Annotated in this window: 51 protein-coding genes and 4 pseudogenes; 24 read left to right on the top strand and 31 right to left on the bottom strand. The window is 70.8% G+C overall.

Features of this window, described 5'->3' with window-relative positions:
* Positions 1–33: 33 nt before the first annotated feature.
* Positions 34–594 (bottom strand): nucleoside-triphosphatase, encoded by a 561-nt coding sequence (locus ACGFSA_RS15150; protein ID WP_393304231.1) that lies wholly within the window; start codon positions 592–594, stop codon positions 34–36.
* A gap of 110 nt (positions 595–704) precedes the next feature.
* Here ACGFSA_RS15150 and ACGFSA_RS15145 point away from each other — a divergent pair, with 110 nt between their 5' ends.
* Positions 705–1,157 (top strand): YbhB/YbcL family Raf kinase inhibitor-like protein, encoded by a 453-nt coding sequence (locus tag ACGFSA_RS15145; protein WP_393304229.1) that lies wholly within the window; start codon positions 705–707, stop codon positions 1,155–1,157.
* A gap of 5 nt (positions 1,158–1,162) precedes the next feature.
* On the opposite strand, the gene ACGFSA_RS15140 is transcribed toward ACGFSA_RS15145, so the two are convergent.
* The 3 genes from ACGFSA_RS15140 to ACGFSA_RS15130 form a co-directional block, all read right to left on the bottom strand.
* Positions 1,163–1,807: a protein-L-isoaspartate(D-aspartate) O-methyltransferase gene (locus ACGFSA_RS15140; RefSeq protein WP_393304227.1), complete on the bottom strand. Its 645-nt coding sequence runs from the start codon at positions 1,805–1,807 to the stop codon at positions 1,163–1,165.
* Positions 1,797–2,156 carry a hypothetical protein gene (locus tag ACGFSA_RS15135; RefSeq protein WP_393304299.1) on the bottom strand — a complete coding sequence of 120 codons (360 nt, stop codon included), beginning with the start codon at positions 2,154–2,156 and terminating at the stop codon, positions 1,797–1,799. The genes ACGFSA_RS15140 and ACGFSA_RS15135 overlap by 11 nt, the downstream gene beginning before the upstream one ends.
* 283 nt (positions 2,157–2,439) lie before the next feature.
* Positions 2,440–3,423, bottom strand: coding sequence for a LuxR family transcriptional regulator (locus ACGFSA_RS15130; RefSeq protein WP_393304225.1), 984 nt, complete (start codon positions 3,421–3,423; stop codon positions 2,440–2,442).
* Positions 3,424–3,664: 241 nt separating this feature from the next.
* Between ACGFSA_RS15130 and ACGFSA_RS15125 the strand changes: the two genes are divergently transcribed.
* A complete protein-coding gene (locus ACGFSA_RS15125; RefSeq protein WP_393304223.1) occupies positions 3,665–5,077 on the top strand; it encodes an aminopeptidase P family protein in 1,413 nt (470 codons plus the stop codon).
* A gap of 45 nt (positions 5,078–5,122) precedes the next feature.
* On the opposite strand, the gene ACGFSA_RS15120 is transcribed toward ACGFSA_RS15125, so the two are convergent.
* Positions 5,123–5,251, bottom strand: a complete 129-nt coding sequence (locus tag ACGFSA_RS15120; protein ID WP_393304301.1) for a hypothetical protein — start codon at positions 5,249–5,251, stop codon at positions 5,123–5,125.
* 185 nt (positions 5,252–5,436) lie between these two features.
* Positions 5,437–5,985, bottom strand: a complete 549-nt coding sequence (locus ACGFSA_RS15115; RefSeq protein WP_393304221.1) for a polyprenyl synthetase family protein — start codon at positions 5,983–5,985, stop codon at positions 5,437–5,439.
* 14 nt (positions 5,986–5,999) lie between these two features.
* Between ACGFSA_RS15115 and ACGFSA_RS15110 the strand changes: the two are divergent.
* Positions 6,000–8,741, top strand: a pseudogene (locus tag ACGFSA_RS15110) (pyruvate carboxylase); the annotation flags it as partial.
* A gap of 623 nt (positions 8,742–9,364) precedes the next feature.
* Here the strand turns inward: ACGFSA_RS15110 and ACGFSA_RS15105 are convergent.
* Positions 9,365–10,585, bottom strand: coding sequence for a saccharopine dehydrogenase family protein (locus ACGFSA_RS15105; protein ID WP_393304219.1), 1,221 nt, complete (start codon positions 10,583–10,585; stop codon positions 9,365–9,367).
* A gap of 137 nt (positions 10,586–10,722) precedes the next feature.
* Between ACGFSA_RS15105 and ACGFSA_RS15100 the strand changes: the two genes are divergently transcribed.
* Positions 10,723–11,436: a TetR/AcrR family transcriptional regulator gene (locus ACGFSA_RS15100; protein ID WP_393304217.1), complete on the top strand. Its 714-nt coding sequence runs from the start codon at positions 10,723–10,725 to the stop codon at positions 11,434–11,436.
* A 218-nt stretch (positions 11,437–11,654) separates the two neighbouring features.
* Here ACGFSA_RS15100 and ACGFSA_RS15095 read toward each other — a convergent pair whose 3' ends face one another.
* The 3 genes from ACGFSA_RS15095 to ACGFSA_RS15085 all read right to left on the bottom strand — a co-directional run bounded on the left by ACGFSA_RS15095 (position 11,655) and on the right by ACGFSA_RS15085 (position 14,596).
* Positions 11,655–12,959 (bottom strand): hypothetical protein, encoded by a 1,305-nt coding sequence (locus ACGFSA_RS15095; protein ID WP_393304215.1) that lies wholly within the window; start codon positions 12,957–12,959, stop codon positions 11,655–11,657.
* The gene (locus ACGFSA_RS15090) at positions 12,952–13,308 is read right to left on the bottom strand and encodes a hypothetical protein (protein ID WP_393304213.1); all 357 of its coding nucleotides are present in this window, start codon (positions 13,306–13,308) and stop codon (positions 12,952–12,954) included. Before ACGFSA_RS15090 ends, ACGFSA_RS15095 begins: the two co-directional genes overlap by 8 nt.
* Before the next feature lie 865 nt (positions 13,309–14,173).
* Positions 14,174–14,596 (bottom strand): Hsp20/alpha crystallin family protein, encoded by a 423-nt coding sequence (locus ACGFSA_RS15085; protein WP_393304211.1) that lies wholly within the window; start codon positions 14,594–14,596, stop codon positions 14,174–14,176.
* 280 nt (positions 14,597–14,876) lie between these two features.
* On the opposite strand from ACGFSA_RS15085, the gene ACGFSA_RS15080 reads away from it, so the two are divergent.
* The 3 genes from ACGFSA_RS15080 (at position 14,877) to ACGFSA_RS15070 (ending at position 18,390) form a co-directional block, all read left to right on the top strand.
* Positions 14,877–15,725, top strand: coding sequence for a universal stress protein (locus ACGFSA_RS15080; RefSeq protein ID WP_393304209.1), 849 nt, complete (start codon positions 14,877–14,879; stop codon positions 15,723–15,725).
* A 366-nt stretch (positions 15,726–16,091) separates the two neighbouring features.
* The gene (locus tag ACGFSA_RS15075) at positions 16,092–17,138 is read left to right on the top strand and encodes a M4 family metallopeptidase (RefSeq protein WP_393304207.1); all 1,047 of its coding nucleotides are present in this window, start codon (positions 16,092–16,094) and stop codon (positions 17,136–17,138) included.
* A 757-nt stretch (positions 17,139–17,895) separates the two neighbouring features.
* Positions 17,896–18,390, top strand: a complete 495-nt coding sequence (locus ACGFSA_RS15070) for a lamin tail domain-containing protein (RefSeq protein ID WP_393304297.1) — start codon at positions 17,896–17,898, stop codon at positions 18,388–18,390.
* Between the two features lie 308 nt (positions 18,391–18,698).
* Here the strand turns inward: ACGFSA_RS15070 and ACGFSA_RS15065 are convergent, their stop codons facing one another.
* Complete coding sequence (locus ACGFSA_RS15065) at positions 18,699–19,532, bottom strand: pentapeptide repeat-containing protein (protein WP_393304205.1); 834 nt, start codon at positions 19,530–19,532, stop codon at positions 18,699–18,701.
* 28 nt (positions 19,533–19,560) lie between these two features.
* Here ACGFSA_RS15065 and ACGFSA_RS15060 point away from each other — a divergent pair, with 28 nt between their 5' ends.
* The 6 genes from ACGFSA_RS15060 to ACGFSA_RS15035 all read left to right on the top strand — a co-directional run bounded on the left by ACGFSA_RS15060 (position 19,561) and on the right by ACGFSA_RS15035 (position 25,358).
* Complete coding sequence (locus ACGFSA_RS15060) at positions 19,561–20,241, top strand: agmatine deiminase family protein (protein WP_393304203.1); 681 nt, start codon at positions 19,561–19,563, stop codon at positions 20,239–20,241.
* Between the two features lie 344 nt (positions 20,242–20,585).
* The gene (locus tag ACGFSA_RS15055) at positions 20,586–21,842 is read left to right on the top strand and encodes a sensor histidine kinase (RefSeq protein ID WP_393304201.1); all 1,257 of its coding nucleotides are present in this window, start codon (positions 20,586–20,588) and stop codon (positions 21,840–21,842) included.
* A complete protein-coding gene (locus ACGFSA_RS15050) occupies positions 21,814–22,509 on the top strand; it encodes a response regulator (protein ID WP_393304199.1) in 696 nt (231 codons plus the stop codon). Before ACGFSA_RS15055 ends, ACGFSA_RS15050 begins: the two co-directional genes overlap by 29 nt.
* A 148-nt stretch (positions 22,510–22,657) precedes the next feature.
* The gene (locus ACGFSA_RS15045; protein WP_393304197.1) at positions 22,658–23,596 is read left to right on the top strand and encodes an ATP-binding cassette domain-containing protein; all 939 of its coding nucleotides are present in this window, start codon (positions 22,658–22,660) and stop codon (positions 23,594–23,596) included.
* The gene (locus tag ACGFSA_RS15040; protein WP_393304195.1) at positions 23,593–24,405 is read left to right on the top strand and encodes an ABC transporter permease; all 813 of its coding nucleotides are present in this window, start codon (positions 23,593–23,595) and stop codon (positions 24,403–24,405) included. Before ACGFSA_RS15045 ends, ACGFSA_RS15040 begins: the two co-directional genes overlap by 4 nt.
* 488 nt (positions 24,406–24,893) lie before the next feature.
* Positions 24,894–25,358 carry a zf-HC2 domain-containing protein gene (locus ACGFSA_RS15035; protein WP_393304193.1) on the top strand — a complete coding sequence of 155 codons (465 nt, stop codon included), beginning with the start codon at positions 24,894–24,896 and terminating at the stop codon, positions 25,356–25,358.
* 266 nt (positions 25,359–25,624) lie between these two features.
* Here ACGFSA_RS15035 and ACGFSA_RS15030 read toward each other — a convergent pair whose 3' ends face one another.
* Positions 25,625–26,158 carry a SixA phosphatase family protein gene (locus ACGFSA_RS15030; RefSeq protein WP_393304191.1) on the bottom strand — a complete coding sequence of 178 codons (534 nt, stop codon included), beginning with the start codon at positions 26,156–26,158 and terminating at the stop codon, positions 25,625–25,627.
* Between the two features lie 579 nt (positions 26,159–26,737).
* Between ACGFSA_RS15030 and ACGFSA_RS15025 the strand changes: the two genes are divergently transcribed.
* A complete protein-coding gene (locus tag ACGFSA_RS15025) occupies positions 26,738–27,844 on the top strand; it encodes an AI-2E family transporter (protein WP_393304189.1) in 1,107 nt (368 codons plus the stop codon).
* 306 nt (positions 27,845–28,150) lie between these two features.
* On the opposite strand, the gene ACGFSA_RS15020 is transcribed toward ACGFSA_RS15025, so the two are convergent.
* Positions 28,151–29,089: an oxidoreductase gene (locus ACGFSA_RS15020; protein WP_393304187.1), complete on the bottom strand. Its 939-nt coding sequence runs from the start codon at positions 29,087–29,089 to the stop codon at positions 28,151–28,153.
* 80 nt (positions 29,090–29,169) lie between these two features.
* On the opposite strand from ACGFSA_RS15020, the gene ACGFSA_RS15015 reads away from it, so the two are divergent.
* Entirely contained in the window at positions 29,170–29,814 is a 645-nt protein-coding gene (locus ACGFSA_RS15015; RefSeq protein ID WP_393304185.1) for a TetR family transcriptional regulator, read from the top strand.
* Positions 29,815–30,698: 884 nt separating this feature from the next.
* On the opposite strand, the gene ACGFSA_RS15010 is transcribed toward ACGFSA_RS15015, so the two are convergent.
* The 7 genes and pseudogenes from ACGFSA_RS15010 to ACGFSA_RS14980 all read right to left on the bottom strand — a co-directional run bounded on the left by ACGFSA_RS15010 (position 30,699) and on the right by ACGFSA_RS14980 (position 36,666).
* Positions 30,699–31,166, bottom strand: coding sequence for a DUF5709 domain-containing protein (locus tag ACGFSA_RS15010; protein WP_393304183.1), 468 nt, complete (start codon positions 31,164–31,166; stop codon positions 30,699–30,701).
* A 236-nt stretch (positions 31,167–31,402) separates the two neighbouring features.
* Positions 31,403–32,043: pseudogene (locus ACGFSA_RS15005) on the bottom strand (amino acid transporter); the annotation flags it as partial.
* A 29-nt stretch (positions 32,044–32,072) separates the two neighbouring features.
* The gene (locus ACGFSA_RS15000; protein WP_393304181.1) at positions 32,073–32,537 is read right to left on the bottom strand and encodes an ABC transporter substrate-binding protein; all 465 of its coding nucleotides are present in this window, start codon (positions 32,535–32,537) and stop codon (positions 32,073–32,075) included.
* A complete protein-coding gene (locus ACGFSA_RS14995) occupies positions 32,537–33,283 on the bottom strand; it encodes a 2OG-Fe(II) oxygenase (protein WP_393304179.1) in 747 nt (248 codons plus the stop codon). The genes ACGFSA_RS15000 and ACGFSA_RS14995 overlap by 1 nt, the downstream gene beginning before the upstream one ends.
* Positions 33,284–33,700: 417 nt before the next feature.
* Positions 33,701–34,576 (bottom strand): metallophosphoesterase family protein, encoded by an 876-nt coding sequence (locus ACGFSA_RS14990; protein WP_393304177.1) that lies wholly within the window; start codon positions 34,574–34,576, stop codon positions 33,701–33,703.
* A 537-nt stretch (positions 34,577–35,113) separates the two neighbouring features.
* Complete coding sequence (locus tag ACGFSA_RS14985; RefSeq protein WP_393304175.1) at positions 35,114–35,509, bottom strand: nitroreductase/quinone reductase family protein; 396 nt, start codon at positions 35,507–35,509, stop codon at positions 35,114–35,116.
* A gap of 254 nt (positions 35,510–35,763) precedes the next feature.
* Positions 35,764–36,666, bottom strand: a complete 903-nt coding sequence (locus tag ACGFSA_RS14980; RefSeq protein ID WP_393304173.1) for a UbiA family prenyltransferase — start codon at positions 36,664–36,666, stop codon at positions 35,764–35,766.
* Between the two features lie 42 nt (positions 36,667–36,708).
* Here ACGFSA_RS14980 and ACGFSA_RS14975 point away from each other — a divergent pair, with 42 nt between their 5' ends.
* Genes ACGFSA_RS14975 through ACGFSA_RS14965 form a run of 3 tightly spaced genes read left to right on the top strand, consistent with a single transcriptional unit; the run spans position 36,709 to position 39,330 of the window.
* A complete protein-coding gene (locus ACGFSA_RS14975) occupies positions 36,709–37,776 on the top strand; it encodes a type III polyketide synthase (RefSeq protein ID WP_393304170.1) in 1,068 nt (355 codons plus the stop codon).
* Positions 37,777–37,783: 7 nt separating this feature from the next.
* Complete coding sequence (locus ACGFSA_RS14970) at positions 37,784–38,320, top strand: isoprenylcysteine carboxyl methyltransferase family protein (RefSeq protein WP_393304168.1); 537 nt, start codon at positions 37,784–37,786, stop codon at positions 38,318–38,320.
* Complete coding sequence (locus tag ACGFSA_RS14965) at positions 38,317–39,330, top strand: NAD(P)/FAD-dependent oxidoreductase (protein WP_393304166.1); 1,014 nt, start codon at positions 38,317–38,319, stop codon at positions 39,328–39,330. Before ACGFSA_RS14970 ends, ACGFSA_RS14965 begins: the two co-directional genes overlap by 4 nt.
* Positions 39,331–39,397: 67 nt before the next feature.
* Here the strand turns inward: ACGFSA_RS14965 and lepB are convergent, their stop codons facing one another.
* From lepB to ACGFSA_RS14940, 5 genes are all read right to left on the bottom strand, one after another.
* Positions 39,398–40,255, bottom strand: a complete 858-nt coding sequence (gene lepB / locus ACGFSA_RS14960) for a signal peptidase I (RefSeq protein WP_393304164.1) — start codon at positions 40,253–40,255, stop codon at positions 39,398–39,400.
* Positions 40,256–40,375: 120 nt separating this feature from the next.
* The gene (locus ACGFSA_RS14955; RefSeq protein ID WP_393304162.1) at positions 40,376–40,966 is read right to left on the bottom strand and encodes a hypothetical protein; all 591 of its coding nucleotides are present in this window, start codon (positions 40,964–40,966) and stop codon (positions 40,376–40,378) included.
* 330 nt (positions 40,967–41,296) lie between these two features.
* Complete coding sequence (locus ACGFSA_RS14950) at positions 41,297–41,995, bottom strand: HAD family hydrolase (RefSeq protein ID WP_393304160.1); 699 nt, start codon at positions 41,993–41,995, stop codon at positions 41,297–41,299.
* A 25-nt stretch (positions 41,996–42,020) separates the two neighbouring features.
* Positions 42,021–42,506 (bottom strand): Lrp/AsnC family transcriptional regulator, encoded by a 486-nt coding sequence (locus tag ACGFSA_RS14945; RefSeq protein WP_393304158.1) that lies wholly within the window; start codon positions 42,504–42,506, stop codon positions 42,021–42,023.
* A gap of 86 nt (positions 42,507–42,592) precedes the next feature.
* Positions 42,593–44,011 carry an APC family permease gene (locus tag ACGFSA_RS14940; RefSeq protein WP_393304156.1) on the bottom strand — a complete coding sequence of 473 codons (1,419 nt, stop codon included), beginning with the start codon at positions 44,009–44,011 and terminating at the stop codon, positions 42,593–42,595.
* A gap of 593 nt (positions 44,012–44,604) precedes the next feature.
* Between ACGFSA_RS14940 and ACGFSA_RS14935 the strand changes: the two are divergent.
* Positions 44,605–44,838 (top strand): annotated as a pseudogene (locus tag ACGFSA_RS14935) (helix-turn-helix domain-containing protein); the annotation flags it as partial.
* A 5-nt stretch (positions 44,839–44,843) separates the two neighbouring features.
* Positions 44,844–45,074 (top strand): hypothetical protein, encoded by a 231-nt coding sequence (locus tag ACGFSA_RS14930; RefSeq protein WP_393304154.1) that lies wholly within the window; start codon positions 44,844–44,846, stop codon positions 45,072–45,074.
* 1 nt (position 45,075) lies between these two features.
* Here ACGFSA_RS14930 and ACGFSA_RS14925 read toward each other — a convergent pair.
* Positions 45,076–45,219: pseudogene (locus ACGFSA_RS14925) on the bottom strand (VOC family protein); the annotation flags it as partial.
* Between the two features lie 306 nt (positions 45,220–45,525).
* Between ACGFSA_RS14925 and ACGFSA_RS14920 the strand changes: the two are divergent.
* Complete coding sequence (locus ACGFSA_RS14920; protein WP_393304295.1) at positions 45,526–46,665, top strand: MFS transporter; 1,140 nt, start codon at positions 45,526–45,528, stop codon at positions 46,663–46,665.
* 13 nt (positions 46,666–46,678) lie between these two features.
* On the opposite strand, the gene ACGFSA_RS14915 is transcribed toward ACGFSA_RS14920, so the two are convergent.
* The gene (locus tag ACGFSA_RS14915) at positions 46,679–47,053 is read right to left on the bottom strand and encodes an ArsR/SmtB family transcription factor (protein ID WP_393304152.1); all 375 of its coding nucleotides are present in this window, start codon (positions 47,051–47,053) and stop codon (positions 46,679–46,681) included.
* Positions 47,054–47,159: 106 nt separating this feature from the next.
* Here ACGFSA_RS14915 and ACGFSA_RS14910 point away from each other — a divergent pair, with 106 nt between their 5' ends.
* The 3 genes from ACGFSA_RS14910 to ACGFSA_RS14900 all read left to right on the top strand — a co-directional run bounded on the left by ACGFSA_RS14910 (position 47,160) and on the right by ACGFSA_RS14900 (position 52,276).
* A complete protein-coding gene (locus ACGFSA_RS14910; RefSeq protein ID WP_393304150.1) occupies positions 47,160–49,148 on the top strand; it encodes a heavy metal translocating P-type ATPase in 1,989 nt (662 codons plus the stop codon).
* Positions 49,149–49,369: 221 nt separating this feature from the next.
* Positions 49,370–50,884 (top strand): FUSC family protein, encoded by a 1,515-nt coding sequence (locus ACGFSA_RS14905; protein WP_393304148.1) that lies wholly within the window; start codon positions 49,370–49,372, stop codon positions 50,882–50,884.
* Between the two features lie 336 nt (positions 50,885–51,220).
* The gene (locus ACGFSA_RS14900) at positions 51,221–52,276 is read left to right on the top strand and encodes a lactonase family protein (protein WP_393304146.1); all 1,056 of its coding nucleotides are present in this window, start codon (positions 51,221–51,223) and stop codon (positions 52,274–52,276) included.
* Positions 52,277–52,376: 100 nt separating this feature from the next.
* Here the strand turns inward: ACGFSA_RS14900 and ACGFSA_RS14895 are convergent, their stop codons facing one another.
* From ACGFSA_RS14895 to ACGFSA_RS14880, 4 genes are all read right to left on the bottom strand, one after another.
* Positions 52,377–53,300 (bottom strand): sirohydrochlorin chelatase, encoded by a 924-nt coding sequence (locus ACGFSA_RS14895; protein WP_393304144.1) that lies wholly within the window; start codon positions 53,298–53,300, stop codon positions 52,377–52,379.
* Positions 53,301–53,419: 119 nt separating this feature from the next.
* Positions 53,420–54,451: an N-acetylglucosamine kinase gene (locus ACGFSA_RS14890; RefSeq protein ID WP_393304142.1), complete on the bottom strand. Its 1,032-nt coding sequence runs from the start codon at positions 54,449–54,451 to the stop codon at positions 53,420–53,422.
* Positions 54,448–55,125 carry a uracil-DNA glycosylase gene (locus tag ACGFSA_RS14885; RefSeq protein WP_393304140.1) on the bottom strand — a complete coding sequence of 226 codons (678 nt, stop codon included), beginning with the start codon at positions 55,123–55,125 and terminating at the stop codon, positions 54,448–54,450. The genes ACGFSA_RS14890 and ACGFSA_RS14885 overlap by 4 nt, the downstream gene beginning before the upstream one ends.
* A 34-nt stretch (positions 55,126–55,159) precedes the next feature.
* Positions 55,160–56,248 (bottom strand): WD40/YVTN/BNR-like repeat-containing protein, encoded by a 1,089-nt coding sequence (locus tag ACGFSA_RS14880; RefSeq protein ID WP_393304138.1) that lies wholly within the window; start codon positions 56,246–56,248, stop codon positions 55,160–55,162.
* Positions 56,249–56,325 lie beyond the last annotated feature (77 nt).

Genomic DNA, 56,325 nt, shown 5'->3' with positions numbered 1-56,325 from the left:
CCAACGGCCGACCTCGAGTCGGAGGCCGGTCTCTCATCTGTGAGAGGGGGGCCTTCCGTGCGTCCGGGGCCGCTGCAGCCGGGCTGCGAGCTCCCCCGGCAGGACGTCCCGGTTTGCCGGAGTGAGCTGGACGACCTCGATGTCGGCGCGCCGCTTGAGGGCGTCGGTGAACGGATCGCGGTGCGTGTGGACCGTGGCGACGACGTCGACCTCTGCGGCGAACAGCGCGTCGACCGCGTGCCGGAACGCCGTGCATGCCAGTTCCATCCGCCCCAGCTCGTCGATGAGCACCAGCCGCCCGGTAGCCTCCTCGGTTGCTGCCGGCCGAAGCGACGGCAGAGCCAGTCGTTCCATGACGCCCAGGTCAACGCCGTATTTCCCCACCCGTGGCGGACCGGGCAGGTCGACATGGGCGAGTACCTCCCGCCGGCCTGCCAGAGTCTCCAGGGCGAATCCGACGCGGGCGCCGGATTGCCGGATCTCCTCGGTGGTGAAGCCGGTGGCCGCGTGGGTGGGCAGCAGCGCGGCCAGCCGACGGAGGGCGGTCGTCTTGCCCGCGCCAGGGCGGCTCTCGAGCAGGATCCTTGTCGGCACACTGCCATCTTCATCCCCGCTTCCGGCGGCGGCCCGGGTGGGCTCGGCCGAACGGGGGTTTTGGGGTGCGGACCGGTGCCGGTGCCGCCGTTGCGGGTAGGGCGACGCGCATGAGCGGAATTGAACTCAGCAGCACCGCGTTCGACGACAAAACGGTGATCCCCCGTCGGTACAGCGGGGAGGGTGAGAACATCTCACCGCCCCTGACCTGGTCGGGGGTGCCCCACGAGGCCACGGAGCTGGTGCTCCTGTGCGAGGACCCGGACGCGCCGGGGACGACCTTCCTGCACTGGCTGGTGACCGGCATTGATCCGGGGACCACCGGGGCGGCGGAGGGCCAGAAGCCCCTGGGGGGCCTGCCGTGGCCCAACGGCTTCGGCCGCGTGGGCTGGGGCGGGCCGATGCCTCCGCCGGGGCACGGGCCGCACCGCTACTTCTTCCGCCTGTACGCCCTGTCAGCGCCGCTGCCGCTGCACGACCACCCGGGTGCCGAAGACGTGCACCGAGCCCTGAAGGGCAGGGAGCTGGCCTCCGGCACCCTGGTCGGGACCTATCAGCGTTGAGCGCGTCACCGCTGGTCGTAGCCATGGGCGCCGTACAGCCGGACGAACCGGGCCGCGGTGACCGTCCTGCGTTGCACCAGGCCGCTGGCCCGCCGCTCGTACAGCTCGACGCGCTCCTGCCCGCCCGGCCCGATCGGCTGGACGAGCCGGCCACCGGTGCGGAGCTGATCCACGAGCGGCTCAGGCACTCGCGGGAAGGCCGCGCACACGATGACGGCGTCGTACGGGGCACGGGTCGGTATCCCCAGCGTCCCGTCGCCGAGTACGACCTCGGCATTGCCGACGCCCTGCCCGGCCAGCCGCAGGCGGGCCTCGTCGACCAGGTCGGGCCAGCGGTCGACGCTGACGACGTACGCGGCCAAGCGGGCCAGCAGCGCCGTCTGCCAGCCGTATCCGGTCCCGACCTCCAGGACCTGTTCGTCTCCGGTGAGGCCGAGAGCGGAGACCATCATGGCGATCAGCGAGGGCTGGGTGGTCACCTGCCCGTGGGGGAGCGGAACGGGCGTGTCCCGGTACGCGGATGCCACCTCGTCCGCGGGGACGAATTCCGCCCGGGGGATGCTCCGTACGGCCGCCAGGAGACGGTCGTCGGTCACGCCCGCGGCGTAGGCCGCGCGGACCAGGTCCTCGGGGGTCCCTTCATGGGCCATCGGACCGCGGGGCCGTGTCGGTGGCGCCGGCTGCCCCGGTCGTGGTGCGTTCCAGTCTGACCACGATCCCCTTCCACGTCGGCGTGTTGCTGATCTCGGCCGTACTGTCCAGCGGCACCAGGACATTGGTCTCCGGGTGAGCAGGGTCCGGTTCCGGCCAGGCGCCGCCCGGGCAGTCGAAGTCCCTGGTCCGGTCGAGGTTGAGCAGCGTCAGCGCCGTACGGCGGACCGTCGTCTGTTCCAGGGAGTACCGCAGCGCGTTGGCCACCGCCGGCGCGCCTACCGCCCAGGTCTTGGGCGGGGTGATCGAGACGTCCGTCTCCTCCGCGCCGCTCCTGCTCCTGTTCATGTGCCCCATCCGCCGCTCATCCGCCGCGCTGCCGCTCCAGCCCAGTGTCGGCACGTTCCGCGCGCGGCGCGATCCGGGGCGGTCGGGCGCAAGGGGCGACCCATGATCCGGGAGGCGCAGCGCGCCGCCTACCACCTCCTCCAGTACGTTCAGCAGTGCCCGGTCCGCGCCCTGACGGGACAGGCTCTCGCGCAGTCGCCGCCGGCGCAGCGCGATCGCCCGCTCGGGATGCTGACCGGGGACGACGCGTCGCCCCCCGTCGGGGCAGACGGGCATGCCCCAGTTACAGCCATCCGCAACGTTGCGCCTGCAGAGCCATCTGGAACCGGCTCGTGGCACCCAGCCGGGCCATGAGGATCTGCACCCGGCGGAACAGTGTGCGGCGGCTGATTCCGATCTCCCGGGCGATGACCTCGTCGCTCGCACCGCCGGCCAGGAGCCACAGCAGGCGGCGGTCGGCGGGCAGCAGGCCGCCCGGCCGGACGGTGCGGCCGTGGAAGGGCAGTGCGTTCTGCCATGCCTGCTCGAACAGTGCCACGAGCGCGGAGAGCAGCCCGCACGGCTGCACGACCAGCATGGTGTTGTGCACATCGGCCTCCTTGATCGACAACGACACGAGCGCGTACGCCTCGTCGATGATCACGAGCTTGACCGGCACCGACGGCAGTACCCTGGCCTGTTCACCGGCCTCGATGCACGGTTCGATGACCGCCTCCAGCTGGCCCGGATGCTCCAGCGACTCCCGCGAGTACACGACACGCTGCGTCACACCGCGGGCGAGGGTGGCCAGCGCATCGTCGGTGGCGCCGGAGAGGGGGAAGTACGGCGGTGAGTCGAACTGCCGGATCTGTTCGCGGGCACTGGCCCAGGCATGGCGCATCCTGGGACCGATGGCTTCCCCGGTGACGACTTCGACGAGATCGTCGTTGTACGCGGCGAGCCGCTGCCGCCGGAACGACTCGAACGCGCCCCCGACGGTGATGCGCGACTCGTCGAGCTCTGCCGCCCGGTGCCGGCCGAGAATCTCCAGCCCTGCGGCGGGCGGAACCGGGGCCACCACATCCTGGCCCTCCACGGCGGCACTGGCCAAGCCTGCGTCGACCAGTTCGCCGTACGCCGCGGCGAGTTCCGCGCCGTCCAGAGCGGCCGCGGCCCCGATCGCGCTCAGCGGAGCGGGTGCCAGATCCAGCAGGGCCAGATAGACCCGGCCTGCCTCGTGATCGATCCCCAGAAGCCGAAGAGCTTCGCTGAGTTTTGCGTTTGCCATGTGCCTCATTATCGACGGCTCCCGTTCGGGCCGGGCGGGCGGTTCGGAGGTCCGGTGGCCGATCTGTGCCAGTGGCAGTCTTCGGCACCCGATGAGCGCGGTGCGGGGTACCGTCCGGGAGCCGCCGACGACCGGTGGCAGCGAGTGTGCCTGGGGCTGCACCGGGAGGGAGTTCGGCCTGTCCGAACGCGCCTCTCTGCCCCTCGCCCCTGAGGAACCCACCCAGAAGAAGGTGTATGAAGTGGCGAAAGGCCGAAAGAACGGTCTCTACCAAGGGATCTCCGAGGAGCTGTCCGCCCTGATGCGGACGGGGTGGGCGGACACCGAGCGGCACGGTCTGCAGCTCAGCGAGCAGGCTCCGTACGCGGCCCGCCGCCGCGCCGCCCTCTCCACGCGTTTTCCCGGCGAACGCCTGGTGATCCCCTCGGGGAATCTCAAGACCCGCTCGAACGACGACAGTTACCCGTTCCGACCGTACTCGGGCTATGTGCACATGACCGGGGACCAGGCCCGTGACGGCGCTCTCGTGCTCGAACCCCGCGCGGACGGTGGCCACGACGCGTACTGCTACCAGCTGCCACGGGACAGCAGGGACAACGACGTCTTCTGGACAGGCGCGACGGCAGAGCTGTGGATGGGCCGGCGCCGTTCCCTCACCGAATCGGAGCGCGTGCTCGGACTGCCCTGCCGCGACGTCCGCACGGCGGCCCGCGACCTGGCCGCTGCCTCCGGCGCACCGACGCGGATCGTCCGTGGTCACGACCCGTCCCTTGAAGCCGCTGTCACCACTGATGAGGAGCGTGACTCCGAGCTGGAGGAGGCACTCAGCGAATTCCGCCTCGTGAAGGACGAGTGGGAGATCGCCGAGATCCGCAAGGCTGTGGACTCCACCGTGCGCGGATTCACCGACGTCATCGGGGAGTTTTCCCGGGCGATCGCGTCGTCCGAGCGGTGGATCGAGGGAACCTTCTTCCGCCGGGCACGTCTCGAGGGCAACGCCGTCGGCTACGGCTCGATCTGCGCCGCGGGCGAGCATGCCACGATCATGCACTGGACGGACAACGACGGTCCGGTGCGCCCGGGCGATCTGCTCCTGCTCGACGCCGGCGTGGAGACGCACTCCCTCTACACCGCTGACGTCACCCGCACACTTCCGATCAACGGGACCTTCACGCCGCTGCAGCGCGAGATCTACGACGCGGTGTACGAGGCCCAGGAGGCCGGCATGGCGGCGGTCAAGCCGGGTGCCCTGTACCGCGACTTTCACGAGGCGTCGCAACGCTACCTGGCGGCGCGGCTGGTCGAGTGGGGCTTCATCGACGGCCCCGTCGACCGCGCGTACGAACTCGGCCTGCAGCGCCGCTTCACCATGGCCGGAACCGGCCACATGCTCGGTCTGGACGTCCATGACTGCGCGATGGCCCGAAACGAGGAGTACGTCGACGGCGTGTTGGAGCCGGGCATGGTGCTCACCGTCGAGCCGGGCCTGTACTTCCAGGCGGACGATCTGACCGTGCCCGAGGAATGGCGCGGCATCGGCGTCCGGATCGAGGACGACCTGGTCGTCACCGACGGCGGCCACGAGAACCTGTCGGCCGGCCTGCCGCGCGCCGCGGACGAAGTCGAGGTGTGGATGGCCCAGTTCGCGGGCTGAGCGGGGCGGCGTCCGCTCTCCGATCGAAGGTCACCCGACAGGCTCTCAGGCGGGCGCGGCAGCGTGCACCGTGTCCGGGGCGCGCTCCGCGTCCGCCTCGGTGCCTCGGGCGATCTCCGTGAACGGCTGACCGTTGGACGACGGCGACCGCCGCGCCAGAGGCGGCTCCTGCACTGAAGCGAACGAGCCGGTGTCTGTCGCTGCGGTGGATGGCGGGTTCTTCATGGGGCCGCCGCGCGGGCATGATCGCCGAGCGGGAGCGAGACACGACGGAACGTGCGGCTCGGTGCGGCCCGGACCAGGGATCTGAGCCGGTCGTTCCGCGCGGGCGCCCGAGCTGATCTTGGACAGCTGGGGTTTCATCGGGCCGCGGCGGGCGCGGTGCGGCGTGCTGGTAGCCAGGCGGGCGAGACCTGTACGAAGTCGGCCACCCGGGCCAGGGTCTGGCGGTGGCCGCTGGCCGGGATTTTTTCGAGCGCCGTGTGCGCGCGGCGGACATAGCCGTCGAGCATGCAGCGCGCCTCTTCCAGGGCGCCGGTGGCGCCCAGCAGCGTGCGGAGCCCGTCCGCGTCGGGGCGCCCGTCGCCGACCAACCGGTCCCATACGCCGGGGCCCGAGGCCCGTGCGGCGAGCAGAAGCGGCAACGCGGGGCGTTCATTGCGCAGATCGCTGTCGGCGGGCTTGTCCTGGCGCGTTGGCTGCGGACCGTAGGGCAACAGGTCGTCGCGGATTTGGAACGCGATGCCGAGCGCCTCGCCGGACTGGCCAAGGGCATCAGCCTGCAGTTCGCCGGCCTCGCTCAGCACCGCCCCGACACGGCAGGCGGCGCGCAGCAACGCGGCCGTCTTCAGCCTCACCATTTCGAGATAGCTCGTGATGTCGGCAAGGGAGCGGTCCGCCTCCGGCAAGCCGCCGCTCAGCTCGATTTCTCGCCGACGGACACGGCGACGTCATCCACCTGTTCGAGCGGGACTGCTCGGTGCAGCGGCGCCATCAGAAGGTCGTCGAACTGGCCCCGGCGCCCAACCTCGACCCCGCGATCCGGGACCGCATCTGCGCCGACGCGGTCGCCTTCGCGCGCAGCATCGGCTACCGCAACGCCGGCACCGTCGAGTTCCTGCTCGACCGCGAAGGCAACCATGTCTTCATCGAGATGAACCCGCGCATCCAGGTCGAGCACACGGTGACCGAGGAGGTCACCGACGTCGACCTGGTCCAGGCGCAACTGCGCATCGCCGCCGGCGAGACCCTGGCCGACCTCGGTCTCGCGCAGGACCGGATCTACGTGCGGGGCGCCGCACTGCAGTGCCGGATCACCAGCGAGGACCCGGCCAACGGTTTCCGGCCGGACACCGGCACCGTCAGCGCGTATCGCTCGCCGGGCGGCTCCGGCATCCGGCTGGACGGCGGCACTGCCTTCGTCGGCTCCGAGATCAGCGCCCACTTCGACTCCATGCTGGTGAAACTGACCTGCCGGGGCCGCGACTTCGCCACCGCGGTGCGACGGGCCCGGCGCGCGGTGGCCGAGTTCCGCATCCGCGGCGTGGCCACGAACATTCCGTTCCTGCAGGCGGTCCTCGACGACCCGGACTTCCAGGAGGGCCGGGTCACCACGTCGTTCATCGAGGAGCGCCCGCATCTGCTGACCTCGCGCCACTCCGCCGACCGCGGCACCCGACTGCTCACCTACCTGGCCGACGTCACGGTCAACAAGCCGCACGGCGAGCGCCCGCACCTGATCAACCCCACGACCAAACTGCCGGACATCGCGAACGGCGTACCGCCCGCCGGGTCGAAGCAGCAGCTGACCGAGCTGGGGCCGGAGGGCTTCGCGCGGCGGCTGCGGGAATCACCCGCGGTGGCCGTCACCGACACCACCTTCCGGGACGCCCACCAGTCCCTGCTGGCCACCCGGGTGCGGACGAAGGATCTGCTGGCCGTCGCCCCGGCCGTGGCCCGGACTCTGCCGCAGCTGCTCTCGCTGGAGTGTTGGGGCGGCGCCACCTACGACGTGGCGCTGCGCTTCCTGGCCGAGGACCCATGGGACCGCCTGGCCCGCCTGCGTGAGGCAGTGCCCAACATCTGCCTGCAGATGCTGCTGCGTGGCCGCAATACGGTCGGCTACACCCCATACCCCGCGGAGGTCACCACCGCCTTCGTCGAGGAGGCCACCCGGACCGGCATCGACATCTTCCGTATCTTCGACGCGCTCAATGACGTCGGCCGGATGCGGCCGGCGATCGACGCCGTACGCGAGACCGGATCGGCCGTCGCCGAGGTGGCCCTGTGCTACACCTCGGACCTGTCCGATCCGGCCGAGAAGCTCTACACCCTCGACTACTACCTCCGGCTCGCCGAGCAGATCGTCGAGGCCGGTGCACACGTCCTGGCGATCAAGGACATGGCGGGACTGCTCCGGGCACTCGCCGCCGCGAAACTGGTGACCGCGCTGCGCAGGGAGTTCGAGCTGCCCGTCCACCTCCACACCCACGACACGGCCGGCGGTCAGCTGGCCACCTACCTGGCCGCGATCAACGCGGGCGCCGACGCCGTGGACGGAGCAGTGGCCTCGATGGCGGGCACCACCTCGCAGCCCTCGCTGTCGGCGATCGTCGCGGCCACCGACCACTCCGAGCGGCCGACCGGGCTGAGCCTGCGGGCGGTCGGCGACCTCGAACCGTACTGGGAGATCGTGCGCAGGATCTACGCGCCGTTCGAGGCCGGCCCGGCCTCGCCCACCGGGCGCGTGTACGACCACGGGATCCCCGGCGGCCAGCTGTCCAACCTGCGTGTCCAAGCCCGGGAGTTGGGTCTCGGCGACCGGTTCGAGGACATCGAGGCGATGTACGCTGCGGCCGACCGCATGCTCGGCCGCCCGGTCAAGGTCACACCGTCGTCCAAAGTGGTCGGCGACCTCGCCCTGCACCTCGTCGGCGCGGGCGTCTCACCCGAGCGGTTCGCCGCCGAGCCCGGCGCGTACGACATTCCGGACTCCGTGATCGGTTTCCTGCGCGGCGAGTTGGGCGACCCGCCCGGCGGCTGGCCGGAGCCGTTCCGCAATAAGGCTCTCAAGGGCCGCGCCGCGCCCAGGCCGGTCGCCGAACTGTCCGCCGGGGACCGCGACGGACTGGAAAAGGACCGGCGGGCCACCCTCAACCGGCTGCTGTTCCCCGGGCCGGCGAAGGAGTTCGAGGCGCATCGGGACGCCTACGGCGACACCGGAGTCCTGCCGAGCAAGGACTTCTTCTACGGTCTGCTGCCGGGAGAGGAGCATGAGGTGGACCTCGAGCCCGGGGTGCGGCTGCTCATCGCACTGGAGGCGATCGGTGAAGCGGATGAGCGCGGCATGCGCACCGTGATGGCCACGCTCAACGGCCAGCTCCGGCCGATCCAGGTGCGTGACCGCTCGGTGGCTTCGGAACTGCCGGCCGCGGAGAGGGCCGACAAGTCCGACCCGAAACACGTTGCCGCGCCGTTCGCCGGGGTGGTGACGCTGTCGGTCGCAGCCGGAGACCGGGTCGAGGCGGGTGCGACCATCGCGACGATCGAGGCGATGAAGATGGAGGCCGCCATCACCGCTCCGGTCGCCGGAGCGGTGGACCGTCTGGCCATCACCTCTGTTCAGCAGGTCGAGGCGGGTGACCTCCTGATGGTGATCGCCTAAGGGCCTGTCGGGTGACCTTCGATCGGAGAGCGGACGCGGCGTGGTGCGTGCGATTCCAAGGCGCTGGAAGGTCCTCGGATGGGGTCTCCCCTGCTCGAACGAAGCTGAGAGCTTGGGGAAGGAGCTACTAGGGCATTTCGGCAACGCCGGAAGCGTGCGTGCCACGCCGTGGCCGCCCGATCAGAGGTCGCCCGACAGGCCCTAAGGGCTGTCCCGTAGTCCCTGACGGACCAGCGCGCGGCGTCGGATGCGGTGCATCGCAAGGCGGAGGGGCATCCGAATACTGGATGTATTCGGATGTTCCGACAACGCGGCGAGGTGCCGTAGCTGTCGTTGTGCGCCCGTCAGGGATCGCGGGACAGCCCTTGGCCCCTGTGAGATTGACCGCCCGGGCCCCGGGGCCGTGCAGTCGCCCGCCCGGCTCCGGGACTCCACGGCCGGGAGGTGCACAGGACGGGAGGGTTCACCGCGCATGCGACGATCTCGCGGCGAATCCCTCCCTGACGGTGCTCCTGGCCGACGCCGACAACTGGGAGGACCCCGACAGCGGCGATGAGATCGGCTGTCCGACGCTCGCCCTCACCGAGGAGAGACGTCGGATCCCCCGGTGAGCCGAGGACGGGTCACTGCTCCCGCATGCCCCACGGAGAGCCGTACGCGCTGAGCAGGTCCAGGAAGGGGCGCGCGGGGAAGGCCTCCGGGCTGAGGACTCCCGAGCCGGTCCACGCGCCCGTGGCCAGGAGTTCGAGGGCGACGACCGGGTTGACGGCCGTCTGCCACACCACTGCCTGGGAGCCGTACTCGGCCATCGACCACTGGTTGTCGACCACATGGTAGAGGTAGACCTCGCGCGGCTCGCCGTCCTTGGTGCCGCGCACCCAGGTGCCCGCGCAGGTCTTGCCGTGCATGCGCTCGCCCAGCGTCGCCGGGTCCGGCAGGCAGGCGGCCACGACGTCGCGGGGCGACACACCCACCGGGCCCGCTGCGCTCGGCACGGTCACCGGGTCGGTGCGGTCCAGGCCCAGGAGGTGCAGCGTCCTGAGGGTCTGGATGAATTCCTCGCCCAGGCCGTACTTGAAGGTCACGCGCCGTGCGTCGACCCAACGGGGGACAAGCAGCACCTCCTCGTGCTCCACGTTCACGCACTCGACCGGGCCGATGCCCTCAGGGAAGTCGAACACCTCCGGCTCGCTGAAGGGCGCGGTGGTGAACCAGCCGCGGTCCGCTTCGTAGACGACCGGCGGATTGAGGCACTCCTCGATGGTGGTCCAGATGCTGAAGGAGGGTGCGAACTCGTAGCCGTCGACGGTGAGGTTCGCGCCGTCGCGGATGCCGATCTCCTCGATCTCGTCGAAGAGTTCGTCGGCCGCGTACCGTGCGAAGACATCGGACAGCCCAGGCTCCACACCCATGCCGACGAGAGCCAGCGCGCCCGCCTTCTCCCAGTCGGCTGCCTGCGCGAACTGCGTGTCGCCGAGCATGACCCCGCACTCCTCGTACGGCCGCTCGGGGTGCGGGCGCGACAGAGACATCGCCATGTCGAGGTAGGTTGCGCCGGCCGCGAGCGCCGCCTGGAAGAGGGGCATCACGAACCGCGGGTCGGTGGCGTTGAGCAGGACGTCGCACCCGTGCCGCGTCAGCAGCGCCGTCACCGCGGCCTGATCGGACGCGTCGACGTGCTCGGCCCGGAAGCGGCCCGCGGCGCCCGCGAGGGCAGCGACCGCCGCCTCGGCCCGGCTCAGGTCGTAGTCGGCCACGACCATCTCGTCGAAGAACGAGCGCCGGGCCGCGATCCGGGTGATCGCGGTGCCCACACCGCCGGCTCCCACAAGCAGAACACGCATGACACGGACTTCCTCTCTGTGGAGTTGGGGCATGCTCGCGCGGACCGGAGGTGCGGCGCCCCTGCCGGGAGATTCAACGCCGCGTGTTCGGATAAGGTCAATGGTGTTGGCATAAGGACCGGGGCGAGGAGGCGGCGGTGGCGAAAGCGGTGGTACCCGAGGAGAAACGGCGGCGCCGCCGTCCCACCAGGAGCGGCACCGTGCTGTCCGAGCAACTGATCGTCGAGACCGCCCTGCGGATGCTGCGTGAGCACGGCGGCGCGGGGCTCACCGTCCGCCGTCTCGGCCTGGCCCTGGACGCCGACCCCAGCACCCTCTACCGGTACTTCCGCGGCATGGACGATCTGACCCTCGCCATCGGCGACGCCCTCATCGGGCAGGCCCTGCAAGGCTGGCGGCCCACGGGGGAGTGGCGGTCGGATCTGCGCGGCCTCGGGTTGCGCATCCACGCCGTGTATGTCGGGCATCCGCGGGCGGCACTGCTCACCGCGAACCGGGTCACCGGCCGGGCCCACGAGCTGGCCGCCGACGAGGCCATCCTTGACCTACTCCGCACAGCGGGATTCCCGCTGCCGGACACGGTACGGATCTACCAGGCCTTCATCGACCAGACCCTGGCCTTCGCCGCGCTCGACGCCGCCTCGCTGGCCCTGCCACGCGAAAGCCTCAGCGCCGACGAGGACATGTGGCGCTCGACGTACGCCCGCCTGCCGCGCACCACACACCCTCGGATCGCCGAGGCGGCGCCCCTCCTGGCGACCCGCATGGTCGACAGCGCCTATCCCACGGCCCTGGAGATGCTGCTGGACAGCGCCGCAGCGCAGTGGGAGGCACTGCGCTCCCGGCGATAGAGGATCGTCCGGGGTCGTTGCGGTGCGGATCCGTCCATTGAGGCCGAATCCGAATCCTTCCTGGCACCCCCGGGCCCCCGACCGTGCGGTCGGCCGCCGCCGGGCCGACCCTGGCAACCTGCCTGTCTTCCTCGACGAGCACCCTTGGCGCGCCTGGCGTCATGCATTCGGCTACGCGTGAGCTCACGGCGTAGACCGGGGAGTTGCGGCCGTTTCGCTCACGTGCCCGCGCCCCCGCCACCGACCAGGGCGGCCAAGTGGTCCCGGTCCTGCGGGTTGTTGAGGTTCACGGTCTCGTACTGGTGCCGCGGCCACAGAGGACGGCCCTCGATCCAAGGGACGACAGTGGGGCCGCTGTCCTGCCAGCCGTGCAGGTCCGCGGCACCGGCCGGCGGCGGCATCCCGTGCGTGGGGTGCTTGGGCGTACCCGGGGGGTTGACCTCCATGAACGCTTCCGGTGGGTCGTTCGGGCCTCCGTGCGCGGGAAAGAGCACCAGGACGAACCCGTCGTCGGGGCCGGGCAGCAGGACATAGCGTTTGGGAACGGGAACGGGCGTTCGGGCAGCGAACGCGAGGGCCCTGACCGCGGGTATCCCGTCGAGCATGCGGTGGTCGAACCGGAGCGCGTTGAATGCGGACAGGGCCGCGAAGATCAGCGGCACCGAGAAGACCGGATCCCTGCCGAGCAGCCACCAGGTCACCGTCATCCCGATCGCGAAAGCCGCGTTGAGCACGGTCGGCCAGAGCTGGGATATCTCCAGCAGTGAGCGTACGCGCCACCAGGGCACGACCCGGATGTCGGCCTCATGGCGCGGGCCGACGCCCTTTTCCTCCGGAATCGCCTGTCGGTAGGCCGCTTCCGCCATGGTTCCGTAAGTCAGGTCCGGTTCCTGGGGGCGGTCGAGTTCCTCGCTCAGGGCGGTCTGCGGCTGCACCGGCGTCGGTCTGTGGAGGAGTCCTTGTTGTTCAGCGATCTTCAATTCGTTGCGACGGGTGCGGTCGGTGTGGACCGGGCGTGCCCACAGCAGGTGTGCGCCGCCCGGCTGGGCGAGGACTCCGCCGGTCCGCGCGTCGCCGCACCACCACAGCACACCATTGCGACCGGGGCTGGCCAGGTGATAGCGCTGCTGCACGGTGCGTACCGACAACAGCAGGAGACCGTCGCCGACAGGGTCCCGCAGCACCACTCGCGGCGCGCCCTGACGGGCCGGGACGGTCACGGCGGCGCATGCGATCCAGGGACGGCTCGTGAGCGCGCGCCGCATGCGGCGGCAGTTGATGAGCGCCACGATGCCCACGACCACGGCGACGGGACCGCCTCCGACACAGAAGACGGCGACGTCGCTCACCCAGCCGACACCGGCCTCGTCGGCGGCCGGCCCGACGGACAGCCCGACGATCACGGCCGCGAGCCCGCCCCAGACCCATCCGCGGGCGCGACGGCGACGTTCGGCGAGTCCTTCGGCGGTGGCGTCCATCTCGACAGCGGTGGTCGTGTGCGTCGCCGGGAGCGGCTCAGGCATCTGTCTCTCCCCAGCTTCGCGTGTCATCGACCGCCCGGCACCGCATCTCGCGCCGGTGGAACCGCTCACCGAGCTGTGATCCGCCGATGAGTCCGGCTGCGAACAGCAACAGGCCGACCTGCACGACGGTGGCGAGGAATCTGAAGTCTTCGGTGCCCAGACCGCTCAAGTGCAGCAGTGGAGCGACCATGCCACCGGCCCAGATGACCAGCAGGGCGACCCCGCGCACGCGAATGCCCCATGAACTGGTCGAATGGCGGACCCACCGGGGCACCCAGCCTCTCAACGAGGCGGCGGCCAAGGGCAGCGCGAACGCCGACCAGACGACCAGCCAGAGCCAATTGAACACGGCTCGTACTCCATCTCTGCGAAGCCGCCGAGTGGCAGCAGGTTCCCTGGTTACTGCTGCTTCGGACCGTCGTACGCCAGAGGTGGCTCCCCGAGCACTCCGTCGAAGACGAGAGACAGGACGAGAAGCGCGACCCCCGCGGTGCCGAGCCCCGGAAACCAGGTCATGTGCGCTCACCGCCCCCTTCCCCGCTCGCGCCCTGTCGGCGAACGGATGTTGACACGCGAGCGCTGGGCGTGACATTGCCCTGGTCCGGCAATCTTTACACTCCTTTTATGCCGCGCTTCTACAGCCCGCGGCTTTCGGCACCTCGGGCGGGGAGCCGAAGTCCTCGCCCAGCTGAGGATGGTGCGGAAGGAACGGCGGGGGAATCCTCACGGAGCGCGCACAGAAGGTGGGCCGGTCGACAGACGCGCGGGCGCCCATCACTGCGCGAACAGGGATACGTATCGGCTCGGGCGGCCCTTCATGTGCCGTTCCTGCGCTCGGTGCTCGGGACGGAGCCACTGGGCTGGACACAGGCCGACATGGCGGCCGCGGCAGGGCCGGGCGGTTTCGCCGCCGCCCGGCCGAGCGGCCGGGCGTGGTGAGGAAACGTGTGATGAAGGGGTGGTGTCTCACCGGGGGAGCCGACGCACCGGGAGACCGACCTGCCGGAAGCGGGCGCCGAGTGTACAGGCTGCCAGGGTCATGCGGGAGGGCCGACCAGGCCTGCTTCAGCGCTGACGACCGCTTCCTGCCACGGATTCGGCGACCGCCGCGACCGTGTGGGAGGACGTGTTGCGGCGGGTCCCACGGCCGGGGCCGACGTGGCCGCCCGGACGGAGGGCAGCGCATGTCCGTCCGGGCGGCCATCCGGTGCGGGTCACATGGCGTGCTTGATCTCGATGTGCTTCGCCTCCGCCTTCTCCTCGCCGAGGCCAACGCTGACGGTCAGCATGCCGTCGACGTATTCGGCACGGACGTCGTTCTCGTCCGCGCTCTTGGGCAGGGTGACACTGCGGGTCAGGGATCCGTAGCGGATCTCGCTGCGATGCTTGTCCACCTCGTGCTCGGTGCGCTCGGCCCTGATGGTCAGGTTGCCGTCCTCGACCGTGACGTCCAGATCCTTGACCTCGATGCCCGGGAGTTCCGCCCGAATGACGTAGCGGTCGGACTCGGTGAACTCCTCGATCCTCATGGTGTACAGATCGGCCATCGCCGGCATGGTGAATCGGGTGGGGAAGGCCTCGAACCAGTCCGGCAGTTCCGGGAACGGGAACTTCTGCTTGCGTGCGACTACAGCCATGCCCAGACCTCCTCGGTCCTGCGGTTACGACATGTCCAGTCCACCGCGCCATGCCCCCGAACGCAGGGGCCGAACAGTCCGCAACGGGGGTCCGAAGGTCCCTGGAGCTCGCCCTTGCCCCGGGAAACAGCTCTCTGAACGGGGGCCGCTCGGCCCTCCGCCTCGCCGTCCATGTGCGTACCGTGCAGGTATGAGCTGCGGCCGCAGCCCACGGCTGCTGCCCCGCGCACGCAGACAGGTGGAGGAAGCCATGACAGCTGCCAGTGAACCACTCCCGATCATGCTCGGCGTCGACGCCGCGGAGCCGGCCGATGCGGCCCTGGCTTGGGCCGCCGACGAAGCCGCCCGCCGTGGGGTGCGCCTGCATCTGGTTCACGCCGTGTTGCCCGTGACCCATCACGTACGCGGCGTCGAGGAGACGGCACACCACAAGGCCTTGCGCCAGCTGGGCGACGAGGCGCTCGACAAGGCGACGGCTCGTGTCCATGAGCGGCAGCCGGGTCTTGAGGTGACGACCTTCATCACGGATGGCACTCCGGCCCAGGTCCTGGTACGGAGGTCCGCTCACGCGCGGCTGGTGGTCCTCGGCTCGCGTCGGCTGGGCCGGCTGGGGGAGATGCTCAGTGCTGTCTCGACGACCGTTCCGGTCAGTGCGCACGCTGCCTGCCCGGTGGCCGTGGTGCCGGAAGCCGGGCGCACCGAGGAGGAGCCGCCGTACCTGGTGGTCGGGGTGGACGCCAGCCGGTCGGCCGAGGCCGCGCTGAATCACGCCTTGGAGGCCGCTGCCTCGCAAGGCGCCTCCGTGCGTGCGGTGTGGGTGTGGCAGCGGCGGCTGCCAGGGCTTTTCGATGAGGACGCTGCGCTCGAGGCGTGCCACAGGCAGCTGCATGAAGCAACCACGGGGCGGTCCAGCGCCTACCGCGATGTTCCCCTGAGCCACGCGGTGCTGCGGGGGCACCCTGTCGAGGCGTTGGCGGAGGCTTCCGAGCATGCGCTCGCTGTGATCGTCGGCCGCCGTGGCCGGGAGGGTTTCACCGGTATGCGGCTGGGCTCCGTCCCGCATGGGCTGCTGCACAGGGCAGCCTGCCCCGTGATCACTGTGCCCCTGCCGGCCGACGAAGGGATCTGAGACCGGGGGACCGGACCGAACCGCATACCGCACCGGCCGATTGCGCGAGCCTCTCGGCCAGCGACTACGCACGGACGGAACGGCGCGTGGCCGCTGCCGGTCGCCGCGAGCACGCCTGCACGGGCCCGATCATCGCCCGACCGGGCCCGGTGAACGGACCCGGCTTCGAGCTGCGGCTCGGGCCGTTCTCGGCGTGCGGACGCCGACAGAGCGCCACCGCGCGGTAGGGGCCTTCGCCGCTGTGAGTCGCAAACGCGTTCAGGGCCTGGCCAAAGAAGGGCCCGTGCGCAAGGATCACGCTCGCACCACGCCATCCCCCGCTCTTCGACATGCCACCGCACCACATCCCAGCACGGGAGGATGTACATGACTCGCCGCACACCCCGCGGCCTGATCGCCGCGGCCACCGCCACCGCGGCTCTGCTCGCTCCGGCCGGAGCGGCCTCGGCCTCGGGCGCAGTCTCCGCCCCGGCCGAACCACAGGCCCGGGTATTCATGGTCAACCCTGTCCAGTCCTCGGGCGACCAGTCGCTCTCCGATGCCAAGGACTCGGCCGACGCCGTCCCCGCCTCGAGCTATGCCCTCGCCGCGTTGCGCAATCTCGACGGCAGTGGAGGACTCTCCGGACGGTGGGCCTACATCAGGTCGGAGACCGGCGCCCCCGCAAAGACCGCCGACGCCGGCACGTACAACCGGCACGACGACCAGTTCGAGCAGGTCATGGCCTATTTCTGGGTCAATGAGGCACAGGAGTACCTGCAGGGCCTCGGCTTCGGCAGCGAACTGCCCGGCGCCAACAACCGCGCGCAGCCCATCCGTATCAACCAGTGGGGTGCGGACAACTCCTTCTTCACCGACAAGAAGGCCGAGATCCGCTTCGGTAAGGGCGGCGTGGACGATGCCGAGGACGCCGAGGTGATCGTTCACGAGTACGGACACGCGGTGCACAACGCCCAGGTGCCCGGCTTCGGCACCTCCCCGGAGGCCGGGGCGATCGGTGAGGCCTTCGGCGACTACCTGGCAGTCGAGGTCGGCGCCCATGCGGACGCCCGGTACGGCTGGCCCCTCAAGGCCGACCTGGCGTGCGTCGCCGACTGGGACTCGGTCGCCTACAGCGTCGCCCCGCACTGTCTGCGCCGGATCGACCGGAACAAGGTATACGGGGACCGGGTGGGCGAGGTGCACGCGGACGGCGAGATCTGGTCCCGCGCACTCCTGGACATCCGCGGGGCGCTCGGCGCCAGGGTGGCCGACCGCATCATCGTCAACGCTCAGTTCGGCTTCGCGCCCGACACCAGCTTCAAGGACGCCGCAGCGACGACGATTGCGACGGCGCAACGCATGTACGGCAAGAGCGCGGCGGACGCGGTCCGTGCCGCGTTCAAGGCCCGCGAGATCCCTGGCATCCAGTAGGCAGTGTGACGGCGGCCGCCCCCTTCCCGGGGCGGCCCTCAGCGTGGTCTCGCGTCGGCCTTGAGTCCGTTGCGAGGCCACGCGCCGGCCGGATCGATCACCGAGCGCTGCTACGGCAGATGTGGCGAGTGCGGGCCGGCGCCCGGGAATTGCATCATGGCGACAGCCTTTCTGACGGGGCGCCATCTCTTGGTTCGGGGGCGCCACGTAGAAGGAGAGGCCTGTGCTCCCACGCAGCGGTGGCAGGGATTCGGGCCGTCAGGCGCGGGCGTAGGCGGGTGGCCTGTGCGCGGGAGCCACGATCACCGCGACAGGTGTGCGACGCGCTGCCGCGCGCGGACCGTCGGCTGGGGTACTCCCGTCGCGGCCGCCGATCTGTCGCGACGCGCAGCCGGCGTAGCAGCCGATCGGTACCGCGTCGAAACCGGTGACCGTGCACGGTGGGCGTACTCGACGATCCATGGTGCGCAGCCGAGGAGAAGGGCGGCCACGAACACGGCCGGGCGCCGTCGGCCCGGGACCGCCAGGGCCGCGACGGCCAGAGTCAGGACCAGGTAGCAGGCGCCGGGGGTTCGACCGGCTGCCCGCGTCGAACTGTGTGCGCCGCCGTCAATTCACCAGCTGCGCCACGCACTTGAGTGGCTCCGGACGTGTGCCGCACAGTTGCCTTCACATATCCATCATGTTTTCTTCATCTCTTCATCATGGATTGTGTATGCTCCAGGCGCTTCATCCGCACCACTGGGGGGACTTCCTCATGCGCATGCGCCATGCCATATCCACTGTCGCCGCTGCCGGGGCCATCGCGGTTGTTGCCGTTGCCCCGGCACAGGCAGCCGAGTACTCGTCGGCGCTGAAGATCAAGGGTGTCCAGTACGACGCGCCGGGCCCGGACTCCAACAAGTGCTCCACCGGGAACGCCAAGGACGAGTACCTGACGATCAAGAACTACTCGTCGACGGCGACCGTCAATCTCAAGGGCTATGTCGTCAAGGACGCCGCGGGCAACCGCTTCACCTTCTCGACCAGCCACTACCTCGAGCCCGGCGACTACGTAAAGCTGCGGGGAGGCCACGGCACCGACTCCGACGCCAAGAACGTCGTCTACCGCCAGAACTGCAACTTCATCTGGAACAACGACAAGGACACCATCTACCTGTACAAGCCGTCAGGCAGCCGGGCGGATGTCCACGCCTACACCAAGAGTGGCTCCGACCCCGACCGCAACGGCTACATCAGCTACCACGGCTGACGCACCGTCACTGCATGCCGCAGCGAACGGCGGCAGAGGGTGAGTGCTCTGCCGCCGGCTCGTCGGCGGGACCTCCCGCTGTCATCCGGCGCTTCGGTCAGCGGCCGTCGGCGCTCTCCTCGTGGACAGCCGTCCGGGTGAGGGCGATGATGCCCCTGCTCACCATCGGCGACGAGCGCGTCCACCACCCCGGGTACCGTGCGTCGGCGAGACAGGGGTCACCGCTGCGGCCCTGGGAAGTGGCGGACCTTTGGTCAGGGGCGGCGCGGTCGTCGTGGCGGCCGCGGTCGTCGTGGTCCCGCCGCGGGCTACCAGCGCGCGGGACGGGTGAGGGCGGCAGGCAGCTTGGTGGCCGAGTCGCCCTTGGCCGCGTTGAGCTGGGCCTGGGTGAGGAAGATGCTCCCGGTGAGGTCGGCTCCGCTCAGGTCGGCGCCGCGCAGGTCCGCCCCGATCAGGTCGGCCATGCGCAGGTCGGCCTTCTTGAGGTCGGCCCCGATGAGGCAGGCGCCGCGGAGACTGGCCCCCTGCAGGCGGGCGCCGCCCAGCCTGGCCCCGATCAGCTGGGCTCCCCGGTGGTTCTTCTTGCGGCCGGGCACCTCGGCCCGCACCAGGTCACTGGTCCGCAGCAGCAGAGCGTTCACATCGTCGCGCAGCGCCGCCACGTCAAGGTCCGTGAGCGACGCGGCGTCCCCCCGGGTGAGGCCGTCGACGCGCTTCAGCGCATGGCGCAGGTCCGGGTGGACGGGGCGGGCCGGCGCGAGATCGAGGGCCTCGGTGACGTACCAGAGCAGTTCGTGGAGCTGCCGCATCACCGGCAGGACCTCGAACATCGGGCGGGCAGTCTCCGGCGCCTGCCGCCAGTCCGTTCCACCGAAGGTGACCTGCGAGACTTTCTGGCCCGCACCGAAGCAGTCGAACACGGTGCAGCCCTGGAAGCCCTTCTCCCGCAGACGTGTGTGGATGCCGCAGCGGAAGTCCGTCTGAAGGTTCGCGCACGGTTGACCGGCGTCCTTGTCCACCGCGAAGTCGGCGGAACGGGCGAAGGGCAGCGCGACACAGCACAGCCCGAAGCAGCTCGCGCAGTCGGCCTGCAGATCGTTGCGGCCGCTGCTGTCGGACGGGGCCGCGTGCTTCTGGGACAAGTGCGTGCTCTCCTGTGACGAGACGAGCATGGCGGTCCGCCGCGCTCCGAGGCGAGTATCCATTCTCGCAGACGGCGCGTGCCTGCCGTCCGCGGGAGTACGGCCCCGGGGGCGGCGGCCGGCCGCGTGGATCGGTGGTCGGCGCTCCCTCCAGGAGAGTTTCCTGCTTTCGGGCCGCTCGGCCTCGCCGGAGGCGCTCGCCGCGATCAACGCCCAGTACCACCTGGACGATCCGTTCGTCATCCGGTACCTCCAGTGGCTCGGCGACGTGATGCATGGCGACTTCGGGCGCTCGATCGCCTACCGCACCGACGTGTCCCGCCTCCTGGCCGACCGCCTTCCCACCACCCTGCTGCTGATCGCGCTGGCGCTGGTCGTAGTCGTGGTCGTCGGCCTGCTGCTCGGCCGGCTCGCCGCCGTGCGCGGCGGCGCCACCGACCGGCCGATGGACGTGATGCAGCTCCAGGGCCCGGACTACAACAAGATCCGCTCCACCAACCGGGACTTCCTCGCCTCCTACGCCAACTTCTACCTGTGCAACGGCGCTGTCATCTGCGCCCACTTCGGTGACACCCAGGCAGACGCCGCGGCGAAGGCGACCCTGGCCCGGCTCTACCCTGACCGAGTCATCGAACAGCTCGACATCGACCGCCTCGGTACCGGAGGCGGCGGCATCCACTGCGTCACGCAGCAACAACCTGTTCCGTAACCGTCAGAAACGACAGGCGCGCCCCGGGGCTGGACTCGAACCGGCACGGGGCGCTGCCCTCGCACCGGCCCTTGGCATGGCGCCCGCCCGTCCGGGGGCAGGCTGCGTCGTGGTCTGCGGTTCCGTCGTGGGGAGAAGCAAGCAGGACGGGCCGCGCCCGGCTGGCCGAAGGGGAAGCCCGCAGCCTGTCGCTGGCCGGAGCGTACCGGCGCGGTGACCCCGATGGAGGCCGTCGGCCCGGCCTTCAAGCCCTCACGCAGCCCGGTCGACGGCGCCCGTGCCCGGGGACTGCCCTGCCGCACCGACACAATGCCTGACCCGGCCACCGCGCTTACGGTGGTGGGATGGCAGTGATCAACGGTTGGAGGCGGGAAGCACGAGCCAGGCCCGGCGTGGTGGACGCGCTGATGTCGGCCGTGCTGTTCGGGCTGTCGGTTGTGGCTTCTGCCGTTGTGCCGGACGAGCACCGGATCGAGTACCGGTGGCAGGGCGTGGTGCTGGCGGCGGTCGGCTGCTCGGCGCTGATGTGGCGACGCCGTCACCCATTCGGCGTACTGGCTGTCGCGGTTGGCTGCGGGGTGCTCTTTCAGGTGCTCGGATTCCGGGAGAGCCCGGTGGTGGCAAGCCCGGTCGATGTGTCCGTCTACACCGTGGCCGTGCAGACCGACCGACGCACCACCTGGACCACGACGTCGATCGCGGCCGCCTTCCTGGTGGGGGCGGCCGTGGTGTTCGCCCCGGGATCGTGGCTGGAGCCGGAGAAGGCGGTGATGCTGGCGTGGACGGCTCTGTCGGCCGCCATCGGGGACGCGGTGCGGTCACGCCGTGCCTATGTGGCAGCCGTGGAGGAACGGGCGGAGAACGCGGAGCGGACCCGTGAGCAGGAGGCACAGCAGCGGGTGGCGGCCGAGCGGGTCCGGATCGCGCGCGAGCTGCACGACGTCGTCGCGCACCACATCGCCTTGATCAACGCTCAGGCAGGCGTCGCCGTCCATCTCGCGGAGCGGCAGCCGGAGCAGACACTCGCCGCGCTGGAGAACATCCGGGACACCAGCCGGTCGGCGCTGGACGAACTTCGCGTGACCGTAGGCCTGCTACGGCAGTCGGGTGATCCGGCGGCGCCGCGCGATCCGATGCCGGGTCTGACGCAGCTACCGGCCCTGCTGGCGTCGTTCGAAGGCGTCGGCCTGGCTGTCAGGCACAGTCAGCGCGGTATCAGTGAACCTCTGGCGCCGGCAGTCGACCTGGCCGCGTACCGCATCGTGCAGGAGGCCCTGACCAATGTGCACAAGCACGCCGGCGCGGACCACGCCCGATTGTTCCTGCATTACCGCCCCGAATGGCTGACGATCACCGTCGAGGACGACGGACGCGTCGGACCCCACGACCAGCCGACCCAGGGAACGGGGCACGGGCTGATCGGAATGCGCGAGCGGGCTGCCATCGTCGGGGGCACGCTGTATGCGGGAGCCCGCCCGCAGGGCGGCTTCGCTGTGACTGCCGATCTGCCCCTGCGAGCCGCAACGGCCACGGGCGGTCCGGCGACGAACGGACCGCCGAGGAGAGATGGGTATGACGATCCGCGTACTGCTCGCCGATGACCAGGCCCTGCTGAGGGGCACCTTCAGGATGCTGTTCGATTCTGCGGACGACATGGAGACCGTGGGCGAGGCATCCAACGGCCGCGAGGCAGTGGAGCTGGCCCATGCGCAGCACCCGGATGTGCTCCTGATGGACATCCGCATGCCCGAGATGGACGGCCTCGCCGCGACGCGGCTGATCGGCGAGTCGGAGGACCTCGCAGGGGTGAAGGTCCTCATTCTGACCACCTTCGAGGAGGACGAGTACGTCGCCGAGGCGCTGCGCGCGGGTGCGAGCGGCTTTCTCGGCAAGGGCGCGCGGCCCGAGGAGCTTCTCGAGGCCGTCCGCACGGTCGCCGCCGGGGAAGCGCTGCTGTGCCCGTCTGCCGCCCGAGCGCTGATCACGCGATTTCTGACGCAGCCGGAAGCGTGCCCGGCAGCCATGCACGAGCGGCTGGAGTGCCTGACACCACGGGAACGCGATGTCCTGGGGCTCGTCGCGCTGGGCCTGTCGAACGAAGAGATCGCCGATCGCCTGTTCATCAGCCCACTGACCGCCAAAACCCACGTCAACCGGGCCATGACCAAGCTGGCGGCTCGTGACCGGGCCCAGCTCGTGGTCATCGCCTACCAGAGCGGCCTGGTCAGCCCGGCGATGGAGCCGAGTCGCCCAGCAGCATCCGCGTAATCGCCGGCACAGGTACGTGCCGCCTTCCGTCCCCGCTGTAGGCGGCGGACTCCCTACCACGGACGTGGTACCCCGGAATCGCTGCACGGGGACGATGCGCAAGGGGCCGTCCCCGGGCGAAAGTGAGGTGGTGAACGGAGGTTTCGCAATGATCGAAGCCCACTGCCTGACCAAGAGGTACGGCGACAGAACGGCCGTCGAGGATTTGTCCTTCACGGTCCGCCCCGGCATCGTGACGGGGTTCCTCGGTCCCAACGGGGCCGGTAAATCCACCACCATGCGGCTCATCCTCGGCCTGGACGCCCCCACCGCAGGGCATGTCACCGTCAATGGCCTCCCCTACGCAATGCACGAAGCGCCCTTGCGTGAGGTCGGGGCGATGCTGGAGGCCCGCGCCATTCACACCGGCCGCACCGCATACCACCACCTGCTGGCCCTGGCCGCCACCACTGGCATCCCCCGCCGGCGCGTGAACGAGGTCATCGACCTCGTAGGCCTGCGCGAGGTCGCCGACAAGCGGGCCGGCGGGTTCTCCCTGGGCATGGGCCAGCGCCTCGGCATCGCCAGCGCGCTTCTCGGTGACCCTGCCACGGTCATCCTCGACGAGCCGGTCAACGGCCTCGACCCGGAGGGCATCCGGTGGATCCGGAATCTCCTCAAGAGCTTGGCGGGGGAGGGGCGCACGGTGTTCGTCTCGTCGCATTTGATGAGCGAGATGGCGCTCACCGCCGAACATCTCATCGTCATCGGCCGCGGCCGGCTCATCGCCGACACCTCGGTCGAGGAATTCACCCGCGGCGCGGCCCGCACCGTGGTGCGCGTCCGGTGCCCGGAAATCGGCCGCTTGAAACGTCTGCTGGCCGGTCCGGACGTCACCCTCACCTCCTGCGCGCCCAACACCCTGGAGGTAGTCGGCCTGACGAGTGACCACATCGGCTCGGTCGCCGCCGTTCACGGGCTCACCCTGCTCGAACTCTCCCCCCAGAGGATCTCTCTGGAGGAGGCATTCATGGAACTGACCCGGGACGCGGTCGAGTACCGCGCCAACAGCACCGACGAGCCGGTCGGAGTAAGGAGCGCGTCATGACCACGAGCCTTACGTGCCCACTCGGCTCGACAGTGCACCCCGGCAAGGTGACCCTGCGTCGGGTCCTCAAGTCCGAATGGATCAAGCTGCGCACCGTGCGCTCCACGTCGATCACCTTGCTGACCGCCGTGGTAGCGGTGGTCGGGTTGGGCGCGCTGGTCAGTCACCTGCGGGCAGGCCACCTCGACGCGCGGGAACTGGCGCACTTCAACGGAGCCGAGGTCAGCCTGGGCATGTACCGGCCCGCACAGTTGGCCATCGGTGTCCTCGGCGTCATGGTGTTCACGGGTGAGTACTCCACCGGAATGATCCACGCCTCACTCACGGCCGTCCCCAGGCGGTTGCCCATGCTGGTGGCCAAGGCCGCCGTCTTCACCGGCGTCGTCCTCGTCCTGATGACCGCAGCCTCTTTCGCCGCCTTCTTCGGTGGCCAGGCTGTCCTGTCCTCCGCTCACCTGGCCACGCATCTCTCCGACCCCGGCGTCACCCGTGTGGTTTTCGGTACCGCCCTCTACCTCACTGTCGTGGGACTGTTCGGCGTCGCCCTGGGCGCCATCATCCGCAGCTCTGCGGGAGCCATCGCCACGCTGGTGGGCATCCTGCTCGTCCTGCCCGGACTGGGCGCCCTGCTTCCGGCCGACTGGGCTCAGCGCATCGACCCCTACCTGCCCAGCAACGCGGGACAAGCCGTGCTGTCCGTCGTCCCCGATCCCGCGATGGCCCCCTGGACAGGTCTGTCGCTGTTCGCCGGATACGCAGCCGTCCTCCTGGGTCTCGCGGCCTGGCTCCTCAAGCGACGCGACGCCTGACCGGCGCAGGACCAAGCCGCGCAACAGCGTCACAGGTTCGTCCCGCCGGATTCGCCGACCGCACGCCCCGTCCGGAGCAGACCGACACATCGGGGCGGATGGCGCGGGGCACGCCCCTCACCGCTCTTTCGGGCCGCGGCCCCGGCGGCGGGCGCACCCGAACACAGGGCGACACATCGGCGGCCTCGGCGCCCACGGCACCGCGCACCATGCGGTGCGCCGCCCGCCCACCGCATCCCCGATCCACGGCTGAACCTCCTGGATCTTCCCGCCGCTGTTCGCAGCCGCAGTCTTCCCCTCCCGGTGCCGGGCCGGCCCGCAGAGCGGAGGCCCCGCCGATCGAAAGCGACCCACACCCATCAGGACAGCACCGCCGAACAGACCACGTCCGCCGTGGACGCCACCGAGCAGGACCAGGATGACGCCCGCGCCTGAACCCCATGGCCCGCACCGACCGCGCGGCCCCCCGCACCGAGAGGACACCCGCCATGTTCACCACACCCCAGGAATGCGGCACGATCCGTGAGCTGCTGGCCGGCTACGCACTCAATGCCCTCGCCGCCGACGAAACCACTCAGGTCCGCGCCCACCTGACGACCTGCCCCGCCTGCCGGGACGAACACGACTGCCTCGCAGCGGTGAGCGCGCACCTGCCCCTGCTCCGCGACGCTCTCGCCCGCGACACCGGCCGACGGCAGCACATGTACGTGCCCGCCCCGGCGGAGGGCTGCCACACACCTCGTCACCAGCCCCGTCGGCGTCGGCCGGCCCGGGGGGGCATGGCCAGGCAGCTCACGCTCATCCAATTGGTGAGCAGGACGCGTGCGTCAGGTGAAACCGGCAAGCGCGCGGGCAGGGATGCCCAGGGCACCCGGGTAACGGCAGACGGCGCGGAGGGGCAGGCCGCGCCTCAGCCTCTCCGCCGGGTGGCCACACCCCGGCCGGCCGCGTGAGGCCGAGGCGGGCCGACCGGGCTCCGTGGTCGTATACGCCTCGACCGCTTGGCTGTCGATCTTCGTGGATCAGCCCGGGGCGTCCGGTGCGGTGCATCGCAAGGCGGAGGATCGTCCTCGTACTGGACGTACGTGGGCGACTCCGACAAGGCAGCGAGGTGCCGTGCCAGGCGTTCCGGGCCCACGAAGACCGGCAGGACAGGACCTCGTCAACGACCGGATCGTCGTCGGAGCGCTGGTGTTCGGCCTGCTGGGGGCGGGGGTGCTCAACGCCTGACGGTCAGGCCGCGGGGAATCGCGAAGGCGGTGAGCGCCGCGGTACCGGGTCCGAGCCGGGACCACGGCCCCGGGAACAGGAGCACGGCGATGGCCGAGGTCGGGAACTTTCCGTGGACCCGTGAGAGTGCCTGGGCGTCACCTTCTCCGGCCAGAGACAGGACCAGGTCCTGCACGCCTGGTTGATGGCCGATCAGCAGCACGGTCCGCCGCCGCTCCGGGACCGCACGCACCACATCGAGCAGGGCGGAGGCGGTTGCCTCGTAGACCCGCGGCTCGAAGACCACCTTCGGTACCGCACCGAGTTCCGCCGCGACAAGCTCCCATGTCTCACGGGTACGCGTGGAGGTAGAGCAGATGACCAGATCGGGCACACACCGAGCCTCGCGCAGCCACCGCCCGGCCGCCGGAGCGTCCCGGCGGCCCCGCCCGGCGAGCGGACGCTCATCGTCGGGTACACCCTCCGGCCAGGCCGACTTGGCGTGCCGCAGCACGAGCAACCGGGTGTGCGCGGACCTGGGCACGGTCTCATCTCGCTTCCGCCGACTGCATGCCACCGACTCCGCGCCTGACGTCCGCAGCTGCTTGCCCCGATGCCGGCAGCGCGCCGGGACCGCTCCGCGGTACGAGCGTGCAACTCGCGAGGACAAGGAACAGCCGCTTGCCCTGACCGGCTCGCAGAATCCTGAGGCCCACGGGCGCTCCCTCAAGCTCGATGGGTCGGTTCCGGTTCCCCCCATGGCAGGCCGGAAACCGGCCGGCCCTGACGGGACCAGTCTTGGTCGGTATCCGGCAACGAACCAGTTGATTGCTCCACCCGGCGGAATGCGATCTCCGCCGGGAACCAGCGATTGCGCCTGTCGGGTGACTTCGCGAGTGTGCAGCCGCGGGAGACGGGGGGATATGGCGCCGTCTGGTACCAGCAAGGAATGCCCAGGCGATCGCATCTCCAACCCGACAACCCGGACCCCGGCTCCCGGCCTGGAAGGCGGAGGTATCTGGTCCGTGCGGCGTCGCGCCAGGCGATGCGTGGCATCAGAGGTCCCGCGCCTCGGGACCTGGGCTCGCAGCGCGCAGCGGACGACCCGACGCAGGAACTGCATGTGCCCCCCGCGCTGCGGACGGCCGCTGCCTACGCCTGGCGGACGCTCGTCGTGGGAGCTGTCGTCTACGCCGTCTTTTCCGTGCTGGGACGGTTCCACGAGGTTGCGGTAGCAGTCTTCCTCGGCCTTGTCGTCACCGCGTTGCTGCGCCCGGCGGCTGACCTCCTGGCTCGTGTGATGCCGCGGTCACTCGCGGTGGCAGTGACGCTTCTCGGCAGTATCGTCCTGGTCCTCGGCGTGCTGTCTCTGGTCGGCGAGGCGGTCGTCGGAGAACGTGCCGGGCTGGAGCGGCAGTTCAGCGACGGCCTTGCCAGGATCGAGCGGTGGCTGGAGGAGCCGCCGTTCCGGTTGAACCCCGGGGCACTGAGCGACTTGCAGGTCCGGATCGGACAGTACCTGTCCAGCCATCGGTCCACCCTGATCAGTACGGCGCTCAGTGGCGTGGGCCGACTGGTGGAGGTGATGACCGTGTTCGCTCTCGCACTGTTCTGCTCGGTCTTCTTCATCCACTCGGGCGACCGGCAGTGGGACTGGTTGTGCGAACAGCTTCCGGCGACGGCGCGGGAGCGAATGGAGATCGCGGGCCGAGCGGCGTGGCGGACGTTCACCGGGTACACCCACGGCATCGTCGTGGTGGCCACTACCAACTCCGTACTCGTGGGACTTGCCCTCTTCGTACTCGGAGTGCCGCTGGCGATTCCGCTGGCGCTGCTGGAGTTCTTCGCGGCCTTCGTCCCACTGATCGGCTCACCCATCGCCCTCGGAGTGGCCGCCGTCGTGGCTCTGGCGTCAAAGGGCCCGATCGTAGCGGTCGTTGTCATCGCGCTGATCGTCGTCATCGGCCAGATCGAGGGGCACCTGCTGCACCCGATCGTGATGAGCTGGGCAGTCCGCCTGCATCCAGTCGTGGTCGCACTCTCGGTGATCGGTGGCGCGATCGCGGCGGGGGTGCTGGGAGCGGTGGTGATTGTTCCGCTGGTGTCCGTCGTCTGGTCGGTCCATCAGGCTCTGCAGCGGACACGGGGATCCACGCAGGCGAAGGCAACCCGTACGAGGTCGGCGACCGGCATGCGCGGGGGACGAGGGCCGAACCGTCCCGGCGTGTAGCGACCCGGGACCGGATTTTTGAACAGCGCCTCCAGCGAACACCTCGATGAGCGCTACGTCCTCGTGCGCGAAGTCGACGGCGCAAGCCCGGCACCGTCACCGCAGCTCCTCGGTCCTGTCCTGCCGGTCTTCGTGGGCCCGGAACGCCTGGCACGGCACCTCGCTGCGTTGTCGTCAGTCGCCCACGTACGTCCAGTACGAGGACGATCCTCCGCCTTGCGATGCACCGCACCGGACGCCCCGGGCTGATCCACGAAGATCGACAGGACAGCACCTGGTACGGGCCGGGGCAAGCACCCCAACTGATCAGTCAGGAGTCGGAATCACGAACTGCACGTCGGTCAAGTTTTCCGACAGCTCCCACAGGCGGCGGCCGGTCTCGCTGTCGGCCGCCGCAGGGGACATCTGCACCCGCGTCGGTCCGCCGCGCAGCTCGGCCAGGCCGTCCGGCCCGATGAACTGACCGCTCTCCGCATTCGGGTCGGTCGCCGCGTACAGCTGTGGCAACGCGCCGCGGGCCGGGGGCTGGGCGAACAACGGGTTGCCGATGCGGCCGAATATCACCCGCCACAGGGCGACCGGCGCACTCATCTGCAGGTTGGTGGCGGTATAGCCGGGATGGGCGAGCAGGCTGCGCACGGGGCTGCCGGCCTCGGTCAGTCGCCGGTGGAGTTCCCATCCGAAGACGGCGTTGGCCAACTTCGACTGGTTGTAGAAGGCCATGGGCGAGTAGCTGCGCTCGCCGGCGAGGTCGTCGAAGTGGATGCGCCCCTGTCGGTGGTTGATCGAACTCACCGTGACCACGCGGGGGTCGCGCCCGACGGTCAGCAGATCGAGCAGCAACCCGGTGAGCGCGAAGTGACCGAGGTGGTTGCAGGCGAACTGCAACTCGTGGCCCTGCGCGCTTAAGCGTCGAGGCGGCGCCATCACACCGGCGTTGTTGACGAGCACATCCAGCCGCGGATGGTCGGTCTGCAACTGATCTGCGAAGGCGCGGACCGAGTCGAGATCGGCCAGGTCGAGGTGGCGCACTTCGAGGCAGGCGCCCGGCTGCTCGGCGGTGATCTCTGCGACCGCTCGGTGACCTTTTCCCTCGTCGCGCACCGCGAGGATCACGTGCCCGCCCTGGCGGGCGAGCGCCCGGGTGGTCGCCAGACCGAGGCCGCTGTTGGCTCCAGTGACGACGAAGACCCGCTTGGTCTGGTCCGGGATGTGCTCGACAGTCCAGCGCTGCTCCTGTGTCATATGGCATACGTTGCCGTGTGTGGCACTTGGTGTCAAGGCGCTCCTGAGTGTCATGCGCGGCATGGCGCTACGATTGACCGGTGAGTTCCCCCCCCGAAGTCAGCCTGGCCCAGCGCAAACGTCAGCTCGTCTCGAACGAGCTGACCGAAGCGGCGCTGCAGCTGCTGGCGTCGAAGGGGTTCGACGCGGTCACCATCGACGAGATCGTGGCCACGGCCGGAGTGTCCAAGCGCACCTTCTTCCGGTACTTCGCGTCCAAGGAGGACGTGGTTGTCCAGTTTCTGGCCGACATGGGCATCGGCATGCACGCGGAATTGGCGGCCCGCCCCATCGAGGAACGGCCCTCCGTGGCGCTGCAGCACGCCGTCTGGGTCTCCCTGGCTGCCTGCGGCGACCCATCCGACAGGGCTCTGCGCGTGGTGCAGCTGATTCTGCGTACCCCCGCCTTGCACGCACGCTTTCTGGAGCGCCAGGCGCAGTGGCGCGACGACCTGACGGCGGAGTTGGCGCGCCGCCTGGAGCTCGACCCCGACACCGATCTGTACCCGCAGATGGCCGCCGGGATGGCGCTGACCGCCTTCGGCGCCGTGCTGCAACGGTGGAGCAGCAGCGAGGGTGCCGAGGACCCCGCTGAGCTGACCGACCGGGCCTTCAAGGTCATCGCCCCGGCGTTGGACGCCGTCGAACGGCGGGCTTCTTCCGGGCACATGGCCCACGATGCCTGAGCCGGCTGCGCCGGCGGTCCCCGGGGGTCTGGCGATGCACCGGCCAAGGCAACGGCTGCGCGACACCGCAGCTCACGGGGCCCCATTGTTGTGGTCTGGGACAACGTGAACACGCACGTCAGCCGCACCGTGCACGAGCTGGTCGCCGCCCGATTTTGACTGACCGGCCATCAGTTGCCGCCGTACGCTTCCGAGCTCAACCCCGTCGAGGGCGTGTGGTCGCACCTGAAGAGGTCGCTGGCCAACCTCACCAAGCACAGCCTCGACCACCGATGCCCCACGCGCCGTACCCGATCTCGGACACGGACAGTCCACTGCGCCCCAGCTCGCGGTAGCGCACAGTCATCCTCCACGTCATGGTCCTCGTCCTGGCCGATCCGAGGCTTCCACCAGGAATCACGTTGACGATAGGCGACGTGGGTGGCCGGGGCAGGTGGATTTTGCGGGGACCGCTGTCGTGGGCCCGGCGCACCAGCGACCGGTCGGCCGCCTCGATCGGCGCGTTCGTGCGTCGGTCACAGGCTCGTGAGGAGGCCATCGAGCGGGGCCGGTACCCGTCCGGGGTCAAGGTTCTCCACCAGAGACGGCCGTAGCGGATCTTGCGGCCAACCGTTTTCTGGGGCGGAGTCCGACGTTCCTGGAGGCCGGGGCGGAACGGCTGCGATGGTGCGTGGCAAGGTCCATCGGCGAATCACTGACGATTTAGGCGAATCACTGACGATTTACAGGACATGTTTGAGAGGTTGTCCTCCGGGTTCATCGACCGCGTTCGCTGAACGTGGATTGTCCCCCTCTCCATAGCGGCAGGATCGAGCGCGCATGGTCCGAGCTCTGCCGAGAGCCCGGTCGCGGGCACCAGCGCTCAGGCCGCCCCTACGAGTGGCCTACTGCTCGTTCTGGTCGGGGACCACATGTACCGCCGCTTCCTCGGCGGAGGCCGCCGCGCCATCGATTCCCATGTCGAGGGCGATCATGCACCTCTCATTGTCTCCGTGTGCGCCCTCGTCGGGCGCGACCAGTCGCCCCGCGCGCAGATCACCGACCTCCCCGTCCCGGACCTCACCGTCCGTGTCGACGACATCACCGATCCCGTCCCCGTCCGGGGGGTACACGTCCGGCTCCTCCTCGCTGAGGCGCTGGTCGAGACTCTCTCCCTCTCGCTGCTCGGCCGCAGTGACACCATGGTGTTCCACGGCCCATGGCCGCTCAGGGGGCGAATAGCCTGCGTCGAGCGGGTCCTGGCCCGCCCTGTCGTCAAGGGTGTCGGCCGGGTCCAGAAGCCCGGCGTCGTCCTGCACCTCCGAGCCGTCCGGCTGGTAGACCTCGTCACCCATCGTGGTGTCGCCGTCCATGGCACCTCCACTGTCGCGAATGAACCGTCGGGACAAACGTGCCATTTCGCGCCATGTCCTCTCTATCATCATCTGGGGTGTCGGCCGTCGGGACGACCGGAAGCGCTCAGGCGTCCCGACGCACTGATCAACGGAATGCGCCGTCGGCGGGCAGAATCTCTCGCCGAGAGGCGCCGTATGCGAGAGGCGCCGTATGGGGGCCGGTCGGATACGTGCGGGCGCCGCCGGGCCCAAGGTCAGCCGACGTGGACGCGGGGCCGCAGAGCGGGGTCGGATTCCGCCCGGCGCAGCACCTCGCGGGTCACCGGGGCGACCTCGCCGTCGCACAAGACGAGGAAGCGCAACCGATGGCTGACCGGGTGGCCCTCGGTCCAGTTGAAGTAGGCGTGCGGGACCTGACCGGTGCGGTCGCGCAGCTCCATCAGGACGGCGGCGATGGTTGTTGGGCACCACCGCGCTCTCCATGCGCAGCCTGCGCACCCCGTGTTTCTCGTCGCCGTGCACGGCAACCGTGGCGGTGAAGTCGGAGGAGTCCTGGACGAAGACCTCCAGGAAGAGCGCGGGGCGGCCGTCGGGAATATGGGGTCTGCTCGCGCTGGCTGTACTCCTTCGCGCGATACGCGACCGTGCTGTGCTCCTGCGGCTCGTTGGCGATGATCCGGAGCGGTCCGGCCGCCGCGGCCTGGTCGATCAGCCGGATCGCGTTTTCGTCCAAGGTCACCGCCGCGGCGCGCAGCTTGAAGGCGCGGTGGATCCGGGAGGCGGAGGACGTCAGCAGGATGGCGATGATGAACAGCGAGGCGATCTTGATGCCGTCGGGCCGCTCGACCACGTTCGTGACCAGGGTGTATGCGAAGACCACGGTGATCGCGCCGAAACAGCTCGCACCCCTGAGGGCGAGCCGTTTCAGCCGCGACGGATCTCCCATGCGCCGCCGTCGGCCGAGGCGCCGCGCAGACCGTCCAGGGCATCCGCGCCGACGAACTCCACCATGTGCAGGGCGGCGAGCGAGGCGAAGCCGAAAGTGCGCTCCGGATCCCAGCCGCAGGAGCGGCGCAGGCGGCGGGCCAGATGCGCGACGCCGGACGGGGCGCCTGCCAGCACCCAGGCGTCCGGGGCCTGCGCGGTCAGGCGTTGGGCCGGACGTAACCAGGAGGCGGCCTCCTCCGGCCAGTCGACGACCGTCAGCACGTCTCGGTCCAGGGCCTCCCAGGCCCGGATGAATGCCTGAGCGGCCGCGCGGGACGCCCCGTCGCGGGCGTGTCCCACGGCGACCGACCGGACAGGTGGACGCATGGACGTCAACAGGCTGAGCAGCGACGTCAGTTCGGCATCGGTGTGCGCGGCAGGTGCTGGAGCGCCGGTCATCATCAGGCCGCCTCGTGGAAGACCAGGCCGAGGGTGTGCCTGCGGCCGGAGCGGACGGTGCTCACGCCGTGCCGCATGGGCCCTTTCGACCAACTGCGGCTGGACCGCACCGGGCGGTCGCGGGTGGTGAAGATCAGGCCGTGGCCCTGGAGCAGCGTCGTGGACGAGCCCCTCGACTGGGCGCGCGGACGCTGCTCGGTCATGACGAACTCGCCGCCGCTGTAGTCGACTCCGGGCGCGTCCAGGCCGATGACGACCTGGAGCGGGAAGAGCATGTCGCCGAACACGTCCCGGTGCAGGGCGTTCCAGTCGCCGGGTCCGTACCGCAGCAGGATCTGGGCGGACCGGGACTGCCCGGCGTCGTGGCACCTGGCCACCCACTCCTCAAGGGTGTCGGGCCAGGGCGCCGCCCCGCCCAGCCTGTTGGCCCAGCCGCGGGCGATGGGCAGCAGCCGCGGGTAGAACGCCTCGCGCAGCTCGCGCACCGGTTCGGGCAGATCGTGGGTGAAGTAACGGTACTGGCCGGAGCCGAAGCGGTGGCGGGCCATGTCGACGGTGGAGCGGAACCGCTCGGTCTCGTCGTACAGGGCGGCGATCGCACGGCACTCGTCAGCGGTGAGGATCCGGTGGGTGAGCGCGCTGCCGTACTCGGCCAGTTCGTCGGTGAGCGAGGGCCAGTCCGCTGCGGCGACGCGCTCGGTGATGCGGCCCGGCGGGCGGGTGGTGGTTGTGGTTGTGGTCGTGGTCATGATGAGGTTCCTTCGCTGTGCGGGCGGGGCGTCGCTGTTTCCCTCTCGTCCCACCTTCGAGAGTCGGCCCCCGGGACCGTGACCGCTGGCGCAATTCGGACGTCGCGCTGGGCGACGGTGCCACGGTCTGCGAATGGGTGCACGACGCGGCCGGGGAGCGCTCTCCGGCCGCGGAGATACTCCACCCCGGACGGGAGCTGACGGTCTGTCGGATTCAGTGGAGGGTGCCGGACGCCTGTGCTGACGGGGATGCCCGGCCGGTTTCACCGCGACCTCGTTCACTTCGGTACGGGGCCGCGCGAACGCCGGGCCACCGTCGACCGGGCCGTCCGCCCGGCCCGGTGTCGTCACCACAGGGCGGTCCGGTGAGCCGGTCCGGCCGATCGGCGGCATGCGCCGATCATTCGCACACCGCGATCAGCCGTTCTCGTCGGCCGCGCGGGTCCGGTCCGCCGAGGGAGACGACAGCGGGACGACCCGCAGCGGGGTGCGCGGCGGGCGGGCCCGCCATTCGCGCGGGTAGCCGATCGACACCTCCTCGAACCGCACACCGTCGTAGTGAGTCACCCGCGGAATGTGCAGGTGCCCGTAGATCACGGCCGCGGCACGGAAGCGGCGGTGCCAGTCCCGGGTGAGTTCCGTCCCGCACCACTGGGCGAACTCCGGGTACCGCAGCACATCGGTCGGTTCACGCACCAGCGGATAGTGGTTCACCAGGACCGTACGGTGGTTCTCCGGAACGGCGGCCAGTCGGAGCTCGGTCTGCCGTGCCCGCGCACGGCACCAGTCGTCGCGCGTCGGGTACGGGTCGGGGTGGAGGAGGTGCTCGTCGGTGCAGACGACCCCGGTCCTGTGGGCATAGGCGAGGGACTCCTCCTTGGTGGTCGTTCCCGGTGCGCGGAACGTGTAGTCGTACAGCACGAAGAGAGGCGCCACGGTCACCGGCCCCTCTTCGTCCTCCCACACCGGATAGGGATCCTCCGGGGTGACGACACCCAGCTTCCGGCAGAGCTCGACCAGATGGAGGTACCGCTCCTCGCCCCGCAGCTCCACGGGGTCGCGCGGGTGGGTCCACAGCTCATGGTTCCCGGGGACCCACACGACCTTCGCGAAGCGTTCGCTGAGCATCTTCAGTGTCTGCTCGACGTCGGCGACCTTCTCGGCGACATCGCCTGCGACGACGAGCCAGTCGGCGTCGGTGCCGGGACGCAGGGACGACACGATGGCACGGTTATCGGCGTAGGCGACGTGCAGGTCGCTGACCGCCAGCAGTTGTCCGTTCAGGGCAAGCACTCCTCGTTCCGTGGGTTGCGCACCCGGCCGTCCCCGGCGCTTCCCGTCAGTGGTGGAACAGTCCCGGACCGGAGCGGGCGAGCGTGACGCTGTGCGCCTGGAGGCCTGTTCGCCCTTTCCGGCTCCGATCGAACCATCTGGTCCGGCAATGTACGAGACGGCATGACGCCGGGCGTGGTCGCCGAACTCCGGCAGGGCCGGTGGGTCCGGCCGCGAAGCCGGTGATCCTCTCGGATGCGGTACGCGCCTGCCGGCACGCCGTGGGCGACGCCGTACGGGGTCAGGGCGGGTACGCCTGTTCCGCGCGAAGGTGTGTCCGGCCCGATGACGAGGGGGCTGACACCCATGGACCGGGCGCTGTCGGGGGCCGGATCGAACGCTGCCCAGGTCCACTCGTCCTCGTGGCCCCGGCGTTCCTGCGCGGCTGCGTCGCTTCCGTCGATGCCGCAGGGGACGCTGGACGTGGTACGGGACCTCTACGACCGTCGTATCCGGGCCGGGATCCACAGTGCCGGTAGGCGGACCGGCCGGTCGCCCTCAGTCGCTGAGATCGACCCGCACGCTCAGCAGGTCGGTGCCGAGCGCCCGGACTGCCACGCTGTTGAAGCGCGGCAGTGTCCTGAGCCGGGCGCGCGGGTCGTCCCGCGGGACCGCATGGGCGGTTCCGGCGTGCCAGCGCCCCCTGATCCGGACCCGTACCTCCGGGTTCGCCCGGATGTTGCGTACGTACTGCGACTTCTCGCCGTATTCCGAGACCAGCCAGAATTCCTTTCCGGCCCGGCGGCCGCCGACCGGGGTCCGGCGGGGCAGTCCGGACGTGCGTCCCGTGGTCTCCAGGAGGGTCTGGTTCGGCAGCCGGCGGATCAACGGATTGCCGATCCGCCGCTGGAACGTCGTGACCGCCCGGAACTTCATCTCGTGATAGCGCGACATGTGTGACTCTCCCGTCGTTGCCGGTGGCTCTCGCCGGAGCCGGCCCAAGGACTGTCCCGTCATCCCTGGCGGGTGCGGAACCGACAGCTACGGCGCCTTGCCGCGGTGTCGGTACGCAGCGAATACGTCCAGTATGAGGACGCTCCTCCGCCTCGCGACGCACCGCACCGGACGCCACGACCTGTCCGGCCCCGATCCGCCGGACACCCCTGGTCGAGAAGCCGGGCGGGCCGCGGTGTCCGCGGGAGGGGCGATCAGCCCAGCGCCGTGCCGTGCAGGAGCAGCAGTGCGATGTCGATCCCGGCCAGGCCGAGCGTGGCCAGGAATGGCAGGCGGCTGCCGGGCGCGGAGCGCAGCGGGAGGCAGACGGCCACGGCCAGGGTCCCGGTCACGACGAGACCGGTCCAGCCCGTCGCGTCCGGCGATCCCGGTGGGCCGAGGACGAGGACGGCCGATGCGGCGAGCAGCGCGAGTGCCGCGACGATACGGGTCCGGCGTCGGCCCAACCGCTGGGGCAGGCCGCGGACGCCCGCGGCCAGGTCGGCGTCGATGTCGGGGAGGACGTTGGTGAAGTGCGCGCCGACGCCGAGGAGCGCGCCCGCGACCACTGGTGTGGCGGCCGGCCAGGGGTGGCCCGGCAGCGCGAGCGTGACGAAGGCGGGCAGGAGGCCGAAGGCGACGGCGTACGGGAGCCAGGACAACGGTGTTCGTTTGAGTCCCAGGTTGTAGGACCAGGCGGCGGCGACGCCGATCAGATGGGCGCCGCCCGCCGTCGCGCCGTTCGCCAGGGACAGGGGGACGCACAGGACAAGTGCGGCACATGCGGCCGACGCGACGGTTCGGGCCCTCACGGCGCCGTCCACGAGCGGCTTGTCGCGCCGGTTCGCCGCCGTGTCCCGTGCGATGTCGATGCAGTCGTTGCTCCAGCCGACGGAGAGCTGCCCGGTGAGCATGGTCAGAGCGACCAGGCAGCTGCCGTACGCATCGCGTCCCGCGGCCACGGCCAGCGCGGTGATCAGGGCGGAGACGGCCAATGCGGGGGCCGGGTGGGCCGAGAGGAACAGGGCCACTGCGACCCGGCCGGGGCGGGGAGCGGCCGCCGGCGCGGCGGCAGGCACCGAGGCGGACACGGAAGCTGCCCGAAAAATGTGATTCATGACGTTCGATCAAAATACGTTATTCGCCCGTATGGTGATGGAATGACGCGAATCATCGCGATCCATGGTGTGCTCCCGCCACACCGGTACGAGCAGTCCGAGATCACCCATGCCTTCGCCGACATGTGCCTGCCATCGGGCGCCGACCGCGGCGTGCTGGAACGCCTGCACACGTCCGCCACGGTACGCGGCCGCCATCTGGCCCTGCCCCTGGAGCGGTACGCCTCCCTGAGCGGCTTCGGAGAGGCCAACGACGCGTTCATCGAATCCGCGCTCCGGCTCGGGGAGCGGGCGGTCCGCGGCGCCCTGGGCGGGGCGGGTCTCGGCGCGAGCGAGATCGACCTGGTCATCTCCACCTCGGTCACCGGCATCGCCGCCCCGTCGCTGGAGGCGCGGCTCGCCGGACGGGTCGGGTTGCGGCCCGATGTGAAACGCGTGCCGATCTTCGGTCTGGGCTGTGTGGCGGGAGCCGCCGGACTGGCCCGGGTCCACGACTACCTCGACGGCCATCCCGGACAGGTCGCGCTGCTGCTCTCGGTCGAACTCTGTTCGCTGACCCTGCAACGTACCGACGCGTCCGTGCCGAACCTGGTGGCGGGCGCACTGTTCGGCGACGGCGCCGCCGCGGTCCTCGCGGTCGGCCGGGACCACCCCCACCGTCGGGAACAACAGCGCGGGCCGGAGGTGGTCGCGACCCGCAGCACGCTCTACCCCGGCACCGAACGCAGCCTGGGCTGGGACATCGGCGACGCGGGCTTCCGTATCGTCCTCGGCGCCGACCTCCCCGACCTGGTACGCGAGACGCTCGGCGACGAGGTGCGCTCCTTCCTCTCCGACCACGACCTCAAGACGCAGGACGTGACGGCCTGGGTGTGCCACCCCGGCGGTCCCCAGGTCCTGGAAGCCGTACGCGAGACGCTCGATCTGCCCGCCCGAGCACTGGAACCGACCTGGCGTTCGCTGGCCGAGGTCGGCAATCTCTCCTCCGCGTCCGTCCTGCACATCCTCCGGGACACCCTGGCGCTGCACCCGCCACCGCCCGGATCGCCCGGTCTCCTCCTCGCGATGGGGCCGGGCTTCTGCACCGAACAAGTCCTCCTCCGCTGGTAGCCGCCCCGTGATCCCCTGCACCGTCCTCATCCTCCTGGTCGCCGTCGAGCGCCTCGCCGAACTCGTCACCGCCCGGCGCAACGCCGCCTGGAGCCGCCGCCACGCCGGAACGGAGTACGGGCGCGGGCACTACCCCGTCATGGTCGCCCTCCACACCGCGCTGCTGGCCGGCTGCCTGGCGGAGACCTGGCTGGGCGGCCGCGCCTTCCTGCCCGCGCTCGGCTGGCCGATGCTCGCCCTGGCCCTCGGTGCCCAGGGGCTGCGCTGGTGGTGCATCACCACGCTGGGGCCGCGCTGGAACACTCGCGTCATCGTGGTGCCGGACCTGCCCCTCGTCACCGCCGGACCGTACCGGTGGATGGACCACCCCAATTACGTCGCCGTGATCGTCGAGGGTGCCGCGCTGCCGCTCGTACACACCAACTGGCTCACCGCGACCGGTTTCACACTCCTCAACCTGCCGCTTCTCGCAACCCGCGTGCGGTGTGAGAACACTGCTCTGGCCGGGGCCGCCCCGGCGCCGACCCCTGCGGCCACGCCGTGATCGACCTGCTGGTGGTCGGCGGTGGCCCCGCCGGACTCGCCACCGCGATCCACGCCGCCGGATCCGGACTCGAAGCGGTGGTCACCGAGCCGCGCCCCACCCCGATCGACAAGGCCTGCGGCGAGGGCCTCATGCCGGGCGCCGTACACGCCCTGGCCGAACTCGGCGTCACTGTCGCCGGACACCCACTGCGTGGGATCCGGTACGTCGACGACCACCACAGTGCCGAAGCCCTCTTCGCGCCCGCCCCCGGCTGCGGCGTCAGGCGCACCGAACTGCACGCCGCCCTGGCCCGCCGCGCGGCGGAACTCGGCGTACCGGTGATCCAGGCGCGGGCGGGCGGCATCCGGCAGAGCACCGATAGCGTCCGCGCAGCCGGCATCACCGCCCGCTACCTGGCCGCCGCCGACGGACTGCATTCACCGATCAGACGTCAACTCGGCCTGGACCGCCCGGATCCGCGGCCCCCCAGATTCGGCCTGCGCCGGCACTACGCGATCGAGCCCTGGACGGACTGCGTCGAGGTGCACTGGTCAGCACGGGCGGAGGCCTACGTCACGCCGCTCGGCCCGCGCCTGGTCGGTGTCGCTGTCCTGACCGCGGAACGCGGCCCGTTCGACAGCCACCTGGCACGCTTCCCCCTCCTCTCACGCCATCTGCCCCCGAGCACCACCACCCCTGTACGCGGCGCCGGACCGCTGCGCCAGCGTGTCGGCTCCCGGGCGGCCGGGCGGGTCCTGTTGGTCGGGGACGCCGCGGGATACATCGACGCGCTCACCGGCGAAGGGATCTCCCTGGCCCTCGCCGGGGCCGCGCAACTGGTGCGCTGCATCCGGGACGACCGCCCACTGGCGTACGAGCAGGCGTGGCGCAAGGTCTCCCGGCGCCACCGCCTGCTCACCGAGTCGCTGCTCCGGGTCCGTCAGCACCCGAAACTCGCCCGTCGTATCGTCCCGACCGCGACCCGCCTTCCCACGGTCTTCACCGCCCTGGTCAACCAGTTGGCGTGAGCGGCCAGAGACCCCCGCCGGGTACCGGCCGGCGCCTCCGGACCGGCTGCCACGGGCAGATGCCCCATCAGATGCCCGCCGGGTGACGACGGGCGAGCTCGGTGACGGTGTCGGTGACCGCGTCGACCTCGTCCTCGGTGTCGTAGTAGTGCGGCGCCCGCCGCCTCGGCGCGGCGGTGCGAGGCGCCGAACGCTGAGGGCCGGGTGTCACATGGCGCCGCGCGTCAGGGGCGCTGGAAGGGCGGAGGACCCCGGGAGCGGGATATCCGGCACCTGCGTACCCGGTAAAGGGCGGGGGTACCGTTGCCCGGCGCCGCCGTGTCAGCCCGCCCACCAGCGCACAGACGGCACCCGCGAGGGCGAGAACCACACCGAGCAGGGCACCGAGGCCCAGCACCGTCGGCACGGTGGCATCGTCAAGTGCCCGGCCCCGTACGGCCGTCACGGGCACGGTTCCGGCATCCTCGCCGGAGAAGTAGCGCGAGTCGTTGGCGTTCCCACGGTTGTCGCCGAGGAGGAACATCCGCCCGGCCGGAACCTTCACGTCGTACGGGCCGTGCCCGCCGTCGACCTCCGACCCCTTCAGATACAGCTCCTTGAGCGGTGTCCCGTTGACGGTCAACCGGGTCCCGTCAAAGATCACATGGTCGCCCCCGAGCCCGATGACACGTTGCATCACGGCCTTGCCCTGGTAACGGCCGGGCAGGCTGAAGAGGACCACATCACCCCTCCGCGTCTTCTCGCCACCGGTCTTCGCGATGAGGACCCGATGACCCAGGGCGTATGTCGGCTCCATGGACTCGCTCCTGGGCGTGACCGTCGTGTAGCCGCTCCTGACGGTCCATAGCGCCCCTGCGGTCAGCACGATCCCCAGGACGGCAAGTACGGCCCCCGTTATCAAGAACCCACGTCCAGCGCGTCGCATCCGCCGGTCTCCCCTCACAGCCGTCATCATCACCCACACGTGCAGCGACACCGTAGAGGGTTCCGGTCGCCGGGCATGCAGCGGTGACCGTGACGACGGGACGGCGGACCCGAAGGACCCCTACTCCAGACCGGAGACCTCGAACACGGTCCGGGCCGTGCGACGGTCGATACGGTCCCCGAGCCGCCGCAGCGCCGTCGCCCCGCAGAGCAGCGTCCCGCGCTCCATACAGGTGCGCGCGTCCTCGTCCAGCCGGTGCCACAGGGCCGGGTTGGCGACGAAAACCCGGGGGTCGAGCTCGACCCGGCAGCCGAGGGCGTCCTGGAGCAGCAGACGTTGCGCGACGCCGTCGGACCAGCGCACGGACACCAGGAGGTCCGTGCGCACGGTCGTTCTGCGCAGCAGGCCGCGGGAGGAGAGCCACCCGGTGCCCGCGCAGACCCGCGGCGGCACCAGGATCGCACACAGCGCCGCGGCGATCGCCGCCCACAGCAGGACACGAAGCCAGGTGAGCCGGCCGGCGGCCGCGTCCACCGTCAGCAGGAGGCCCAGCAGCGTGACGGAGCAGCCGCCCGCGAAGCGGACGTTCCCGGACCACTCGCGGTCGTACGCCGTCCTGCCCGGGGTCGGGAGGGCACGGCCGGAACGGCTGACGCGGCCGGCAGGGCGCGCGTGGGGATCGGGGACTGCCCCGGGCACAGGTCGTTGCATGGTGCAGAGGCTACGGAGAGCGGGACGGGTGGTCGGCGCGCCTTGACGAACCGCTGACGCCGGAACCGTATCTCCTGACGGACGTCTGACGACCAGTGACGGCCGGAGCTCACCGCCCGCGCCACGACGCGCATCGACCGCACCGAGTCCGGCCCGCTGCCCGAGCGGGACCGCTACGACGTGCATGTCGTCGACGGTGACAGCTTCGCAACCAACGGCGGCGGGAAGAGCACCACCGGAAGCCGTCGGTGCCAGGCGATCGAGAGCATCCGAACCGTCTTGCGGTGGTTCTGGTTGTCGAGCACTTTCCGATGACCGCCACCGGCAAGATCAGGAAGGCTGAGCTCCGGTCAGCCAGTCGTACGCGGACTGCGCTGTGAACTCGCCCTGACCGCCGCGGAAGAGCAGCCCCGCCGTGGTGAACGCGGGATCGTCGGCCGTCGACGCCACATAGGGGACCGCGATGCAGCGCATGCCCGCCGCATGCGCTGCCGCCACTCCCGGCACCGCGTCCTCCAGCACCACGCAGTCGCCGGGCGCGGCGCCCAGCCGCCGCGCGGCCTCCAGGAACACATCCGGCGCCGGTTTCCCTTGCGCCACCTCGTCGGCGGAGACATACGTCGTGACGTACGCGCCGAGTCCGGTGCCCGCGAGCACCGCCTCGATCGCGGCCCGGGACGAACCCGATGCCACGGCCGTCGCGATCCCTTCCTGATGCAGCCGTTCCACGAACTTCCGCATCTCGGGGAACACCTCCGTCGAGGATCGCGCCAGCTCCAGATAGAGCGCGTCCTGGCCGGCGAGGAGTTCGTCGACGGGCGTCGCGATCCCGTACTCGGCCCGCAGCGCCGTCAGCGTCTCGCGGGTGCTGATCCCGATGTACCGGGTGTGGTGCTCCCAGGTGAAGTCCGGCACGCCGTGACGGGCGAGGAGCCGGCGCCCCGCCCCGTAGTAGTTCGGCTCGCTGTCCACGAGTGTGCCGTCGAGATCGAAGATGACCGAGGGGGCAGGGGTGGGCCGAGTGTTCATGGCACCCAGCATGCCAAGGCGGTGGTCAGTTCGACGGTCCGGCCGTGGTCAGGCCGATGGATTGGACCAACGGCAGCAGCCGGTGCGGAACCCGCTCGCGCAGGGCCACTTCGGTACGGGTCCGCACCACGCCGGGCAGCTGGATCAGCTGCTGGATCACATCCTCCAGGTGCCCGTTGTCGCGGGCCACGACCCGCGTCAGCAGATCCCCGCCGCCGGTGGTCGAGAACGCCTCGACGATCTCCGGCACGGCGGCGAGGGCCTCGCCCACCTCGTCCAGATGCCCCTGGGTGACCTCCAGATGGACGAAGGCGAGCACCGGGTGGCCGAGCGCGGCGGGGGAGAGGACCGGGCCCGTACCGGTGATCACACCGTTCCGCTCCAGCCGATCGATACGGGCCTGCACGGTGCCCCGGGCGATGGAGAGGATTCGCGCGTACTCCCGCACGCTGGTCCGAGGCTGCTCGATGAGCAGCCGCAGGATGCGGGTGTCGAGCGCGTCCACCGCCATGGTCCGTCGGCCTCTTCCTGGTCTGCTGATACGGACTCCGACTGTACCAATGGCCCAGTGGACGGGATGGGCCCGCCCACGTGGGGTCAGGTACGGGCATCCTCGGGGAGGGTGATCAGCCAGCGGGTGTCGCGGCGGGGGCGGAGGTAGAGGGCCCAGTAGAGGGTGGCCGCCGCCATGATGCCGCCGGTCCACAGCAGGTACGTGGCCTCCTGCTGACTGAGGATGTAGACGAGTACGACGATCAGTGCCACCGGCATCGCCGGCCAGAGCGGCATCCGCCAGGCGGGCAGGTCCTTGTGGCCGGTGCGGCGGGCGGCGAGCGCGGCGACGGCGACCAGCAGGTACATGCCGGTGACCGAAACGCCGGTCACGCCGTACAGGGTGTCGAGGTTGACGAAGCACAGCGCCGCGCCGGGAACTCCGACCACCAGGGTGGCGACCCACGGCGAACCGAAGCGGCCGAGGCGGGCGAGGGCGTTGTTGACCGGCTCGGGCCACGCCTTGTCCCGGGCGGAGGCGAACAGCACCCGGGAGTTCTGGATGACCATGACGATGCCCGCGTTGATGATCGCGAGTGCGACGCAGAGGCTCACGAACGTACCGACGGCCGAGTTGCTCCAGGCGGTGACCATGCCGCTGATGTCACCGGAGGTGAGCGCCGCGAGGTCGGGTGCGCCCATCGTGATCGCGACCACCGGGACGAGGATGACAGCCGTCGAGATGGCCAGGGTGGCGAGGACCGTGCGGGCGACGTTGCGCCGCGGGTTCTCCAGCTCCTCGGAGAGGTAGACAGCGGTGGAGAAGCCCTGGGTGATGAAGAGTGCGATGGCCAGACCCGAGACGACCAGTATCGCGGTGACCGGGCGGGACGCCCCGCTGTCGCTCGCGACCACACCATGGATCAGGGTCCCCGCGCCGCGCTCGGTGTGGGCGAAGCCGAGCACGGCGACGACGGCCGCCGCGATGACTTCGAGAACCAGGAAGACGCCGGTGATCCAGGCGTTGGCACGCAGATCCAGCAGACCGGCCAGGGTGGCGAGCACCATGACCCCGGCCCCGGCGAGCTCGGCCGGGATGTGGACCAGCGGAGCGAGGTAGTCCGCCGTGCCCATGGCGATCACGGGCGGGACGATCATCACGACCAGCAAGGACAGGACGAACACCAGCCACCCGGCCAGCCGACCGGTCAGGGTGGTGACCATGGCGTACTCGCCGCCCGCGCTGGGGATCATGGTGCCCAGCTCCGAGTAGCAGAACGCCACGGCGATACAGAGCAGCGAACCGATGGCGATGGTGAGCGCGGTGGCGGTGCCGAGGTCGCCGAACAGGTCGGGCACAACCACGAAGAGCGTGGATGCGGGCGTCACGCAGGAGAGGGTCAGCAGGGTTCCTCCGACGACGCCGATGGAACGCTTGAGAGTGCGCGGGCCGTCCTGGCCGTGGGGATCGGCCTCCGCCGGTGCGGTACTGGAGGTGACGGGCTGGCTGAGCATGTCGGTCATGGAGCGGTTCCGATCGACTGGGTGTGACGGGTGATGGCGGGAGCGCTATCGCCTCCGTGGCTTGCTGCGCTGTTGGTTTCGTCTGCTCCCGGCGCGTTATGGAAACCTGTGGGATCCGTCACGTCAACCACCTATTACCTACGGAATTCGTTGCCGTCAGGTGCATAGCTGGCGGTATTCGTAGATTGGGCGAGAGTCGGCCTCTTATTGACAACTTGATGGTTCGGCGCCTGCATTCACTTGATGACCTTCGAAATGAAGGAACGTATTCACTAGTGCCCTTTGATGTGCGAGTCAGCGATGAGGGGTTCGGGCGCGGCGAACCGCGCTCGGATCGCAACGGGATGCGCAGCGTGTAACCGGTCACGTTGTGCGGATTTTTGCCTTGGGAGCCGCGCGGAGGTTCCGGCCCAGACCGAATGCCCAGGTGAGGGGCGACCAGGAAATCTCCGCCCGCGTTCCGGCGGAGGCGCTAGGTGTTCTGTCCACGGAGGTTGGTGACAGGGTTCACGGTGGGGTGATCTTGAACGAGTGAGGGCCTTCCGGGTTCGGTGTGGATTGCGACATCGACATCGAACGATCAGAAGGCCCTCATGCCCCACCGTGATGCACCCCTGACCGAGACCGGCCGCCTGCGTCTGGCCCGCTGTGTCGTCGAGGGCGGCTGGCCCCTGCGCCGGGCTGCCGAACGCTTTCAGGTCTCGCCCACGACGGCTCAGCGGTGGGCCGGCCGCTACCGCGAACTGGGCGAGGCAGGCATGGGGCGGACACTATCGCCGAGTGCGTCAAAATTACTAGGGCGCCCCGGCTCAGCAACTACCAGGACGTGCGGGTGAGCACCGGTGAGGCGCTCGAGGTCTTGGCCCTCGGTCAGCACCCGGCGGGAATCGGACTGCGGGTGACCGTGGAGACCGGTACGGCGACACTTGGCATGACCATTCACACCGCGCTGCGGCTCGTCCCTGGCGAACGCGGCACGTGGCTCGTCGATCAGGCGGTCCACCTCGACGAGACCAAGAGCACGGGCTCCAAGGCCGTGCGCGCCGCGCTGGAGCGCAAGTGAGCTAGTCAGTTTTGTTTGGATCCGCAAGCACCACCAACGGCTCGTCCCCCCGCTGCCCGACGTCCGCGTGGCGGGCGCCGAGTGCCAGGAAGCGCTCGACCTCCGCGTCCCGGTCGTCGGGGCGGAAGTCCAGGTGGAGGCGGTCGCCATCGTCCTCGCGTCATTGGCCGCGCTGCTCGCCGCATCGGTCGCCGTGGAGGGTCCGGCCCACCGTCGCCACGTGCCCGCGACGCAGGTCGCGCCCGGCACGTGACGCCCGCTCCTCATCACGTAACGGCTGTTACTTTTGCTCGGTGGGTGAGGAGTCTTCAGCGTCCCCGCTGCCCTGGGTGGTGCTGATCGTGCGGCTGCCGACGCAGTTGTCCCGGCGCCGGGTCGCGGTATGGCGGCAGCCGTGACCCCCGGGCCTGCCCAGGAATCGAGGCTTCTGCCCGCGGGGTCGCGGCGGCGGATGTGGCCGCTGTACGCAGCCGGGTTCACCACCGCCTTCGGTGCGCACGGCGTCGCGGCCAACCTCGGCCAGGGCGATCCCGGTCTGACGCGTTCGGTGCTGTATCTCGGGCTGTTGCTCGCGCTGTACGACGGGGCCGAGGTGGTGCTCAAGCCCGTGTTCGGGACGCTCGCCGACCGGATCGGCGCCCGGCCGGTGCTGCTCGGCGGGCTCATCGCGTTCGCCGCCGCCTCCGCGGTCTTCGTGGTGGTCCGCGATCCCGGCCGGCTGTGGGCCGTCCGCCTCGGACAGGGCGCGGCCGCCTCCGCGTTCTCACCTGCCGCCTCCGCGCTGGTGGCCCGCCTCGGCCCGCAGTCCCGGCACGGCCGCGCATTCGGTTCGTACGGATTCTTCAAGGGCATCGGCTACACCGCAGGCCCCCTGCTCGGCGGCGTGCTGGTCTGGGCCGGCGGTCTGATGCTGCTGTTCGTGGTGCTGGCCGCGCTGGCCGCCGCGGTCGCCCTGTGGGCTGCGTTCGCGGTACCTGCCGTCCCGCCTCTGCCCAAGACCCGTCAGACCGTCGTGGGACTCGTCCGGCGACTGGCCGACGGTGCCTTTCTGCGGCCGGTGGCGGCCCTGGCCGCCGCCACCGCCGCGCTGTCCGTCGGGGTCGGGTTCCTGCCGGTGTCCGGGGTGGCTGCCGGTCTGTCGCCGGTGGCCACCGGCGCGGCCGTCTCCGTCCTCGCCCTGTGCGCCGCGCTCGTACAGCCGTGGGCCGGGCAGGCCCTGGACGACGGGCGCCTCGGCGCCGGCGGGGGACTGGTGGCCGGACTGCTGGCCACCGCGTGCGGACTGGCCGCCGCCATGCTGCCCGGCCTGCCCGGCGTCCTGTCGGCCGCCGTGCTGATCGGGGCCGGAACCGGGCTGATCACTCCGCTGGGCTTCGCCGCCCTTGCGGGTACCACCCCGCAGGAACGGCTCGGCCAGACCATGGGAACGGCCGAACTCGGACGTGAACTCGGCGACGCCGGAGGCCCGTTGCTGGTCGCCGCCGTCGCCGGTGCCGCCACCTTGACCTGGGGCTTCGCGGTGCTGGCCGCAGTGACCGCCGTCCTGCCGCTTCTCCTGGGCGCGCGCCGCACACCCCCGGAGCGCGGCTGACCTTCCCGGCGGTTCAGCGCGCCGCGGTCACCCGGGGGGTGTCGCGCAGCCCGAGGCGCAGGTGCTCGACGTGGAAGAGGGCCTGTTCCAGGAGTTCGGCCACGTGGTTGTCGTAGAGCGCGTAGATCACCGAGCGGCCCCGGCGTTCACCGGCGACCAGGCCGAGATTGCGCAGGAGCCGGAGCTGGTGGGAACAGGCGGACTGTTCCATGCCGACCGCGTCAGCGAGTTCTGTCGCGGCGCAGGGGCCCTCCTGGAGGCGGGCGAGGATCCGCAGCCGGGACGGAGTGGCCAGCGCCTGGAGGGTGGCGGCGACATCGGCGGCCCCCACTGTTTCGAGGCGTTCGCGTGACGTGGCGGCTGTCGTGTCGTCGTATCCGTGGCCCATGGGCCTCATCCTACGGAGATGAATCCATGAATGTATGTTCATTGGTTCCTGCATGGTGGCGGAGCCGGACCCGCTCTGCCCCCCGTGCGTGAAGGACCTCGTTCCCATGACTTCCACCCTCATCAGCCCGGCCCCGCCGGCCGGTGCCGCCCGTGACGCGGCCGTCCCCGCGCGCCGCACCCGGATCCTCGCCCTCCCCGAGGCCCGCTGGGCGGCCGTCGCCCTGGTGCTGTTCCTGATCGCGCTGCCGCTGCACCTGACCGGCGCACCGGCCTGGAGCTGGGGACCGCTGTACGTCCTCACGTACCTCACCGGCGGGTGGGCGCCGGGATGGGAAGGGCTGAAGGCGCTCAAGGACAAGACCCTGGACGTCGATCTGCTGATGGTCGTCGCCGCACTCGGCGCGGCCGCCATCGGGCAGGCGCTGGACGGTGCCCTGCTGATCGTCATCTTCGCCACCTCCGGCGCCCTGGAAGCCGTCGCCACCGCCCGCACCGCCGACTCCGTACGGGGTCTCCTCGACCTCGCCCCCGCGACCGCCACCCGTCTGAACGCCGACGGAGGCGAAGAGGCGGTGGCCACCGCCCGACTCGCCGTCGGCGACGTCCTCCACGTACGCCCCGGCGAGCGCATCGGCACCGACGGCCGCGTCCTGGCCGGGGCGAGCGACGTCGACCAGGCCACCATCACCGGCGAACCTCTCCCGGTGGCCAAGGAGGCGGGCGACGAGGTGTTCGCCGGGACGCTCAACGGCACCGGGGCCCTCCGCGTCCGGGTCGAGCGCGACGCCTCCGACTCGGTCATCGCGCGCATCGTGACGATGGTCGAGGAAGCCTCCCGGACCAAGGCGCCCACCCAGTTGTTCGTCGAGAAGGTCGAACAGCGGTACTCGCTCGGAATGGTCGCCGCCACCCTTGCCGTGTTCCTCGTGCCGCTCGCCTCCGGCGCGGACCTGACCGGGGCTCTGCTCCGCGCGATGACCTTCATGATCGTGGCCTCGCCCTGCGCGGTCGTCCTCGCCACCATGCCGCCGCTGCTGTCCGCCATCGCCAACGCCGGGCGGCACGGAGTGCTGGTCAAATCCGCCGTCGTCATGGAGCGCCTCGGCCAGGTCGATGCGGTCGCTCTGGACAAGACCGGCACGCTCACCGAGGGCACCCCGCGTGTCACCGACATCTGTCCGCTGGCCGGATGCGGCCTCGACGAGAGCGCCCTCCTCACGCTGGCAGCAGCCGCCGAGCACCCCAGCGAGCACCCCCTTGCGCGCGCCGTCGTGGACGCCGCACGCGAACGCGGCCTCGCACTGCCCGCGGCGGCGGACTTCGGCTCCGCTCCCGGTATCGGGGTGACCGCCACTGTCGAGGGGCACGCGATCGCGGTGGGTGCTCCGTCGCGCCTGCTGAACGGGGCGGCGGACCCGGCCTCCGTCCGCGCCGCCGCGCTCGCCGAGCAGTTGCAGGACGGCGGCCGCACCGCAGTTGTCGTCATGACGGACGGCAGACCTGTCGGGGTACTGGGCATCGCCGACCGGCTGCGTCCGGACGCAGCCGCCACGGTGCTGTCTCTCGAGGCCCTCACCGGTACCGCGCCGATGCTGGTCACCGGGGACAACCAGCGCGCCGCCGCCCGGCTGGCCGCCGAGGTCGGCATCACCGACGTACGCGCCGGCCTGCTGCCCCAGGACAAGGTCGGGGCCGTCCGGGCCCGGGAGCGGGCGGGCCGCAAGGTCCTGGTGATCGGCGACGGCGTCAACGACGCCCCGGCGCTCGCCGCCGCCCACACCGGCATCGCGATGGGCCGGGCGGGCTCCGACCTCGCGCTGGAGACCGCGGACGCGGTGATCGTCCGCGACGAACTCGCCGCCGTCCCCGTCGTCGTCGCCCTTTCCCGCCGTGCCCGCGGCCTCGTCGTACAGAACCTGGTCATCGCCGGAGTGTTCATCGCCGCGCTGGTCGTGTGGGACCTGGCCGGAACTCTGCCGCTTCCGCTCGGCGTCCTCGGCCATGAAGGCTCCACCGTGATCGTCGGCCTCAACGGTCTGCGCCTGCTACGGGACAGCGCCTGGAAGCGCGCCCGTGCCGAGGCCGACCGGTGAATCGACCGGAAGGTCTTACTTCGGCCCGACGGTTCAGCGGGACGTGGTCCATTGGCGCTCACCTGGCACATCGAAAGTGCATCAGGCTGTGCCAATGGCGCAACTGTCGCGGTTCGACTTGAGCCAGATGGCGGCGAGATGCTCTGATTGAGCCAGTCGATGGCGCTGCGGATCCCGCGGCGCCTTTTTCATGCCCGGACAGATACAGGGAGTGGTAATCGGTGCGGAAGCGGATGTTGGTGGCCCCGGACCCGGGGCGGCTGCGGCTGCGCAGCTCGGCCCGGGCCGTTCTCGGCATCGGTCTGGCCGTGACCCTTTCGGGCCTCGTCAGTCACTCGCTTCCCGCGGCCGTCGCCGGCGGCCTCGCCGCTCTGCTCGCACTCTTCACGGTCACCGACGCCCAGGTCCGCGACCAGGTGCTCACGACCTCGCTGCTGCCCGTCGTCGGATTCCCGGTCCTCGCACTCGCGACGGGGCTGCACGACCACCCCCTGGCGCGCGACGCCGCGTTCCTCGCCGTCGTCTGGGCGGGGGTGTACGCGCGCCGCTGGGGTCCCCGCGGCCACGCCCTGGGGGTATTCGCGTTCATGGCGTTCTTCATGGCGCAATTCCTGCACGCCGTACCGGGCCAGCTGCCCGAGCTGTACGCCGCCGTCGCGCTCTCGCTCATCACCGCCTCGGCCGTCCGCTTCGGCGCCTGGTGCTACGAACGGCGGCTGCCCACGCCCGTCGTACCCGCACTCCAGGGTGGTCGCGGGCTGGCCCGGACGACCACGCGGCAGGCGCTCCAGGCGACCGCCGCCAGTGCCTTCGCGCTCGGCATCGGGCAGCTGCTGTCCGCCGACCGCTGGTACTGGGCCGTCGGCACCGTCTGGTGGGTCTTCGTGAACACCACCTCGCGCGGCGAGACGCTGGTCCGCGGCTTCCGCCGCGTCCTCGGCACGGTGGCCGGGATCGCCGCAGGGCTGCTGGTCGCCGTGCCGCTGCACGGCGACACGGCCCCCACCGCGGCCCTCGTCGCCGTCTGCGTCTTCGGCATCTTCTACACCGCCGCCGTCTCGTACAGCTGGATGGTCTTCTTCGTGACCGTGATGGCTGGACTGCTGTACGGCCTGCTCGGCGTCCTGAATCCGGGGCTGCTCGTGCTCCGCCTCACGGAGACCGGCGCCGGAGCCCTTGGCTCGGCGCTCGCCGTCCTCCTCGTACTGCCCGTCACCCTCCACGCGACCACCGACGCCTGGATCCAGCGCGCACTGCGCTGCGTGCACGCCTGCACCGCCGGAGCTGCCGCCCGTCTGGCCGGTTCCCCGACCGCCGACCCCGGTCCGCAGGTGACCGAACTGGAGGCGCTGCTCGGCCGGGTCCGGCTCTCGCTCGCGCCCCTGGTGCATCCGCTCAACCCGCTGCGGGCCCGTAAGGCGCGCGCCCGCCAGGTCCTCGCCCTGCTCGACCTGTGCGCCCGCGAGGTGCGTGGTCTCGCCGCGGTCGCCGCCGATCCCGACGCCTCGCACGACGCCCGACTCGGAGCGGCCTGCCGCCGCGTCGAGGCCGCGGTGCTCGCCCTGGCACAGCCGGGACCTGCTCGTACGGAACTGAACGCCCCGCCCGCACACGCGCCGCACCACCACCCCGGCGCCGAGGCCGCACTCGCGCATCTGCACGCCCTGGAGCGGGCCCTCGCGGAACTCGCCGCACCGCTGCGCACCTCACCCCGCGCCCCGCTCGTCCCGGCCTGACCTGCGACCCGCGGCACCGGGCGGCGGCGACGCAGCCCTGGTCCAGTGCCCCTCCCGGCAAGCTTTGCCCCGTCGCGCCGCCCAGCACGCCCGCTTGCCGCGTTGGCCACAAGCCCTGGTAGCTCCTTCCCCAAGCTCTCAACTCCGTTCGAGCAGGGGAGACCCCGTCCAAGGACTTCCGGCCGCCTTGCGATCGCACGCACTGGACGACGCTCCTCACGGGGCAAACATTGCCGGTCACGGCACTAGACCGCGCAGGGTGCACTGCTACCGTCGCCCCGGAAGATCACGGCGGCCCGGACCGTCGTGATCAGTCGGCGGAGAGGGGCAGAAGCGGTGAGCAGCAATGGTGCGGGACGGGCATACATAGGGTCGTTCACGTCGGCGGGCGGCCGGGGAGTCACCGTCGCCGCCGTGGACCGGGAGACCGGGGCGCTGACCGTCCTCGGCGCCACGGATATCGTCCCCGATCCGTCGTATCTCGCCCTGGGCCCCGGCTCCACCACCCTTTACACGGTCAGTGAGACCGAGTCCGGCGCGGCCGCCGCCCTCGACATCACCGGCGACGACCCGCGGCTGCTCGGCGGGATCCGCCCGGTGGACGGCAGCGGACCCACCCACCTCGCACTGACCGGCGGACACCTGATCACCGCCAACTACGGCTCCGGCAGCGTCACCGCCCTCCCCGTGCGCGCCGACGGATCGCTGGACGCCGCCGCTTCCGTGCTCCGGCACGAGGGAAGCGGACCGCACCCGGCCCGTCAGCGGGCCCCGCACGCCCACCAGGTGCTCGCTGACCCGGCGGGCGCCTGGGTGCTGAGCGTGGACCTCGGAACCGACTCCGTACGTATCTGCGCCCTCGACCCGAGCACCGGCACGCTGCGGCTGCACGACGAGACGGCGCTGCGACCGGGCACCGGACCGCGCCACCTGGCCTTCCACCCCGCAGGCACCCACGCCTACGTCCTGAACGAACTCGCACCGACCGTCACCGTCTGCCGGTGGGACGCCGCCACCGGAACCCTCGCACCGGTCGGCGAAACGACCGTCGTGCCCGAGGACGTGGCCGCCGACGCGGACGCGGTCGTCCACCCGTCCGAGCTCGTCGTCTCGCGCGACGGCCGGTTCCTCTGGGCCGCCAACCGGGGACACGACAGCATCGCCGTTCTCACCCTCGACGCGACAGGCGAGAAGGCGTCCCTGGTCACGACCGTGAGCTGCGGTGGCCACTGGCCGCGCGACCTCGCCCTCGACCCCACCGGGCAGTGGCTGTACGCGGCCAATGAGCGGTCCGGGAACGTCAGCTGGTTCGCCGTCGACCCGAGCACCGGCATCCCACGCCACACGGGCTCCCTGACCGCTCCTGCCGCCTCCTGCGTGATCTTCGACTGACCCGCCCCACCGTCCGTCCCAGGGTGCCGGAGACGGCAGACACAGCGGGCCCGTACCGGTCGAACATCCGGTGAGGGCCCGCTGCTCCGTGCTGGTCAGGTCAGTGCGCCTGGGCCCCCTGCGGCGTCACCGGGGCGATGCCGAGCGCCGTCGTGTACATCGACAGGACGAGCTTGCCGATCGCCGGGTACGCGCCGAGCGGCTCGGCCGTCGCGCAGCCCGCCTCCTTCACGGCGGCGTCCAGCAGCCCCTCGGTCACCTCGGGACCCACCAGGTACGGCGCCACGGCCAGCTGCACCGAACCGGAGGCCTTCAGCTGGTCGGCGATGGACGCGACCGAACCCTCGACATCGAGAGCAGCGGCCATCACCGGCACCGCGAGGCGGGCAGCCAGCAGCATGCCGGTGATCCCCGCGGCCTGGACGGCCTCCTCGCCACCCACGGTGGCCAGCACGATCCCGTCCGCGGCCGTGGCCACGGTGAATAGCCTGGCGCGGTCGGCGCGGGCCAGACCGGCCTCGGAGAGGCGTACGTGCAGCGCCTCGGCGAGCAGCGGGTGCGGGCCGAGCACATCGGTCAGCTCGACCGGTGCACGGCTGTCCATGACGGCTTGACGTATCCGCCGGAGCAGGGCGTTGTCCGGTCCCGCGAGCAGCGGTACCACGACGGCGGCCGGGCCCTCGGGCTCGGCGGCCTCACGGCCCGCGGCCTTCGCCTGCTCGAAGCGCGCGATGCGCTCGGCGGCGGAATCCGCGAGTACGGAGACGAGCGTGGGGTACTCGGCATCGTCGCCGTCGAGGTAACCGATCCGGGCATTGAGACCGGGCAGCTCGGAACGGGCAATGCTGATCACCTCTTCGGCCAGACTGCGCGTGGCCGAAGAGGGGGTACCGGGAACGGCGAGAACGAGCGCGGCAGCGCCCTCGGGCGCGACCACGGGCTCCGGGCGGCGGTGCCGTCCGGACTGGCGAGGTCGCGGCATTCGTACAGGCAGGCCGGAAGCGGGCCCAGTGGGGGTGCTCATGGCGCCGCATGCTACTGGTTTTGGGTGCCCCACTGTTCGGGGAGGGTCCAGTCGGGCGTTATCTGTCCGCTTTTATCCGATCAATGGCTTACCGGTCAACTGCCCTGCTCTGTCGCCCCTTACGGCCGCCCTCGCCCGGGCCCGTATGCGGGTACGCACAGCAGCGTCGGGTGGAGCGGCAACCGCAGCTCACCGGTGGCCATCGCCTCGGCGATGCGCAGCGAACCGGTCAGCGGATCACCCGAACCAGCGACCGTCCGCGCCTGCGGCAGTTGCCGGGCGAGCTCTTCACGCAGGGGTGCGAGGAGCGGATCGCCCATCCGGAACAAGCCACCCGTCAGGGCCACTTCGCACCGCTCGTCGGCCGCCCCGCCCTCCGGGCACACCGCGGCGGCCGCCTCCGCGATATGACCGGCGGCGTCCCGCAGAATGCCCGCGGCGATCGGATCGTCCCCGGCGCACGCGGCGACCTCGGGGGCGAACGAGGCCAGCAGCGCCGGACGGTCGGTACGCGGATAGAGCAGACCGGGCAGTTCCGGCGCCGGACCGAACACCGACTCCAGCCGGGCCAGCAGCGCGACCGAGCCGCCGCGTCGCCCGTCATGGGCGCGCATCGCCGCATCGAGCCCGGCCCGCCCGATCCAGGCGCCGCCGCCGCTGTCGCCGAGGAGATGACCCCAGCCGTCGGCCCGGCGCCAGCTCGTCAGATCCGTCCCCAGCGCGATCATGCCGGTGCCGCCCGCGACGACGGCTCCCGGCCGCTGCCCGACCGCTCCCGCGTACGCCGTCACCGCGTCGGCGGCCAGCGCCACCAGCTGCACCCCGAGCGCCCGCTCCAGCGCCGCGGGCAGCTCCGCGCGCAGCTGGTCCCCGAGCGTCGCCATACCGGCGGCGCCGATTGCCACGGCGACGACGGACAAGTCGGCGGCCGTCTTCGCCCGCTCCCCGGCCTGCGCCCGCAACTCGTCGACGGCGGGAAGCAGCTGCTCCAGCAGGTGTCCGGCATCGATCCCGGCCGGACCGGTCCGCACCGGCTCGGCGCAGACCGCCGTCGCCACCGGCTTCTCGGCCCCGATCGCGCCGAGCGCCACCCGGAGCCCGGAACCGCCCGAGTCCACTCCGATCACGTACGACCCCGCGGCGGCGGTCACGGAAGCTGCCAGTCGACCGGCCGGGCGCCCTGGCGCTCCAGCAGTTCATTGGCCCGGCTGAACGGCCGCGAGCCGAAGAACCCGCGGTCCGCGGACATGGGGGAGGGGTGCGAGGACTCGATCGCCGGGAGCTCACCCAGCAGCGGCCGCAGATTGCGGGCGTCGCGCCCCCACAGCACGGACACCAGCGGTGTTCCGCGCGCCACCAGCGCCCGGATCGCCTGCTCGGTCACTTCCTCCCAGCCCTTGCCGCGATGCGCCGCCGGCCGACGGGGCGCCGTGGTCAGCGCCCTGTTGAGCAGCAGCACCCCCTGGCGGGTCCAGGGCGTCAGATCGCCGTTGGACGGCCGGGGCAGCTCCAGGTCGGTGTGAAGCTCCCGGTAGATGTTCTCCAGGCTGCCCGGCAGCGGCCGGACCTCCGGCGCGACGGCGAAACTCAGCCCCACCGCATGTCCCGGTGTGGGGTAGGGGTCCTGACCGACGATCAGGACCCGCACCTCGTCGAACGGCTGCTGGAACGCGCGGAGCACATTCTGCCCCGCGGGCAGATAGGTGCGCCCCGCGGCGATCTCCGCGCGCAGGAAGTCGCCCATCGCGGCGATGCGTTCGGCCACGGGTTCCAGGGCCTGCGCCCATCCCGGCTCGATGATTTCTTTCAACGGTCTTGCTGCCACGGGCCGCACTCTACTGCTCATACGACCGGGGTGATCAACTGCCGACGACCGCCGCCCGTACACAGAGGACGTCCGGCAGGTGCGAGGCGAGCTGCTCCCAGCTGTCCCCGTCGTCGCCGCTCGCGTACACCTCGCCGTTGCGATTGCCGAAATAGACCCCCGCCGGATCGGCGTCGTCCGTGCAGAGGGCGTCGCGCAGCACCGTGCCGTAATGCGTCTCCTCGGGCAGTCCGGCGGACAGCGGCTCCCAACTGTTGCCCGCGTCGCTCGTACGGAACACCCGGCAGCGGTGCTCGGCCGGCACGCGGTCGGCATCCGCGTTGATCGGGAAGATGTACGCCGTCTCCGCCCGGTGCGGATGCGCGGCCGCGGCGAAGCCGAAGTCGGAGGGCAGCCCCCCGCCGATGTCCGTCCAGTTGTCCCCGGAGTCGTCACTGCGGAACACACCCCAGTGGTTCTGGAGATAGAGCCGGTCCGGATCGACCGCGTCCCGGGTGATTTTGTGGACGCACTGGCCGAACTCCGGGTTCGGATCCGGCAGGAAGACCGCCGACACCCCCTTGTTCGACGGGGCCCAACTCGCTCCGCCGTCCTTGGTGCGGAACACCCCGGCCGTGGAGACCGCGACGGTCACCGCCTGCGCGTCCCTCGGATCGGTCAGGATCGTGTGCAGCCCCTCGCCGCCCCCGCCCGGGACCCACTTCGAGCGCGTCGGATGCTCCCACAGCGGGCGCACCAGCTCGAACGATTCCCCGCGGTCCTCGGAGCGGAACAGTGCGGCCGGCTCCGTCCCCGCGTACACGACATCCGGCGCCTCTTCCCCGGCCGGGTGCAGCTGCCAGACCCGCTCCAGCGAGGCCCCGGTGAACTGGGGGAATTTCACCGCCGGTTGCTTCGGCTCGACCCAGGTCGCGCCCAGATCGTCGGAGTGGAACACCGAGGGTCCCCAGTGCGCGCTGTCCCCGCCGACCAGCAGCCGGGGGGCCCGACCGCGGGTGTCGATGGCGATGGAGTAGATCGCCTGCGCGTTGAAATGCGGGTCGCCGAACTCCCATGTGCCACGGCGTCTGCGGCCGATGAAGAGTCCTTTGCGGGTTCCCACAGTGAGCAGTACGTCGGACATCGCCGACACCTCCCGAAACGCCTTTGTGACGGATACGGGCCAGTCTGCACCCGGCTGCGGACAGTGGCGCGCAGAGT

The sequence above is a fragment of the Streptomyces sp. NPDC048496 genome (assembly GCF_043200055.1).
GTDB lineage: Bacteria > Actinomycetota > Actinomycetes > Streptomycetales > Streptomycetaceae > Streptomyces.
Note: the sequence above shows the minus strand (reverse complement) of the source record. Positions and strands in the feature narration are given on the sequence as shown.

Coding starts and splice junctions, on each gene's coding strand:
- ACGFSA_RS15145 (WP_393304229.1), top strand. CDS start 705: ATGAGCGGAATTGAACTCAGCAGCACCGCGTTCGACGACAAAACGGTG.
- ACGFSA_RS15140 (WP_393304227.1), bottom strand. CDS start 1,807: ATGGCCCATGAAGGGACCCCCGAGGACCTGGTCCGCGCGGCCTACGCC.
- ACGFSA_RS15135 (WP_393304299.1), bottom strand. CDS start 2,156: ATGAACAGGAGCAGGAGCGGCGCGGAGGAGACGGACGTCTCGATCACC.
- ACGFSA_RS15130 (WP_393304225.1), bottom strand. CDS start 3,423: ATGGCAAACGCAAAACTCAGCGAAGCTCTTCGGCTTCTGGGGATCGAT.
- ACGFSA_RS15105 (WP_393304219.1), bottom strand. CDS start 10,585: ATGCGTGTTCTGCTTGTGGGAGCCGGCGGTGTGGGCACCGCGATCACC.
- ACGFSA_RS15095 (WP_393304215.1), bottom strand. CDS start 12,959: ATGCCTGAGCCGCTCCCGGCGACGCACACGACCACCGCTGTCGAGATG.
- ACGFSA_RS15085 (WP_393304211.1), bottom strand. CDS start 14,596: ATGGCTGTAGTCGCACGCAAGCAGAAGTTCCCGTTCCCGGAACTGCCG.
- ACGFSA_RS15080 (WP_393304209.1), top strand. CDS start 14,877: ATGCTCGGCGTCGACGCCGCGGAGCCGGCCGATGCGGCCCTGGCTTGG.
- ACGFSA_RS15075 (WP_393304207.1), top strand. CDS start 16,092: ATGACTCGCCGCACACCCCGCGGCCTGATCGCCGCGGCCACCGCCACC.
- ACGFSA_RS15070 (WP_393304297.1), top strand. CDS start 17,896: ATGCGCATGCGCCATGCCATATCCACTGTCGCCGCTGCCGGGGCCATC.
- ACGFSA_RS15060 (WP_393304203.1), top strand. CDS start 19,561: ATGGCGGTCCGCCGCGCTCCGAGGCGAGTATCCATTCTCGCAGACGGC.
- ACGFSA_RS15055 (WP_393304201.1), top strand. CDS start 20,586: ATGGCAGTGATCAACGGTTGGAGGCGGGAAGCACGAGCCAGGCCCGGC.
- ACGFSA_RS15050 (WP_393304199.1), top strand. CDS start 21,814: ATGACGATCCGCGTACTGCTCGCCGATGACCAGGCCCTGCTGAGGGGC.
- ACGFSA_RS15045 (WP_393304197.1), top strand. CDS start 22,658: ATGATCGAAGCCCACTGCCTGACCAAGAGGTACGGCGACAGAACGGCC.
- ACGFSA_RS15040 (WP_393304195.1), top strand. CDS start 23,593: ATGACCACGAGCCTTACGTGCCCACTCGGCTCGACAGTGCACCCCGGC.
- ACGFSA_RS15035 (WP_393304193.1), top strand. CDS start 24,894: ATGTTCACCACACCCCAGGAATGCGGCACGATCCGTGAGCTGCTGGCC.
- ACGFSA_RS15020 (WP_393304187.1), bottom strand. CDS start 29,089: ATGACACAGGAGCAGCGCTGGACTGTCGAGCACATCCCGGACCAGACC.
- ACGFSA_RS15010 (WP_393304183.1), bottom strand. CDS start 31,166: ATGGACGGCGACACCACGATGGGTGACGAGGTCTACCAGCCGGACGGC.
- ACGFSA_RS15000 (WP_393304181.1), bottom strand. CDS start 32,537: ATGATGACCGGCGCTCCAGCACCTGCCGCGCACACCGATGCCGAACTG.
- ACGFSA_RS14995 (WP_393304179.1), bottom strand. CDS start 33,283: ATGACCACGACCACAACCACAACCACCACCCGCCCGCCGGGCCGCATC.
- ACGFSA_RS14985 (WP_393304175.1), bottom strand. CDS start 35,509: ATGTCGCGCTATCACGAGATGAAGTTCCGGGCGGTCACGACGTTCCAG.
- ACGFSA_RS14980 (WP_393304173.1), bottom strand. CDS start 36,666: ATGAATCACATTTTTCGGGCAGCTTCCGTGTCCGCCTCGGTGCCTGCC.
- ACGFSA_RS14975 (WP_393304170.1), top strand. CDS start 36,709: ATGACGCGAATCATCGCGATCCATGGTGTGCTCCCGCCACACCGGTAC.
- lepB (WP_393304164.1), bottom strand. CDS start 40,255: ATGCGACGCGCTGGACGTGGGTTCTTGATAACGGGGGCCGTACTTGCC.
- ACGFSA_RS14955 (WP_393304162.1), bottom strand. CDS start 40,966: ATGCAACGACCTGTGCCCGGGGCAGTCCCCGATCCCCACGCGCGCCCT.
- ACGFSA_RS14950 (WP_393304160.1), bottom strand. CDS start 41,995: ATGAACACTCGGCCCACCCCTGCCCCCTCGGTCATCTTCGATCTCGAC.
- ACGFSA_RS14945 (WP_393304158.1), bottom strand. CDS start 42,506: ATGGCGGTGGACGCGCTCGACACCCGCATCCTGCGGCTGCTCATCGAG.
- ACGFSA_RS14940 (WP_393304156.1), bottom strand. CDS start 44,011: ATGACCGACATGCTCAGCCAGCCCGTCACCTCCAGTACCGCACCGGCG.
- ACGFSA_RS14920 (WP_393304295.1), top strand. CDS start 45,526: ATGTGGCCGCTGTACGCAGCCGGGTTCACCACCGCCTTCGGTGCGCAC.
- ACGFSA_RS14915 (WP_393304152.1), bottom strand. CDS start 47,053: ATGGGCCACGGATACGACGACACGACAGCCGCCACGTCACGCGAACGC.
- ACGFSA_RS14910 (WP_393304150.1), top strand. CDS start 47,160: ATGACTTCCACCCTCATCAGCCCGGCCCCGCCGGCCGGTGCCGCCCGT.
- ACGFSA_RS14895 (WP_393304144.1), bottom strand. CDS start 53,300: ATGAGCACCCCCACTGGGCCCGCTTCCGGCCTGCCTGTACGAATGCCG.
- ACGFSA_RS14880 (WP_393304138.1), bottom strand. CDS start 56,248: ATGTCCGACGTACTGCTCACTGTGGGAACCCGCAAAGGACTCTTCATC.